The organism is Streptomyces sp. NPDC055025 (assembly GCF_053608565.1).
The window spans coordinates 1-43,850 of the sequence record NZ_JBSGVS010000002.1 but is presented as its reverse complement, the minus strand read 5'-3'; the positions used below and the strand labels follow the sequence as shown (position 1 = coordinate 43,850).

The 43,850-nt window shown below is 70.2% G+C and carries 36 protein-coding genes and 1 riboswitch; of the genes, 15 read left to right on the top strand and 21 right to left on the bottom strand.

Translation table 11 applies throughout. The features are described 5' to 3' along the window. Positions 1-7: 7 nt before the first annotated feature. From ACWGDX_RS01530 to ACWGDX_RS01500, 7 genes are all read right to left on the bottom strand, one after another. On the bottom strand, positions 8-1,657 hold the full coding sequence (locus tag ACWGDX_RS01530; RefSeq protein WP_453621096.1) for a 3' terminal RNA ribose 2'-O-methyltransferase Hen1: 1,650 nt from the start codon (positions 1,655-1,657) through the stop codon (positions 8-10). Between the two features lie 122 nt (positions 1,658-1,779). Next, positions 1,780-2,682 (bottom strand): homocysteine S-methyltransferase, encoded by a 903-nt coding sequence (gene mmuM / locus ACWGDX_RS01525; RefSeq protein WP_453621094.1) that lies wholly within the window; start codon positions 2,680-2,682, stop codon positions 1,780-1,782. Positions 2,683-2,809: 127 nt separating this feature from the next. Then, positions 2,810-3,733, bottom strand: coding sequence for an LLM class F420-dependent oxidoreductase (locus tag ACWGDX_RS01520; protein WP_453621092.1), 924 nt, complete (start codon positions 3,731-3,733; stop codon positions 2,810-2,812). 4 nt (positions 3,734-3,737) lie between these two features. Then, positions 3,738-4,214, bottom strand: coding sequence for a DUF6099 family protein (locus tag ACWGDX_RS01515; RefSeq protein WP_363082313.1), 477 nt, complete (start codon positions 4,212-4,214; stop codon positions 3,738-3,740). Between the two features lie 144 nt (positions 4,215-4,358). Beyond that, a complete protein-coding gene (locus tag ACWGDX_RS01510) occupies positions 4,359-4,709 on the bottom strand; it encodes a nucleotide pyrophosphohydrolase (protein ID WP_453621090.1) in 351 nt (116 codons plus the stop codon). A gap of 187 nt (positions 4,710-4,896) precedes the next feature. Then, positions 4,897-5,301 (bottom strand): cell division protein SepF, encoded by a 405-nt coding sequence (locus ACWGDX_RS01505; protein ID WP_363082315.1) that lies wholly within the window; start codon positions 5,299-5,301, stop codon positions 4,897-4,899. A gap of 162 nt (positions 5,302-5,463) precedes the next feature. Continuing rightward, a complete protein-coding gene (locus ACWGDX_RS01500) occupies positions 5,464-7,587 on the bottom strand; it encodes a glycogen debranching N-terminal domain-containing protein (RefSeq protein WP_453621088.1) in 2,124 nt (707 codons plus the stop codon). Positions 7,588-7,723: 136 nt separating this feature from the next. On the opposite strand from ACWGDX_RS01500, the gene ACWGDX_RS01495 reads away from it, so the two are divergent. The 6 genes from ACWGDX_RS01495 to ACWGDX_RS01470 all read left to right on the top strand — a co-directional run bounded on the left by ACWGDX_RS01495 (position 7,724) and on the right by ACWGDX_RS01470 (position 14,216). Beyond that, complete coding sequence (locus tag ACWGDX_RS01495; RefSeq protein ID WP_453621086.1) at positions 7,724-8,773, top strand: LacI family DNA-binding transcriptional regulator; 1,050 nt, start codon at positions 7,724-7,726, stop codon at positions 8,771-8,773. A 182-nt stretch (positions 8,774-8,955) separates the two neighbouring features. After that, the gene (locus ACWGDX_RS01490) at positions 8,956-10,200 is read left to right on the top strand and encodes a sugar ABC transporter substrate-binding protein (RefSeq protein WP_453621084.1); all 1,245 of its coding nucleotides are present in this window, start codon (positions 8,956-8,958) and stop codon (positions 10,198-10,200) included. Positions 10,201-10,376: 176 nt separating this feature from the next. After that, complete coding sequence (locus ACWGDX_RS01485; protein WP_383042126.1) at positions 10,377-11,363, top strand: carbohydrate ABC transporter permease; 987 nt, start codon at positions 10,377-10,379, stop codon at positions 11,361-11,363. Further along, positions 11,360-12,343 carry a carbohydrate ABC transporter permease gene (locus ACWGDX_RS01480; protein WP_453621082.1) on the top strand — a complete coding sequence of 328 codons (984 nt, stop codon included), beginning with the start codon at positions 11,360-11,362 and terminating at the stop codon, positions 12,341-12,343. Before ACWGDX_RS01485 ends, ACWGDX_RS01480 begins: the two co-directional genes overlap by 4 nt. 251 nt (positions 12,344-12,594) lie before the next feature. Beyond that, a complete protein-coding gene (locus tag ACWGDX_RS01475) occupies positions 12,595-13,290 on the top strand; it encodes a ferritin-like domain-containing protein (RefSeq protein ID WP_453621080.1) in 696 nt (231 codons plus the stop codon). Then, positions 13,287-14,216, top strand: a complete 930-nt coding sequence (locus tag ACWGDX_RS01470; protein WP_453621078.1) for a ferritin-like domain-containing protein — start codon at positions 13,287-13,289, stop codon at positions 14,214-14,216. Before ACWGDX_RS01475 ends, ACWGDX_RS01470 begins: the two co-directional genes overlap by 4 nt. Positions 14,217-14,315: 99 nt before the next feature. Here ACWGDX_RS01470 and ACWGDX_RS01465 read toward each other — a convergent pair whose 3' ends face one another. The 3 genes from ACWGDX_RS01465 to ACWGDX_RS01455 all read right to left on the bottom strand — a co-directional run bounded on the left by ACWGDX_RS01465 (position 14,316) and on the right by ACWGDX_RS01455 (position 16,736). Beyond that, complete coding sequence (locus ACWGDX_RS01465; protein WP_453621076.1) at positions 14,316-14,738, bottom strand: hypothetical protein; 423 nt, start codon at positions 14,736-14,738, stop codon at positions 14,316-14,318. Positions 14,739-14,863: 125 nt separating this feature from the next. Then, a complete protein-coding gene (locus ACWGDX_RS01460) occupies positions 14,864-15,577 on the bottom strand; it encodes an HAD family hydrolase (protein WP_453621074.1) in 714 nt (237 codons plus the stop codon). Positions 15,578-15,803: 226 nt separating this feature from the next. Continuing rightward, positions 15,804-16,736: a ScbA/BarX family gamma-butyrolactone biosynthesis protein gene (locus ACWGDX_RS01455; RefSeq protein WP_453621072.1), complete on the bottom strand. Its 933-nt coding sequence runs from the start codon at positions 16,734-16,736 to the stop codon at positions 15,804-15,806. 139 nt (positions 16,737-16,875) lie between these two features. Here ACWGDX_RS01455 and ACWGDX_RS01450 point away from each other — a divergent pair, with 139 nt between their 5' ends. Next, a complete protein-coding gene (locus tag ACWGDX_RS01450; RefSeq protein WP_453621421.1) occupies positions 16,876-17,529 on the top strand; it encodes a ScbR family autoregulator-binding transcription factor in 654 nt (217 codons plus the stop codon). Between the two features lie 223 nt (positions 17,530-17,752). Here ACWGDX_RS01450 and ACWGDX_RS01445 read toward each other — a convergent pair whose 3' ends face one another. After that, positions 17,753-18,697 (bottom strand): LysM peptidoglycan-binding domain-containing protein, encoded by a 945-nt coding sequence (locus ACWGDX_RS01445; RefSeq protein WP_453621070.1) that lies wholly within the window; start codon positions 18,695-18,697, stop codon positions 17,753-17,755. A gap of 4 nt (positions 18,698-18,701) precedes the next feature. After that, positions 18,702-18,856: riboswitch (cyclic di-AMP (ydaO/yuaA leader) on the bottom strand. Positions 18,857-19,411: 555 nt separating this feature from the next. Between ACWGDX_RS01445 and ACWGDX_RS01440 the strand changes: the two genes are divergently transcribed. After that, positions 19,412-19,840, top strand: a complete 429-nt coding sequence (locus ACWGDX_RS01440; RefSeq protein WP_453621068.1) for a hypothetical protein — start codon at positions 19,412-19,414, stop codon at positions 19,838-19,840. A 75-nt stretch (positions 19,841-19,915) separates the two neighbouring features. Here the strand turns inward: ACWGDX_RS01440 and ACWGDX_RS01435 are convergent, their stop codons facing one another. Further along, positions 19,916-21,013, bottom strand: a complete 1,098-nt coding sequence (locus tag ACWGDX_RS01435; RefSeq protein ID WP_453621066.1) for a substrate-binding domain-containing protein — start codon at positions 21,011-21,013, stop codon at positions 19,916-19,918. A 219-nt stretch (positions 21,014-21,232) separates the two neighbouring features. On the opposite strand from ACWGDX_RS01435, the gene ACWGDX_RS01430 reads away from it, so the two are divergent. The 3 genes from ACWGDX_RS01430 (at position 21,233) to ACWGDX_RS01420 (ending at position 27,955) form a co-directional block, all read left to right on the top strand. Continuing rightward, positions 21,233-22,642 (top strand): hypothetical protein, encoded by a 1,410-nt coding sequence (locus ACWGDX_RS01430; protein WP_453621064.1) that lies wholly within the window; start codon positions 21,233-21,235, stop codon positions 22,640-22,642. Between the two features lie 262 nt (positions 22,643-22,904). Continuing rightward, positions 22,905-26,027: an NACHT domain-containing protein gene (locus ACWGDX_RS01425; protein ID WP_453621062.1), complete on the top strand. Its 3,123-nt coding sequence runs from the start codon at positions 22,905-22,907 to the stop codon at positions 26,025-26,027. 323 nt (positions 26,028-26,350) lie between these two features. Next, positions 26,351-27,955 carry a hypothetical protein gene (locus ACWGDX_RS01420; RefSeq protein ID WP_453621060.1) on the top strand — a complete coding sequence of 535 codons (1,605 nt, stop codon included), beginning with the start codon at positions 26,351-26,353 and terminating at the stop codon, positions 27,953-27,955. Positions 27,956-28,123: 168 nt separating this feature from the next. Here ACWGDX_RS01420 and ACWGDX_RS01415 read toward each other — a convergent pair whose 3' ends face one another. Continuing rightward, positions 28,124-29,398: a cytochrome P450 gene (locus ACWGDX_RS01415; protein ID WP_453621058.1), complete on the bottom strand. Its 1,275-nt coding sequence runs from the start codon at positions 29,396-29,398 to the stop codon at positions 28,124-28,126. A gap of 294 nt (positions 29,399-29,692) precedes the next feature. On the opposite strand from ACWGDX_RS01415, the gene ACWGDX_RS01410 reads away from it, so the two are divergent. Together ACWGDX_RS01410 and ACWGDX_RS01405 are read left to right on the top strand one after the other, a co-directional pair. Continuing rightward, complete coding sequence (locus ACWGDX_RS01410; RefSeq protein WP_453621056.1) at positions 29,693-29,869, top strand: hypothetical protein; 177 nt, start codon at positions 29,693-29,695, stop codon at positions 29,867-29,869. A 254-nt stretch (positions 29,870-30,123) separates the two neighbouring features. Then, positions 30,124-31,593: a hypothetical protein gene (locus ACWGDX_RS01405; protein WP_453621054.1), complete on the top strand. Its 1,470-nt coding sequence runs from the start codon at positions 30,124-30,126 to the stop codon at positions 31,591-31,593. 1,156 nt (positions 31,594-32,749) lie between these two features. Here ACWGDX_RS01405 and ACWGDX_RS01400 read toward each other — a convergent pair. The 4 genes from ACWGDX_RS01400 to ACWGDX_RS01385 form a co-directional block, all read right to left on the bottom strand. Beyond that, positions 32,750-33,142 carry a type II toxin-antitoxin system death-on-curing family toxin gene (locus ACWGDX_RS01400; protein WP_453621052.1) on the bottom strand — a complete coding sequence of 131 codons (393 nt, stop codon included), beginning with the start codon at positions 33,140-33,142 and terminating at the stop codon, positions 32,750-32,752. Continuing rightward, entirely contained in the window at positions 33,139-33,333 is a 195-nt protein-coding gene (locus tag ACWGDX_RS01395; protein ID WP_031089472.1) for a ribbon-helix-helix protein, CopG family, read from the bottom strand. Before ACWGDX_RS01395 ends, ACWGDX_RS01400 begins: the two co-directional genes overlap by 4 nt. 168 nt (positions 33,334-33,501) lie before the next feature. After that, positions 33,502-34,830 (bottom strand): class I SAM-dependent RNA methyltransferase, encoded by a 1,329-nt coding sequence (locus ACWGDX_RS01390; protein WP_453621050.1) that lies wholly within the window; start codon positions 34,828-34,830, stop codon positions 33,502-33,504. A gap of 161 nt (positions 34,831-34,991) precedes the next feature. Next, the gene (locus tag ACWGDX_RS01385) at positions 34,992-37,190 is read right to left on the bottom strand and encodes an APC family permease (protein ID WP_453621048.1); all 2,199 of its coding nucleotides are present in this window, start codon (positions 37,188-37,190) and stop codon (positions 34,992-34,994) included. A gap of 228 nt (positions 37,191-37,418) precedes the next feature. Between ACWGDX_RS01385 and ACWGDX_RS01380 the strand changes: the two genes are divergently transcribed. Both ACWGDX_RS01380 and ACWGDX_RS01375 read left to right on the top strand, forming a co-directional pair. Next, the gene (locus tag ACWGDX_RS01380; protein WP_363081540.1) at positions 37,419-38,087 is read left to right on the top strand and encodes a potassium channel family protein; all 669 of its coding nucleotides are present in this window, start codon (positions 37,419-37,421) and stop codon (positions 38,085-38,087) included. Further along, positions 38,087-38,764 carry a potassium channel family protein gene (locus ACWGDX_RS01375; protein WP_453621045.1) on the top strand — a complete coding sequence of 226 codons (678 nt, stop codon included), beginning with the start codon at positions 38,087-38,089 and terminating at the stop codon, positions 38,762-38,764. Before ACWGDX_RS01380 ends, ACWGDX_RS01375 begins: the two co-directional genes overlap by 1 nt. Positions 38,765-39,016: 252 nt before the next feature. Here ACWGDX_RS01375 and ACWGDX_RS01370 read toward each other — a convergent pair whose 3' ends face one another. The 4 genes from ACWGDX_RS01370 to ACWGDX_RS01355 form a co-directional block, all read right to left on the bottom strand. Then, on the bottom strand, positions 39,017-39,844 hold the full coding sequence (locus ACWGDX_RS01370; RefSeq protein WP_453621043.1) for a DUF3159 domain-containing protein: 828 nt from the start codon (positions 39,842-39,844) through the stop codon (positions 39,017-39,019). Positions 39,845-39,847: 3 nt separating this feature from the next. Then, positions 39,848-40,234: an OB-fold nucleic acid binding domain-containing protein gene (locus ACWGDX_RS01365; protein ID WP_363081538.1), complete on the bottom strand. Its 387-nt coding sequence runs from the start codon at positions 40,232-40,234 to the stop codon at positions 39,848-39,850. A 142-nt stretch (positions 40,235-40,376) separates the two neighbouring features. Continuing rightward, the gene (locus ACWGDX_RS01360; RefSeq protein ID WP_363081536.1) at positions 40,377-41,066 is read right to left on the bottom strand and encodes a response regulator; all 690 of its coding nucleotides are present in this window, start codon (positions 41,064-41,066) and stop codon (positions 40,377-40,379) included. 26 nt (positions 41,067-41,092) lie between these two features. Continuing rightward, complete coding sequence (locus ACWGDX_RS01355) at positions 41,093-43,639, bottom strand: ATP-binding protein (protein ID WP_453621041.1); 2,547 nt, start codon at positions 43,637-43,639, stop codon at positions 41,093-41,095. Positions 43,640-43,850: the final 211 nt, after the last annotated feature.

The window sequence follows — 43,850 nt, the reverse complement described above, 5'->3', positions numbered from 1 at the left end:
CGGTCGCTCATGCGGTCTTCCCCTCCTGCTCGGCCGCCGCAGTGACGGCGGTCCCGGTCACGACGGTCCCGGTCGCGACGCTCTTGTCGTTCTGTGTGAAAACGGCCATCTGTGTGGGCGGTCCCACCTCGGGGTCATCAGGACCTATCGGGATATACGCGACGTCATAGCCATGGCGTCGGGCGACCTCTCCGGCCCAGTCGCGGAACTCCTCGCGGTTCCACTCGAAGCGGTGGTCGCCATGGCGCACGTGTCCGGCGGGCAAGGTCTCCCAGCGGACGTTGTACTCGACATTGGGCGTGGTCACGATGACGGTACGGGGCCGTGCCGCGCCGAACACCGCGTGCTCCAGGGCGGGCAAACGCGGCAGATCGAGATGCTCGACGACCTCGCTCAGCACAGCGGCGTCGTACCCCTTGAGCCGCTTGTCCGTATAGGTGAGGGCGCCCTGTATCAGCGTGACACGGGCGGCCTGGCGCTCGCTCATCCTGTCCAGCCCTATCCGGCGCCCGGCGATGGCCAAGGCGCGTACCGACACATCCACACCGACGATCCGGGTGAAGCGCACGTCCTTGAGCAGCGCCTGTACGAGCTGTCCCTGCCCGCAGCCCAGGTCGAGCACCGTGCCCGCGCCCGTGGCACGGAGGGCGGTCAGGATCACCTCGCGCCGCTGATCGGCGAGCGAGGGCTCCTTCGTGAAGCTCCTCACACGCCCGTCGTCAGCGCTGGCCGCGGTATCGGTGGCGTCCGCGGTGTCGGTGCCGTTTGCGGTGTCCGTGGTGTCAGTGGCGTCCGAGCGCGCTTCCCCGGTCTCCGCGCCGTCCAGGGCGGGGTCGGTGAGGATCTCCTCCACGGCGTTGTCGATCGCCTCGACGTCGATGTCGTCGGCCTCGGCGAGCCGGACCAGTTCGAGGCGCTCCATGGCCTGCCGGGTCAGACCCCAGCGGCGGGCCAGATAGCGGCTGGTGATCAGCTTCTGCTCGGGGTGCTCGGCCAGCCAGCCCTCGCCCGCGCGCAGCAGCTTGTCCACCTCGTCGGGCGCGACCCAGTAGTGCTTGGCGTCGTCCAGCACCGGCAGCAGGACATAGAGCTGGCGCAGCGCGTCGGCCAGCCGCAGCTCGCCGTCCAGGACGAGCTGGACATAGCGCGACTCGCCCCACTGGGGGAACCGCTCGTCCAGCGCCACCGGACGTGCCTCCACCGATGTCCAGCCGAGCGGCCCGAAGAGCTTGCCGACCAGCTCGGCGCCACCGCGCGCGGGCACGGCGGGGATCTCGATCCGCAGCGGCAGCGGCCGGGCGGCGCGCTCGGGCAGCGCGGCGCAGACCCCGCGCAGGGCGCTCTTGAAGACCGTGCTCAGCGCGACGGCGAGCAGCGAGGAGGCCGCGTAGGGACGGTCGTTGACATACTGCGCGAGCGCCGCGTCGGGCGCGCCGCCCCGGCCCTTCCCCCTGCTCCGCCGGACCAGCGCCACGGGATCGATCTCCAGCAGCAGCGCGGCCGTGCAGCGCTCGGTGGATGCCTCGGGGTAGAGCACATGGGCCGTGCCATGCGCTGTGGAGAACGTCTGCGCCCGGTCGGGGTGCTTGTGCAGCAGAAATCCGAGGTCGGTCGCGGGACGTTCCGGGGTGCCGGTCGTACTGATCGTCAGGAACACCCGATCGAGTATTGCCCGGGAGGACCACTACGACCAGGGGTTTTCGTCCTGCACGTCCTCCCGCCGTACTCCCATGTCCTCCCGCTGTGCTCCGGCACCCTCCCGCCGCGCCCCCGGTGTCCTCACCCGCCCAGCGCGGCGCCGAGCCGGGCGATGTCGGCCGGACCGACCCGGCAGCATCCGCCCACCAGCCGTGCCCCCGCCGACTGCCAGGCCCCCACCCGCGCCGGCTCGAAGGTGGCCTCGCCGCGCCAGGTCCGTTTCCCCGCGTCCCAGCCCTCGCCGCTGTTGGGATAGACGACGACCGGTTTGCCCGTCACCGAGGCGGCGGTCTCCACGGCGCGGTCGGCGTCCGCCGGCTCGCAGCAGTTGACACCCACCGCGATCACCTGACCGGCACCGGCCGCCAGGGCAAAGGCCTCGGCGAGCGGCTGTCCGGCCCAGGTGCGCTCCCCCGCGATGGAGTACGAGAGCCAGACCGGCACCCCGCAGCCGTCCACGGCCCGCAGCAGGGCCTCCGCCTCGTCGGTGTCCGGCACCGTCTCCAGCGCCAGCGCGTCGGGACCGGCCGCCACGAGGGTCTCGATCCTCGGCCGGTGGAAACGCTCCAGCTCCCGTACGGTCAGTCCGTACCGCCCTCGGTACTCACTGCCGTCCGCGAGCATCGCCCCGTACGGACCGACCGACGCGGCCACCCACACCTCGTGCTCCACGGTCTCGCCCGCGTGACGCGCCAGCTCCACACTTCTGGCCAGCAGACCGGCCGCCTCCCGCCTCCCCACACCCCGCCGCGCGAAGCCCTCGTAGGTGGCCTGGTAGCTGGAGGTGATCAGCACCCGCGCGCCCGCCCGCGCATACGCCGCGTGGGCCGCCCCGATCTGCTCGGGACCGTCGGCGAGGAGCCGCGCGGACCAGAGCTCGTCGGAGAGGTCGCAGCCCTGTGCCGCGAGCTGGTTGGAGAGACCGCCGTCAAGGACGACGGTCTCCCCGGCGAGGGCGGCGGCGAGTGTGCGGGCGGGTTTCATGACTGCTCTCCAGTGTCTCCGTGCTCACCGGCGCTCACCGGGTCCCCGCGCTCACCGCTGCTCACCGGGTCGGTCTCCGTGCCCACCGACCGGGCCCTGGGTCCTCGGTCCCGGCCATGCGCGGGACTCAGCCGAGCTGTGACTGGACCTGCGCGGAGATCAGCTCCAGATGGTCGAGATCGTCCAGGTCCAGGACCTGGAGATAGAACCGCGACGCGCCCACCGCCGCGTACCGCCCGATCTTGTCGACGACCTCGGCGGGCGAGCCCGCGAGCCCGTTCGCCCTGAGCTCGTCCGCCTCCCGGCCGATGGCCGCCGCGCGCCGGGCCACCTCCGCGTCGTCCTTGCCCACACAGACCACCAGCGCGTTCGAGTAGACGAGCTCGTCCGCCCGGCGGCCGGCCGCCGCCACGGCGTCCCGCACCCGGCCGAACTGCCGCTCGGTGTCCTCGATGGAGGCGAACGGCATATTGAACTCGTCCGCGTACCGGGCGGTCAGCCGGGGGGTGCGGGTGGCGCCGTGCCCGCCGATCAGGACCGGCACCTTGCCCTGCGCGGGCTTGGGCAGCGCGGGCGAGTCGGTGAGCTGGTAGTACGTGCCGTCATGGCTGAAGGTCTTGCCCTCCTCCGTCCCCCAGAGCCCGGTCACGATGGCGAGCTGCTCCTCCAGGCGGTCGAACTTCTCCTTCGGGAAGGGGATGCCGTACGCCGTGTGCTCCTCCTCGAACCAGCCGGCGCCCAGGCCCAGTTCGACCCGGCCGCCGGACATCTGGTCCACCTGCGCGACCTGGATGGCCAGCACGCCCGGCAGCCGGAAGGTGGCGGCCGTCATCAGCGTGCCGAGCCGGATCCGCTTGGTCTCCCTGGCCAGCCCGGCCAGGGTGATCCAGGCGTCCGTCGGCCCCGGGAGCCCGTCGCCCGACCCCATCCGCACATAGTGGTCGGACCGGAAGAAGGCGTCGAAGCCCAGGTCCTCGGTGGCCTTGGCCACGGTCAGCAGGGTCTCGTAGGTCGCCCCTTGCTGGGGCTCGGTGAAGATTCGAAGATCCATGCTTCTATCCTGCACCCTCGAACCGCCTGCCCCCTTCCCGCTCCCGTGCGCTCAGCCTGCGCAGCATTCCGCCCACCCGGTCGCTCGACTCGTCGGCGGCGTCGATCGCCTCGATGCACTGCCAGTAGAGCCCCTCCTCGTCCGTGGCACAGGCCACCGCGACCAGCGCGATGCCCACCTCACCCAGCAGCTCGCCCAGTCTCGTCAGCGCTCCCCCCGGGTCCCGCACCCCGGAGAGCTGCCCCGCCCGTATCCCGCCGGGGCAGAGCCCCGGCTGATCCGGCGGTCCGCAGCCGCGCCCGCCGGCCTCGCCCAGCTCCCGCGCCTCGGCCCTCAGCTCCTGCGGTCCGCTCAACGCCAACTGGTTGCCGATCGCCTGCGCGAGGGCCTGCGCCTGACAGGCCTCCGCGATCACATCCAGCGCCTCCGCGCTCCCCGCCAGGGCATGCCGGCTCACTCCGATGAGCCGTTCCGCATCCATGCACAGCCCCCGCTCATACGACAATCCTGCCCGTTCACTCCACTACCCAGAGTGAGGGAATGGCGACAGAAAGGCCAGAGCAATGCGGAAATCTCTGGACAGCAAGCTCAATGTGTATAACTCAGTCACTCCGCAGAGTGACGATCATGGTGAATCGGGCCCCGCTGAGGACCGCTTGGGCGGAAAGCGGACCTCATTCCGGTCGATCTTGGCCGCGAGCGCCGCGAGCGCGTCGATCCCCAGCACCTCGCAGAGCTGGAGCAGATAGGCGAGCACATCGGCGACTTCGTCGGTCACCCGGTGCGCCGACCCGGGGTCCTCCATCACCCGCGCCGACTGCTCCGGTGTCAGCCACTGGAAGATCTCCAGCAGCTCGGAAGCCTCGACGCTCAGCGCCGCCACCAGGTTCTTGGGGGTGTGGTACGGCTCCCAGTCCCGCGCCGCCGCGAACTCGGCCAGCCTGCGCTGCAGTCCCGCCACGTCATGTTCCGTCACGCGTCCAGGTCTACCACCGTCACTCCGGCGGCCCGCGCGCGAGCCCTCCCCGACGGCTCCGCGCCCGCGCCCACGACCGGACCCGCCATACCGACCGGACCCGCCGGATCCGCCGTACCAGCCGGACCGGCCGGACCCGCCGTACAGGACCCGCGACGCGGTGAACCGTTCCGCCTCGGGGGCCTCCCTACGACCGGGGGACGGCTTCCGCCGCGATCCCCTCGACCTCCGTGCCGATCGGCGCCAGCAGGAAGACGTTCTTGTCGACCCGGTGCATCCCGCTGCCGAGACCGAAGACGACCCCGCTGCTGAAGTCCAGGATGCGCTTGGCCACATCCGGCTCCGCGCCGGTCAGATCGAGCAGCACCGGGATCCGCGCGATGAGATGGTCCGCCACCTCCCGCGCGTCCCCGAACACCTGCACCCGCAGGACGATGAAGCGCCGGTTCTCCGCCGCGTAGTCACGCGGGACGGCCCGGTGGTCGACCCGGGACGGCCACTCGTCGCGGCCACGCAGCGGGACGACCTGTGCCAGGCCCTCCCACTGCTCGTCGGTGGCGTCGAACTCGCCGTATCTGCCGTACCTGCTCACCGGACCACCCCGCCCCTGCGCTGAGTCTGCATCCGGCCATACTCTCGTCCCTCACTCGTTCGGCCCAACAGCGACACGGCCCGGCCGGCAACGGAAACCGGCGGGACTCCGGCCGCCGCCGAAGTCCCGCCCGCGCGCGGGGCAGGCACCGGCAGGCACCCCTCAACGCGCCGCCGGGTGCTCCCTCTTCACCTCCAGACCGGCCGGCGCCTCGATGTGCGCCGTACCGTCGGCGTCGACCGAGATGTCCAGCCGTCCGCCCGCGACATCGAGTCCCGTCACCGTCAGCGGCCGGTAGGCCTCCGCGAACCCGGGCGCGACGGTGAGCGTGCCACCGGGGACATCGGCGCTGAGCCCCAGGACGGACTGGAGCACCAGCACCGACGAGGCCGCCGCCCAGGCCTGCGGACGGCAGGACGCCGGATACGGCGAGGGCCAGGCGTCGGTCGCCACGCCATGGCCGGCGAAGAGTTCGGGAAGGCGCGCGTCGAAGCCCGCGGACGCGGTCAGCAGACCCGCCGCGAGCGACGCCGCCTCGTCCGGGAATCCGGCCCTGACCAGCCCGTGCACGGCGATCGCGGTGTCGTGCGGCCAGATGGAACCGATGTGATAGCCGTACGGGTTGTAGCCCACCGAGTCACTGCTCAGTGTGCGCAGCCCATGCCCCGAGTCGAGATCGGGGGCGCTGAGCCGGGCGGCCAGCAGCGCGCTCTCCTCCTGGTTGAGCAGACCCGTGCCCAGCAGATGGCCGAAGCCCGAGGTGACCGAGTCCACCGGCTTCCTGTCACGGTCGAGGGCGACGGCCGGATAGGCGCCGCGCTCGTCCTCCACCCAGAAGTGGGCGCGGAACCGGTCGCCCAGCCGCTCGGCCCACTCCTCCCACTCGTCGGCGCCGGGACGGCCGAAGGCGCGCAGCAGCGCGGCGCCGCCGCGGGCCGCCTCGTAGGCGTACGCCTGGACCTCGCAGAGCGCGATCGGCGCGGCGGCCAGCCGCCCGTCGCGGTGCCGGATGGCGTCGCCCGAGTCCTTCCAGCCCTGGTTGGCGAGGCCCCGTCCGGTGAGGTCGATGTACTTCAGGAAGCCGTCGCCGTCCGCGTCGCCGTGGTCGCGCATCCAGGCGAGCGCGGACTCGGCGTTCGGCAGGAGCTGTTCGACCTGCTCGGGCGCGAGGCCCCAGCGCCAGGAGTCGTGCAGCAGGGTGACCCAGAGCGGGGTGGCGTCGACCGTGCCGTAGTAACTGGGCGGCAGGGCGAAGCCGTCGTGGAACTCCTGGGCGGCGCGGCGCACTTCGTGCAGGATCTTGCCGAGCTGCTCCTGGCTCTCCGGGTCGGACGCCGTGCCCTGGCGGCGGGCGAGGGTACGCAGCGTACCGGCGGCGAGTCCGGTGCCCAGCGGCAGCAGCATACGGGCCGCCCAGAGGGAGTCTCGGCCGAAGAGCGTGAGGAACCAGGGGGCTCCCGCGGCCAGGAACTGGTCCTCGGGCGCCTCGGAGTCGGTCAGCCGCAGCCGGTCGAGGTCGGCGGCCGACTGGTCGATCCAGTGGTCGAAGCGCCGGTCGGCGCTGCGCAGCACGGGGACGCGCCAGGGCGCGCTGTCCGCCGGGGGCGCCGGGAACTGGTCGCCGTCCTCGTGAGCGGCGTCACAGCGCAGCACGGCGGTCCAGGCCGCGCCGGGCGCCAGCTCGATCCCGTACTCCAGCCGTCCTGCCGCCGGATCGACGGCGGTGGGCTCCGGGGTGGAGACGAGCCGTACGGCGAAGGGCCCACGCGACCAGTCGAGTCCTCCCGCAGACGCGGTGGCGGTGACCGCGGGCTGGGTGTCCCCGGTCTTGACGCGCTCCATCAGCGCGAGATCGGTGGCGGCGGTCACGATCAGCCGGAAACGGACATTCTGCCCACCGGCGTTGATGACCTCCAGGGTCTCCTCCAGCCGCCCGGAGGTGATGGCCCGGCGCCGGTGCAGGGTGACGGCGGGGTCGGCGGTGTCCTCGCCGAGACCGCGCAGCACACCGCGGAAAGCGGCTCTGTCGGCACCGTCAAGGGCTCCGCGCACCGGTGCGATCGCGATGCCGTCGGCCGCCACGGTCAGCCGGGCCAGCGCCCTGCTGTCGCCGTGGTAGAAGCCGTCGGCGCCGCCGTCGATCTGACCGTCCGCGTGCGAGACCGCGAAGCTCGGCGCGTACAGCGTCACCACGGCGTCGTGCAGGAACGGCTGGAGCCCTTCGGCCGAGGGGGCGGCCCCCGCGACGGAGTTCGTTATGTCGTGGGTCTTGACAGTTGTATCCAACAGAGCAGAACCTCTCAGGCATTGGAGCGTTCCAAGAACCCTAACGACGACCTCAGGGCGTTGACAATGGCATTAGAACGCTCCAATAAACTCACACCGAACTCGCTCTGCACACGACCCGCCTCCGGAGACACCCATGCCCCGCTCCCCCGACACCCCCTCGGCCAAGGCCGGTCCAGTGACCCTGGCCATGGTCGCGCGACGGGCAGGGGTCTCTCCGCAAACGGTGTCAAATGCCCTCAACTCACCCGGACTGCTCCGCCCCGAGACCCTGGAACGCGTCCGGCGCACCATCGATGAGATGGGCTACCGGCCGCACCGGGCCGCGCAGGCGCTCCGTACCCGCTCCAGCAAGCTGATCGGTTACGGCATACGTCCCATGCCGCCCGGCACCACGGCGCCGGTCATGGACCGGTTCCTGCACGCGCTCTCCCAGACCGCGGACGAGGCCGGCTACCGGGTGCTGCTGTTCGCCTCGCCGCCGGGCGCGGGAGCGCTGGACGGCTACGAGGAGCTCCTCGATCTGCACCGTGTCGACGGCTTCGTGCTCAGCGGCACCGACCGCGGCGACCAGCGCCAGGCGTGGCTGGCCAAGCGCGGCGTGCCCTTCGTGGGCTTCGGCCGGATGTGGTCGGGCCGCCAGATAGGCGACTGGGCGGATGTCGACGGCGCGGCGGGCACGGACGCCGCCGTGGACCATCTCGTCGCTCTGGGCCACCGGAAGATCGCGTTCCTCGGCTGGCCGCGCGGCTCCGGCGTCGGCGACGACCGCGCCGAGGGCTGGCAGCGCGCCATGCGCCGGCACGGTCTTCCGATCCGCGGCAGACGCGCGCAGAGCGTCGACGACATCGACTCGGCACAGGCCGCCGCGGGACCGCTGCTGGACGCGGGCGCCACGGCCGTGATCGCCGCCAGTGACATGCTCGCGCTGGGCTGCTACCACGCCCTGCGCAAGCGCGAGGCCGTACCGGGCGAGGACGTCGCCGTGGTGGGCTTCGACGACTCCCCCACCGCCGCGCTCCTCTCCCCCGGTCTCTCCACCATCGCCCAGCCGCTGGAAGCCGTCGGCCGCGAATGCGTCCGGCTGCTGCTGGCCAGGATGGCGGACCCGGACGCGCCGCCGGAGCGCGTCCTGCTCGAACCCTCGCTCGTCGTACGGGACAGCACACCGGTATTAGCCGGCTGAGCCCCGCCCGGACCGGACCCCCGGCCCCCGGCCGGACCGAGCCCCCGCTACCCGCGCCTTTGCCGCGCCCACCCGCCCCCGCCGGAGCCGTCGTACGACGTGCCCCGGTGGCGGCCCATCGATTCACAGCACGCCCTTCCGGGCCGCTGAGCCGCACGTTTCATCCCTTTCAGGAGGAATTCATGGTCACCCGCACGGCCGTCGCCGCCTTCGCCGCGTGCGCGGCGCTGCTGACCGCCACCGGCTGTTCGTCCAGCTTCGACGACAGCAAGGAGCCGGCCCAGGACAAGGCCGCCAAGCAGAACCTGACGGTCCTCATCGCCACCTCGGGTGACGCCGAGACCCAGGCGGTCAAGACCGCCGCCGCCGCGTACGCGAAGAAGTCCGGCAACTCGGTCACCGTCGAGGTCGCCAAGGACATGAACCAGCAGCTCGCCCAGTCCTTCGCCGGGCACAAGCCGCCGGACGTCTTCTATGTGAACTCCGACCAGTTCGCCAACTACGCCAAGGGCGGCTCGCTCTACGCGTACGGCGACCAGATATCCGACGCCTCCGACTTCTCGGAGCAGCTCCGTACGTCGTTCACGTACGACGGCAAGCTGATGTGCCTGCCCAAGGACACCTCCACGCTCGGTCTCGCCATCAACACCGATCTGTGGCAGAAGGCCGGTCTGACGGAGAAGGACTACCCGAAGACCTGGGAGGAGCTGAAGACCGTCGCGGACAAGCTCACCACCGGTGGTGTCACCGGTCTGGTCACCAGCGACGAGTACCAGCGCCTCGGTGTCTTCATGAAGCAGGCGGGCGGCTGGGTCACCGACACGGACCAGAAGAAGATGACCGCCGACAGCCCCGAGAACGCCGAGGGGCTCGCGTTCGTCCAGTCCCTGCTCAAGTCGGGCTCGATGAAGTTCGCCAAGAACGTCGACACCGGCTGGGGCGGTGAGGCGCTCGGCAAGGGCAAGGCCGCGATGACCATCGAGGGCAACTGGCTCGACGGCGGTATGAAGCTCGACTACCCGGACGTCAAGTACGCCGTGGCACCGCTGCCCGCGGGCCCGGCCGGCCAGGGCACGCTCGCCTTCAGCACCTGCTGGGGCGTGGCCGCCGACAGCGCGCACCGCGAGGCGGGCGTCGACCTCGTGAAGTCGCTCACCACCGCGGACCAGCAGATCGCCTTCGCGGACGCGTTCGGTGTGATGCCGTCGCGGACCAGCGCGCTCACCACGTACGCCGAGCGGTTCCCCGCGGCCAAGGCCTGGGTCGACGGCAGCGCGTACGCGCAGGGTCCGGTGACGATCGCCGGCTTCGACAAGGTGCTGAGCCAGTTCAACACCGATCTCCAGTCGCTGCGCACCGCCGACCCGAAGAAGATCCTCGCCGACCTCCAGCGCAACGGCGAACAGGCCATCTCGAAGGGCAACTGAGCCCGATGTCCATCCGCACGATGCGCGCGCCCCGCGCGCGCCGTACCCCCCGCGCGACCGGCACGCCAGGCGCTCCTGACGGCGCATCCGGCGGAACCGGTACGACCGCGACGGCCCGCGCCCGGCGCGCGGGCCGTCGCGGGGAGGGCGCCTGGGGCTGGCTGTTCGTCAGCCCCATGGTGGTGATCCTCGGTCTGTTCCTGGTCCTGCCCATCCTGATGGCGCTGTGGGTGAGCCTGCTGCGCTGGGACGGGCAGTCCAATCCGTTCTCCGGGCAGGCCGACTTCGTGGGTCTGGACAACTACCGGACCCTGCTGACGCAGGACGGCCTCGACCGCACGCTCTTCGCGACCGCCCTGCGCAACAACGCCTATTACGTACTGCTGACCGTGCCGCTCCAGACCGTGCTGGCGCTGGGCCTGGCCCTGATCGTCAACCAGAAGATCCTGCGCGGGCGCGGCGCCCTGCGTACGACGTTCTTCTTTCCCTCGGTCACCAGCTCCATCGCCGTCTCCACGGTCTTCCTCTTCCTGTTCCAGGGCAGCGGGGCGGTCAACTCCCTGCTGTCGTGGATCGGGGTGAAGGGACCGAACTGGTTCGCGGATCCACGGGGAGTGCTCTCGCTGGTCCTTGGCGGTCTGGGAATCGTCGATCCCGAGCGACCGGCCGGGGTGCTGGCGGACCACTCGGTCATGGGGCTGTCCTGGTTCGAGTGGCTCTCGGGCCCCTCGGTCGCGATGTGCACGATCATCCTGCTGGCCGTCTGGACCACCTCGGGCACCTTCATGCTGATCTTCCTCGCGGCGCTCCAGGACATCCCGCGCGAGCTGGAGGAGGCGGCGGCGCTGGAAGGCGCCAACCGCCGCCAGCTCCTGCGGTATGTGACGCTGCCCGCGCTGCGTCCCGTGCTGTTCCTGGTCCTCACGCTGGGACTGATCTCCACCTGGCAGGTCTTCGACCAGGTGTATGTGATGGGCCAGGGCGCCCCGGGCAATACGACGCTCACCCCCGCCTTCCTGTCGTACTCCGCGGGCTTCGACAACGCGGACTTCGGCCAGGGCGCGGCGATCGCGTTCATCCTGCTCGCCCTGATCCTCTGTCTGACCGGGTTCCAGCGCTGGGTGCTGCGGGAGCGCGGAGCACGCACCGGGAGGAAACGATGACCGCCACCGGTACGCCCGTGAACGACCTCGACGGACAGACGGAAGGGAACGGCCGGGCGATACGGGAGGGCCGGGCGGAACGGGTCCGTCGCCGGCGGGCCTCGCGTGACCAGGGACGCCCTGTGCTGCCCCGGTTCCCCGTTCCGCTGCGGGTGCTCGGGTACGCCCTGGTCGTCGGCGTGGCCTTGCTCTATCTGCTGCCGTTCGCGCTTCAGCTGGTGACCGGTTTCAAGACCGATCCGGACGCCGCCTCGCATCCGCTCTCCCTGCTGCCCGCCACCCCGACGACCGCCGCCTACCAGCGGCTCTTCGGGCTGAGCGAGTCCGGGGACGGGGTGCCCTTCCTGCGCTGGCTGGGCAATTCGGCGCTGGTGGCGGTGCTCGTCACGGCGGGGCGGGTGCTGTTCGACTCGATGGCGGGGTACGCGCTGGCGCGGCTGCGCTTCCGGGGCCGTGGAGTGCTGTTCGCCTTCGTCCTCGCGGTGATGGCGGTGCCCGGGGTGGCGCTGCTGATCCCGAAGTTCCTGGTGCTCAACACCTTCGGGATCTTCGACACCTACACCGCCATGATCCTGCCGCTGCTGGTGGACGCGGCGGGCATCTTCATCATGAAGCAGTTCTTCGAGTCGGTGCCCCGCGAGGTCGAGGAAGCCGCGCGGGTGGATGGCGCGGGGGTGTTCCGTATCTTCTGGTCCGTCGTCCTGCCGATGGCCAGACCCGCGCTGATCACCCTGACGATCCTGTCCTTCCAGGGGTCGTGGAACGAGTTCACGCACTTCCTCGTCGCCACCCAGTCCGGCCAGTACGAGACGCTCACCACGGGCCTGGCCCGCTTTGTCTCGGGCGGTCTGGGCGGCGGTACGCAGTATCCGCTCAAGCTGGCCGCCGCGCTGCTCTCCACCCTGCCGGTCGCGGCGCTGTTCTTCTGCTTCCAGCGCTACTTCGTCAACGGCGCCAACTCGGGCGCGGTCAAGGAGTGAGGACGACACGGTGACAGGGAAGGGCCGGGGCCCGGCGGGGAACTCCCGCCGGGCCCCGGCCCGTACCACCCCGGCCCGTACCACCCCGGGGCGCGCCGCCCCCGCTCGCATCGTTTCCGCGCGTATCGCTCCGCCGATGAGGTGAAACACCCCCTCCCGTCGGTGCGGTCGGCGATCCACCGGCCCCCTCCTCGCGAATGTGTCGGTGAGAGTCCCGCGGTGGCGCGGGCGCCGAGCAGAAAGGGGGCGTGATGGGCGCGGAGCACATCGACACCCGATTGCTGGAGGAACTGACCGAGCGGTCGCAGGACTTGAACAGCGACGCCCGCAGAATCACCGGGAGCGCGCTGACCGACTTCGCCGCGGCGGAGTCCGCGTCGAGGAACGACATCACGGCGCTGGAGAGCGCCGCGTCGCTGGAGAACCTGCTGGTGAGCGTCTACCGGAGCGCCGTCGCGCTGCCGTTCGTCAAGAACGGGACCAAGACCGTCGCGGAGTTCTTCGACACCACCGCCCAGCAGCACCAGGCCCACGCCAAGGCGTTCAACGACGCCGCCGCCAAGGCGGGCGGCCGGCCCCAGAGCCAGCCCGACGAGACCTACGAGGCCGTCGTGACCCGGGCGCTGCCGGCCGTCAAGGCCCCGGCGGACGTGGTCAGGCTCGCCCTGTATCTGGAGGACGTGGCCGCGCGGACCCACACCAGGAATGTGACCAGGGTCGCCGACACCAAGCTGCGCCGGCTCTTCGGCTCCGTCGCACCGGTCGAGGCGCAGCACCGCGCCACCCTGCTGGCCGTGCAGTCCCTGCTCGCCTCGGGCCACGAGAGCCTGATCGAGATCCCGACGGACGCCCCCAGACTGCCCGCGGCCGTCGGCAGCGCGGCCATTCCCGAAGTCTTCCAGCCGATCGCCAACGCCCGGCCGATGCCCGAAGGAGCCCTGAAGTGAGACGCGCGCGAGGCGGTTGGGAGCTGCCCATCAGTGAGAGCCAACTCGGCCGTCTCACCAAGGAGATGACGGAGGCTCACCACGACACACTGCCCGCCCTGCGCGCGGACGCCGCGTCGCTCACGGAGCGGATCAGGGCGCTCGGCCCCGCGCGGCGCGGTGGTCTTCCGACGGGCGGGAACCGCGCCGGCCGTCTCCCGGCGGGCCTCGGGGCGGCGGACCGCGCCGCGCCGGCGAACGGTACGGGGAACACCGGCCCGGCCGACGCCGGACGCCGCCGCTTCCTGCTGGGCGCCGGAAGCCTCGGTGCCGCTCTTCTGCTGACCGGCTGCACCAGCGCCGGAACCGATGAGAAGGGCGCCTCCCCGCCGGGAGCGCCGGCGGACGTGCTTCCGCCCCGCGCCGCCGCGGACACGGTCATGTACACCGAGCACCTCAGATTCGTCGCGCTGTCGGCGGCCCTGGAGAACCAGGCCGTGGGCGCCTACGGATCGATCCTGGCGGCGGCCGGGGCGGAGAAGTTCGGCGCCGTACCGCCCGCCGTGTCGACCTTCGTCACCATGGCGATGGCCCACCACATCGACCACGCCAAGGCATGGAACACGGCCCTGACGGACGCGGACAAGCCGGCCGTCACCGATGTGCCGCTGTCGAACCAGCGGGCGATCACCACCGCGCTGGCCAGGATCACCAGCGTCGACGACGCCGCCAAGCTCGCCCTCCAGCTGGAGGACCAGGCCGCGCAGACCTATCTCTTCGCCAGCTACAACGGCAAGAGCGCCGCCGGGATCGAAACCGCGGCCACCATCGCGCCGGTCGAGGCGATGCATGTCTCCATCCTGCGCTTCATCCTCGGACAGGACCCGGTCCCGGAGGCGTTCCTGCCGGAGGACATGGCGGCGACGCCGAGTCTGCTGACGGTGTGAGGAACACCGGACGGTGCGCGGCATACGGGTGCGTGCCCGGCGGCGGGCACGCACCGGCCCCGGCGCGGGGGCCGGGGCGGGAGCGGGCACCCGGGCCGGTCATCCCGACCGTCGGATCCGCCAGGGAAGCCTGAGTCTGCGGCGGTAGCGGCGCGAGGGAGCCACGGGAGCGGTCCCGCGGTACGGCGGTTCCTCGTCCAGATCCAGATACGGTCCGGTGTCTCCGTCCGCCGCCGACCGCAGTCCCGGTTTGTCGTACCGGGTGGCGGCGATCACCTCGACGAGCTGCTCCTCGGTGAAGAGCTCGGAACCCCGCACATGCGGTACGAAGCCGACGAGTACGCCGTCCTCCACGACCTCGGCCCGAAGGCCCAGTACGTCGTCCATGTCCCAGATCGCCTCGCCCCCCTCGGCGAGCACGATCTGTACACCGCACTGATAGACACCCAGGTGGGCCATATGGGCCATGACGCCCCGGGCCCGCAGGGAGGACACGAGACGGCCGGCGCGTTCCTCGTCCATCCGATGCCCCATCTCCCTGTGCGGAGGCTTTTGAACGTATATGTCCCGTGGCCATCATGGTAAGCCGTTTCGCCGGGACGGCGAGTTCCGGGGGCAGCGCCCGATCCCGACCCCGGGGCCACGCGTCAGCGGGTGGCGGGCATCACGTCGAAGGAGACCTGGACCGGCACCCGGGCGCCGGTCCAGCCGCGTACCTCCGGCTCGTTCAGCGAGCGGACCCAGACGTCCACCAGCGCCACGACGTCCTCGCCGGGCCAGGGACCGACGCCCATGACCCGCATACCGGCCTCGGCGGCGGACCGGATCCCGCAGGTGGAGTCCTCGACCGCCAGGGTGTCGACGGGCTCGGCGCCGCACAGCCGTGCGGCGGTGAGATAGACGTCCGGGAGGGGCTTGGGTCTGATCTCACCCTCGGGCACCACGATGTGGTCGAAGTGGTCGAGCAGTCCCGCCGTGCCGAGGCAGGACTCGACGACCTCCCTCGGGCAGTTGCTGGCGACGGCGAGAGGGGCGAGGCCCGCCGATTCCTCGACGAGCCGGCGGGCGCCGGGCATGGTGCGGGGGTTGTCGGCGACGAGCGCGCGGAAGTGCCCGAGCAGCAGGACGGTCAGGTCCTCGACGAGTTCCGGGCGTCCCGCCTCCTCGGCCATGAGGCGGCCGCATTCGGTGTAGTGCAGTCCCTTGGCCCGCTCGGCGAAGCCGGGCATGGGGGCGAATCCATACTCGCGCAGCGCCAGAATTCGAGCGTCCTGCCAGTGGCATTCGGTGTCCATGAGGGTTCCGTCGCAGTCGAAGACGATGGCCGCGGGAGTCCAGGAAAGGATGCGGTGAGCTGTCATCCGATTGTTCCGTTCAGAAGAGCCCGATTAGCGGCAGCACTGGCCGCCGCGACAGTGCGAAACACCGCGGGCACGCTGGTCACCCGCTGTCGGGCGGGCGCGATCCGGGCAGTCGCGGCCTTATGGAGAAGGCCGGTTGAGGGCGACCACCCAAGAACATAACGATCGCTACGCTAGAGAGGAAAACTATTGGTAGTCAAGTGACTTCACAGAGTATTCCCAGGCTTTACCTGTAGCGGAGGACGCCAAAAGCCTTCTGTTCCCCGTCCTGGAGAAAACGGAACACACAGATGTCGTGGTGGGGCACACACATAATTCGAGCGGGCGGGCTGTATTCGATAAAGCGTGCTGCTTCGAGTCGTCCGCCGGTGGGACGCAGCAAAGCGCCCCGGCTTTCCACGGCCGCGGCCTGGCGCGCGGCTTCCAGCAGAATGATGCCGGGAACATGATCCGTGGCGTGGTCGAAGAAGAAGGGGTGCCGCGGGTCGGCCGGATCGACCAGGAGGGTGCCGCCGTCGAGTCCGAGGACGACATCGTGCGCGCCCGTCACCCCCAGCCCGCGGAAGTCGGGGCGGACCGGCCCGGTCGCGCTCCCCGGCGCGGTGAAGCGCCGACGGCCGGTCCGTACGGCGTCGTACCGTTCGCCGTCCATGACGCGCGCACCGCCCCCGGCCCGCGCGAACACCGTGCCCCGGGCGGAGAAGGAGACATCGAGCCGCAGTCCGGTGACCGCGCCGTCCTCGGCGGCGCGGCGCACCTCGCTCGCGCGTACGGCGCAGGTCACCCCGGTGGCACCGGAGACCGCCCGGGGTTCCGCCGACGGATCGATCCCGAAGAACAGATCGGTGATGAGCAGATGCGCGGTGGGCGCGACATCGAAATACCGGAGCGGGATATAGATCCCGAGCTGGCGCAGCGTCTCGACGATCATCAGCGGACTGTGCAGATCGGCGCCGTCGCGCGGAAAGGTCGGATGGGACCGGGACCAGGACGCCGCGGCTTCGAATCCGCCGTCCGGACTCCGCCGTACATCGGTGAGCAGCACCTCGGCCACGGAGTCGCGGTGCACCATCTCGCGTGCGACCGTACGCGACCAGGACAGCGGGCGGACGTCCTCCAGGGTGCCGACGATCGATGCCTCAGCAACCGTTGTATTCATGCGACAAGAACACCGCAATTTTCGTTGCTACGCACCCCAGCCCGGAGCCGCCAAGCCCGCCACGCCCGGTGGGAAAAGCCGCTACATTGCCTGCTGTCATTTAACGGAACGGCAATCCGGGGTACACGTGCGGGTTCGGGTGCAGCAGGTTCGGGCGAAAACGACGCGGAGGTTTCTCCTGGAAGCGGCGGCACAGTTGTTCGATGAGCGGGGTTACTCAGGCACCAGTATCAGCGATATCAGCGCACAGTCCGGCCGCACCAGCGGAGCCATCTACTTCCACTACGCCAGCAAGGAGAATCTCGCCCTCGCCATTGTCGAGGAGCATTTCGCGACCTGGCCCGATCTGATCGACCGTTACAGCGCGTCCGACCGTCCGGCGCTGGAACGGCTGGTCGCGCTGAGTTTCGAGGTGGCGAGGGCCTTCCGGGACGATGTCGTCATCCGCGCGGGCGCCCGGCTCTGGGCGGAGCGCACCGCTATCAATGCCACGCTGCCGAGACCTTTTGTGGGCTGGCTGGAAACCGTCACCAAACTTCTCGAAGAGGCCCGTCAGGAGGGGGAACTCACACATGGCGTCACCCCTCAGGTGGCCGCGCACGGACTCGTGTGCGCCTTCTTCGGACTGCACACCGTCTCCGACGCCCTGGAGGGGCGCCGTCAGATCGAGGAAGCGCTGCACGATCTGTGGCTGCTGCTCCTGAACGCCCTTCAGACGGACCCGGATCCGGCGGCCCTGCTCGCGCGGGTGCGTGAACACCCCCTCGCACCGGTGCCCGCCGGGGGGCGATGAACCGAGGGCGGCGGTGGACGGACAGACGGCCGGACCCGGCCGGGACGGAGGATGTCCCGGCCGGGTCCGGCCGTCTGTGCGGGTGCGCGGACGTGCGGGTGCGCGGATGCACGAGCGCGCGGGCCTGTACGGATGTGACGGTACGTCAGCGTCGAGCGCCGGCGGAGCCTGTCAGCGGGGTCTGTCCGCGGGGTCTGTCCGCGGGGTCTGTCCGCGGGGTCTGTCAGTACGGGCCGTTCACATTGTCGATCGAGCCGTACCGGTCGGCCGCGTAGTTGCAGGCGGCGGTGATGTTGGCGACCGGGTCGAAGCTGTCCATCGACGTACCGGGCACGTGGTAGGCCTGGAACGTGGGGTCGATGACCTGGAGCAGGCCCTTGGAGGGCGTACCGGCGGCGGCGTTGGAGTCCCAGTTGTTGATGGCCGACGGATTGCCGGAGGACTCACGCATGATGTTCCGGTAGATACCGTCGTAGCTGCCGGGGATGCCCTGGGCGGCCATGACGTCCAGCGACTCGTTGATCCAGCCGTCCAGATCGTCGGTGTATGTCTTCGGGGCCGCCTGGGTGACGGTGTCGCTCGTATCGGCCGTCGCGCTCTCGGCGGTGGCCCCGGCGTCCTCGGCGGTCGCCGTCGGATCCTCGGTAGCCGCCGTCGCGTCCTCCGTGGCCGCCGTCGCGTCGTCGGTGGCCGCCGTCGCGTCCTCCGTGGCCGCCGTCGCGTCGTCGGTGGCCGCCGTCGCGGTTTCCTGCTCGACCACGGCGGTGGCCGGTGCGGTGGCCGCTGGTGCGGTGGCCGCCGACGTGGCGGTGGCCGGTGTGGCGGTGGCGGGCGGGGCGGACGCGGTCCTCTCACCGAGGGTCAGTTCGACGCCGGGGTGGATCAGTGCCGGATTGCCGCCGATGACCTCACGGTTGTCCTCGTACAGCTTCTTCCAGCCGCCGCTGACGGAGTGCGCGGCCGCGATCCTGGAGAGCGAGTCCCCCGCGACGACGGAGTAGGTCTCCGGGTTGTCCTTCTGCGTCGCGGCGGCGGGCGACGACACCGCCTCGGCGGTGGTCGCGGCGATGAACGGGAGCGCGAGTACGGCACCACCCGTGCCCACGACGGCGAGACCTCGGGCGAACGGGCTGGTTCTGGGACGGCGGTGCTTGGCCTGTGCGGGCATGACGCATTCCTCTCCGTCGCCTGCGAGGTGAGCTGTCGGGTTCGGGCTGGAGCTGCCCGGCCGCGGTATGAGCGCGGCTTCACCCCAAGCCGGTCCGGATTCCGGAACGGCGCCTTACCTGGGTCCCCCGCTCCTGCCGTGCGTGAGTGGGTTCGGTTTCCGGGCGGCGGCAGGATTCGGCGGTCCGTCCGGATTGACGTGAACGTAGGCGGAACGTCCGGACAAAAACAAGACCTGAATTCACAGCGCGATCCCGGCGGACGAATCCAGAGCGGAATGATCCGGTTACGCAGAAGTCGTCCGGGGACTCAACTCTCGCTCCCCGGGAGCGAAATGGCCGAGGCGACGGGAGCCACGGAACACGGCCGATGTGACGCACATCATGACCCCTGACGGAATTTCTGACGTCACAACACCGTACAGAGAATGCCAAGGCGTGCCAATACCACCCAAATGCACCACGGGAAGAATGCGGGCAAACCGCCCATACAATTACTTTTCAAAACGGGTGCGATATACCATGCTGCTCCGACCAATTCGATGTGGGTGTCATTTATTCCGCGTCGGGGTGCGTGCCGAGTGCGTATCGCCACCATTCGGGGAGGGAAAGCGGTGGAACGGGGGGACAGCCTTTGGGAGTGCGCCGGCGCCGCGACGGCGTCGCCACATCGCGTACGTTCATGGCGTAACTCGTCTGTTCCACGAGGAGGTTCAGTGTCACAGGATCCGTGGTTTCTGAGGGATCTGGCGCCGGATGTCGTGCTCGCCGGTTCGGTGATGAACGGCAGTCTGCGGGGAGCCGAGGCGGTGCGGGCGCAGATTCGTGCCGTGCTCGGCCTCTACCGCGAGTTCACTCCCGTCTGGGAGGGCGAGTTCGGTGACCGTCGGGTGAACGAGTACACCGCCGTCGTCGACGGCAGGCCGGTGACGGGAGTCGGCGTGTTCCATATCAATGACCAGGGCCAGGTGGACGAGATCGTCGTCGATCACCGGCCGCTGTCCGCGGCCCTGACCGTCTCCAGGCTTCTGGGCGAAGCCCTGGCCGGCGGCCCCGGCCGTGACCGCGACGAGTTCTATCGCCCCGACGGACAGACCTACGAGGATCTGATCGGGTACGCCGAAACCCATGGCCGCGAACTCTGACGCGTACGCCCGCTCGCGACCGGTGAACCGCGAGTGCGAGCGCGAGGGAGCGTCGTGCTTCAGTGCCGCCGGGCCTCAGTTCCGCCGGGGCGCCGGGCCCGTGGAGTCGCGTATGACGAGGTGCGGCACAAACGCTTCCTGCCGTCGTGGGGCGTCCGGGTCGGCGATACGGGCTCTGAGGATGCCCGCGGCCCGTCGGCCGATATCCGTCTTCGCCGGGGAGACGGTGGTCAGAGGCACTTCGCACAGGTCGGCCACCTCGTTGTCGTAGCCGATCACGGAAAGGTCCTCCGGGACACCCAGTCCCCGCCGCCGGGCCGCGCCGACCAGCAAGGACGCCTCACGGTCCGCGAAGCAGAGCGCGGCCGTCGCCCCCCGCGCCATCAGACGGCCGAGGAAGCCGTCCGCGTCCTCGGCGGTCCAGCGCGGCAGTGACGCCGTGACCACGGGAGCCGGATCGAGCCCGGCGCGCTCCAGTCCGACGGCGAGGCCCGACCGGATCTGCGGGGCCGTGTGCGGACTGGTCCTCTCCAGATAGCCGACGCGGGTGTGCCCGAGCCCCAGCAGATGCTCGACAGCCGCACGCGCCCCGGCCGCGTGGTGGGAGCAGACGAACTCGTGCGAGGTCGCCGTCAGGTCCATCCCCCGCTCGACGAGCACCGCGGGCACGGCGAGTTCCCCCGCGATCCCGAGCCAGTGCTGTGGACCGTCCTCGCCGAGGGTGGGTACCAGTATCAGCCCGGCCGCTCCCGACCGGATCAGTTCGTCGACGGCCCCTTGCTCCATGCCGGGGTCCCATTCGGTGCAGCGCAGGAGCATCCGGCAGCCGTGGCGGGAGAGTTCACGTTCGATACCGGCGATGACGCGCGGGTAGTAGTAGGTCAACGAGGGCACTACGACGCCGACGGTGTACCCGGTGCCGGATGCCCGGGACTCCGAGACATACGTTCCGGATCCCTGCCGGCGGTAGACAAGGCCCTCCTGGACCAGCAGGTCGACGGCCCGCCGCACGGTATTGACGCTCACTTCCTGGTCGCGGGCCAACTGCTGCTCGGTGGGCAGTTTGCCGGCCGGCCAGCGCAGTTCGGCGATGGCCCGTCGCAGCTCGTCCGCGAGACGGCGTGTCTTGTGCCCCCGCGCGGCCGTACCGACAGGAGTACGTGGCGAACTCACCGCATCCCCCTCGATCCGCGCCCACACCGGCCCGACATGACGAGCTTACGACCCTACCCGTCGCGGAGCCGCCGCTGCCCGGAGAGCACCAGCCCGAATTCATTCCAATGAATCTGTTGACGCATGGCATGACTTGACCGAAACTCCTCACCAGACGCGGCGTCAGTCATCGCGGTCCCCCACCCACGATCCCCCCACACAAGAAGACGAGGTTCCCTCGTGGCCATCACCCTGTCCGTGCGCGGAACGAGCAGGCGCACCGCACTCTTCGCCTGCGTAGTACTGGTCATCGGGTTCCAGGCGGACGGGACCGCCTTCGGGACCGAGACCTCAGCCGCCGGGGCCGCCGCCACGGCCTACTACGTGGACCCCGCCGTGGGTTCGGCGGGCAATCCCGGCACCGCGGACAGGCCGTGGCGTACCTTGCAGGAAGTCTTCGCGTCCGGGCGGACCTTCGCCGACGGAGACGTCATCTACCTGCGCAGTGGCAACCACGGAAGTCCGGTCATCACCGGGGGCGTCTCCTCGGGCGTCCGGACCGTCAAGGCGGCGCCCGGCGCGGCGCCCCGTATGAAGACTCTGAGGTTCGCGTCCGGTGCCACCCGCTGGACGGTCGACGGGGTGCTCATCTCGCCCCAGGAGGCGGACGGTACGTACACCACCGGCAACCTGGTGCAGTTCGACGCGGGTGCCACCCACGACATTCTGCGGAACTCACAGGTCCGGGCCGCGAGCGACGCGTCGGCGGACACCTGGTACAACAACGACTGGGTCAGCCGGAGCGGCACGGGCGTCCTGGTCGTCGGCGCCGACAACCAGGTTCTCGACAACCAGATCCGCAACGTCCGCAACGGTGTGATGCTGGAGCGCACCTCCCAGGCCGGCGCCGGCGCGACCGGAGCGGTGGTCAGGGGAAACAGCGTCAACCACTTCTGGGAGGACGCCTTCCGGTGCAAGGTCAGCGGCTGCCTCTTCGAGTACAACTCGGCGGTGAACAGCTACGCGGTCGTACCGCCGGGCATGGAGAGCGACCCGCCGCACCGGGACATGTTCCAGAGCTACCGCGGCGACGGCAGTTTCACCCCGGTCACCGGCGTCGTGCTGCGCGGGAACGTCTTCACCAGCCGCACGGGCACGCGGTACACGAAGATCCCCTTCCAGTACAACGGCAAGTACACGATCCAGGGGATCGGCGCCTTCGACGGCCCGTACCGCAACTGGACCATCGAGAACAACGTGGTCCAGGTGGAGGTGGGTCTCGCCATGGGTCTCTACGGTATGAACGACAGCAAGATCGTCAACAACACCGTGGTCCCTCGGTATCCGGCCACCGACAGCGAGATCCGGCTCACCCATCAGAAGGACGGAACGCCGTCGAGCGGCGACATCATCCGCAACAACCTGGCACGCACCTTCAACACCGGCGCCGCGACGAATGTCCAGCACTCCAACAACATCACGGTGGGTACCGCCTTCTCGACCTACTTCGTCAACTATCGGGCCGGAGACCTCCATCTGAGGCAGGGAACCCCCGCGATCGGCGCCGCGACCACCAGGGACGCTCCCACGCTCGACGCCGACCGGAAGCAACGCTCCGCACCCTTCGACGTGGGCGCCTACGAATTCTGACCCCGACGGCACCGCTGCCCCGCCGAGGGGTGACCTCGCGGTGGATGGCCGCGAGGCCCGCTCCGGGACAGAGCTCATGGGCAGGGCCAGGGCCTGACCGCGGCCGGGGCCCGGTCCCGGGGCCCTCTCGTATGAACGAGCACGAACGAGCACGAACGAGCACGAACGATCACGTTCGAAAAGGGGAGGACGACTCACCAAGTAGGCGTATCCGGGCGGGAGTTCATGACGCGGGACAGGTACGTCGGGCACGCTGTCGCGGGTGATACGACTCCCAGGGCATCCGCGGCGCAGGTGGCTCCGCCTCGTACTGCTCGCCTCGTTGACGTACGCGTCGCTCCATCTGGGGTGGGTGCTGCTCGCTGCCGATCCCGACTCCGTGCAGGAACTGACCGCCATCACCAGCATGTTCACCGGACTGTGGGCGTTCGGGGCAACGGTCGCCTCGTTCCTTCCCGCGCACACCCCGCCCCAGGACCCGGCGGAAGCCGCCGACCAACTGGCGGCCACCGTGCGGGAACAGTGGTCGGAGGAGGTCGTGGCCCGTCAGTTACGGGACCCGCGCGTGATCCCGCTCTCCTGGGCCGCCACCGACCGGCCGGTGGCGGCGCCGGCCGAGACCGTCGTAGGGCCACAGGCGGGACGCGTCCTGCGGATGTCCCTCGACGGCCGTCTGGAGGGCGACTTCCACCGCGCCGCTTCCCAACTTGCCGCCGGCTACCGGCAGCTGCCCAGCGGGCGGCTGGTGGTGCTCGGGGAGCCGGGAGCCGGAAAAACCGTCCTGGCCCTCATGCTGACGCTCGGTCTGCTCGCCGACCGTGCTCCGCGGACGCCCGTCCCCGTACTGCTGTCCGTGTCGGCCTGGGACCCGGTCAGCGAATCCCTGGACGACTGGATCGTCGGCACCCTGGCCACCGCGTACTACGGCGAACGCCCGCAGGTTCCGCGTCAGCTGCTGGACCGGCGGATGCTGCTGCCCGTCCTCGACGGACTGGACGAGATACCCGAGGCGGCCCGCCGCAGCGCCGTACGCGCCCTCAACGAGGCCTGTGGTGACGGCCGCGGCGTCGTACTGACCTGCCGGTCGGCCGAGTACCAGGACGTGATCGAAGGCGGCTCGCCCCCGCTCCGCCGGGCGCCGGTGGTCGAGGTGGCCCCCGTGTCCGTGCCGGACACCGTCGCCTATCTGAGCGAAGTGAACTGGCCGGAGGGTGTCGACTGGGAACCGGTCCACGCCCATCTGCGGCAGCACCCCGACGGCCCGGCGGCCACCGCGCTCTCCACCCCGCTGGCGCTGTCCCTCGCGCGGGCGGTCTACCGGCACTGCGACCGGGACCCGCGTGAACTCCTCGGCTTCGACAGCCGGCACGCCGCGGAGGACCACCTCGTCGACCACATCATCCCCGCGGCCTACGCTCCACCGCCCGGCGGCGGCCTCCCCGGGCAGACGGCCGGTGCGTGGCAGCGGGAGGCCCGGCAGGCCGAGCGGTGGCTGACCTTCCTGGCCACCTACCTCCACCAGCACCGGGAACGGGACCTCGCGTGGTGGCTCATGAGCCGCCGCCTCCTGTCCCACTGGGCCGGGCTCCTGGTCGGTATCGGGGTCGGTGTGATCACCATGCTCGGCGTGGCGGCCGTACAAGAGGCCGTGCGGGACGAATGGGATGTGGAGATCCTCCCCGTGTTCGGAGCGGCGGCCACCGTGCTGGTGATGCTCACCTGGTACGCGGCACCGGACCGGCCGCCGGGCCGGGTGTCGTTCGCCCTGCGCGGATCGCTGCACCGGCTGCGCGGCGGATTCCGTACGGGCTTCGCCCTGACGTCCGTCCTGGCGGTGGTGCTGCTGGGCACCGCCGGCGTCATCAGCAGCGTCACCGAGGACTGGCTGCCCGCGGTACTGGCCGACTTCCTCGGGATCGCCGCGTACGCCCTGGGGGCCTCGATCGCCGTCGGTGTGGCGTTCGCCGTCCACGAGTGGCTCGGCACCCCGCCCGAACACTCCACCCACGCCACCCCGATGGTTCTGCTGCGTCAGGACCGCAGATCGTCCTTGGTGGGAGCGGGGCTGGCCGGAGCCCTGTTCGGGGTCACCGCGCTCCCGCTGCTCTTGACGGTCGTCTCGATCGCGTACCTGGTGTTCCTGGCGCTGACCGGCTGGTCCGACGAGCCCCGGTTGACCGATGTCCTGTCCCGGGTGGCCGACGACACGGGCGCCTACGGCACCCCCGAGCTCGTCGCCGCCACCACCGTGCTGCCCGGCGCGATCTTCGCGGTACTGATGTTCCTCCCCCGCGCCTGGCCGAGGTTCGTCCTGCTGCGTCTCTTCCTCGCGGCGAGGGGCCGGCTGCCCTGGCGCTTCGTACGGTTCCTGTCCGACGCGCGGGAGCGGCAGTTGCTGCGCCAGTCCGCCGGTACGTATCAGTTCCGCCATATCCGGCTTCAGGAACGTCTGGCCGGCCGGTCCCTGGCCCGGAACCGCGTGCCGGTCCCACGGGCCGGGACCGTCCGCCGGCGCCGTCTTCAACTCGCCGTCACCGGTGCCGCTCTGGTGTCGGCCGGCCTCCTCGTCCGCCTGGTCATGCCGGAGGACACCTCCCGTATGACCCTGCCCACCGGCGGGGTCGCGGCGATGGTCTTCGGCCCGGCGGGGAAGCACGCCCTCGTCACGATCACCGAGGACGGCACCGTGCGACGGTGGGACACCCGCACCGGCGAGGGCAGCGCGGCGGCGAGGATCAGCCCTGTCTATGAGGGCGGCACGGCGTTCCATCTGGCGGCGCGTGAGGACGGCGCGTTGATATACGCGCCCGAAGCCGAAGAGGACGGGCTCCCCTTCGCGACATGGCGGCTCCCCTGGGACGGGACCGCACGGCTGACCTCACCCGGTCTCCCCGACGCCCGGGTGAACATCGGCGACAGCGACGTGCATGCTCTGAGCACCGGTGGCCGCTATCTCCTCACCGGTGACAGGTCGGGTCTGGTGCTACGGGACGTACGGAGCGGAGAGGAGTCCCCGTTCCGCCTCGACGGGGATCAGTGGACCTGGCGGCCGGCCCTGAACGACCGCGGGACGCTGGTGGTCTCCGGGGGCGGGCGCGCCCAGGAAGCCGCCGTGTGGAACATGACCAGCGGCAAGCGCCTCTGTACGATCCCGGATCCCGCGACGCTCCTGGGGACCGACGCCTACAGCACCCGGTTCGTCACCGCACATTACGGCGCCCCCACCGCACACCTCTGGAACGCCAGGTGCCGGAAGGAGGAGGCCCTGACGATCACCGGCCACAGAGGGATCGAAGCCCTCGCCCTCAACGAGGACGGCACCGAATTGGCGATCTCCGCCGGCGGCGTGACTCGCCTGTACGACCTTCCACCGCCCGGGAAGTGACGGCAGGAGCCCCGTCCGCCGATGCGGCCCGGCGCGGCGGAACAGCTGACCGGTACCGGGGCGCGAGACGGGCCGGTGGAACCGGCTCCCCCGGCGGCTGGGCCCTCAACTGGGCCCCCGGGCCCTGCGTTTGGGCCCAGTCCCATCCTTAGGATGCTGTCGCTTGGGGGAACGGGCGGTGATGTCGGCGAGGAGAACAGATGGAGGGCTCGGGCAGGTTTCGAATATGGCATGAGCATGACCAGGAACGGAATGGTCGGCGGCCTGGTGGTATCGGGGACAGCGGGCAGAGCGGGGCCGAGTACGCGGCGATGGTCGGGGTCGTGTCGCTGGTCGTGGCCGCGATCGTCGGTGTGAGTGTGCCCGCCGACACGGCGACCGGGCTGAAGAGCGCGGTGTGCCGGATACTCCACCCGCTGAGCGGGTCCGATGCCTGCGCCTCCGGCGACTACGCGGACGGCGAGGGCGACGACGGAGGCGAGGGGGACGGCGGCGGAGGCGGCGGGGACGGGGACGGCGATCCCTTCGTGCCCGGCGACGACCCGTTCGAGCCCGCGAAGTGTCTGCTCTCCCAGGACCAGACCAAGGACACCGTCGTCATCCAAGTGGCCTTCATCAAGATCAGCAGCTCCGAGACGGTCAAGCTCCAGCAGTGGTCCGACGGGACCGTCACCCTGGAGCGGGTGCACGAAAACGGGGGCGGGGTCACGGCGAGCATCTCCGCGGGCATCCCCGGTCTGAAGGACTGGGGCGGCAGCGCCTCACTGAGCGGCAGCTATATGGCGGGCAGCGGCAACGGCGGACAGTGGCTCTTCAACGGGAACAAGAGCGACAACCCCCAGGCGGACCTGGAGGCCAACCTCGCGGACGCGCAGAAGTTCGCCGCGTACCTCAGGGCGAACGACGGCTGCCGCTACCAGAGCGGCTACAACCCCGGCGCGGCGATGGGAGCCTGCACCCAGGACGCGGCCTCCAAGAAACCCGACCTCGAACCGGAACTGGCACCCGACGTCGACATCACCAAGACCTCCACCGAGGTGGCGGGCGGAGTGAGCTTCGGCAAGACCTTCAAGGGCAACGGCAAGAGCGGCAAGGACACCAAGGGCGGTAAGGACGGCCAGGGCGCCGACGGCCCCAAGGACCTCGGCAGCATCTCCTTCGAGGGACTCTCGGGTTCGATGACCGAGGACGTGGTGGTCCTGCGCGCCAAGACCGGCCCGGACGCGGGCAAGGTCACGTTCGTCTACACCTTCTCCGTCAGCGGCACGGCCGGCGGGGTGGCACAGGCCAAGGGCAGCAGGATGCAGCAGGTCGCGGTCACCTACGACGCGGCGGCCTACGACCAGGAGGAGAAGGACGGCGCCGCGCACCACCCCCAGAAGCTGGTGATCACCACCAGCCAGGAAGCCGGAGACGGACCCGGCATCCAGACCGGCGCCGGCGCCAACGCCGGTCCCGTGACGATCGATGTCGGTGGCGGCGGCGGAACCATCGAGTCACAGATACACACCGAGTCGGCCGACATCACACTCGACAACGACGCGGACAGCACCGCCGTCGAGGACTGGCTGCGCGGACGGGGTGACGCCCCCGCGACCAACCCGCTGCCCTCCCCCTCGGACGCCGCCGAGGCGCCGGATGACGACGCCGGCCCGATCGAACGGCTGATGCACGACAAGGGCAAGCTCTCACGCCTGGACTACAAGGCCAACACCGACTGGTGGAACGCCTCGCTCGGTATCGGCTTCGGCATCTCCGCAGGCCAGGTCAGTCTCGGCTTCAAGCTGTTCGGCATCGACATCACCCACGAACACAAGGAACAGACCATCACCGGCGACCCCACCTACGCCACCGCACCCCAGAGCGGCGGCACACGCCCCTGGGTCGAATGGAAGAACTGCACCCAGACCACACCCATCACCACCTGACCGGCAGCGAGCCCGTCGGTGTGGCCGCCCGCCGAAGGTCCGGCTCACCGACGTCCCCGTCAGACTCCGCTCTTCTCGCGCTGGCCTCCACGCGGGGGTGATGTCGCCGGACCACCCCGTCGGCCCCGCCCCGCCGGCCCCGCCCCGGCGTACCTGTGACCGTTACCGCTACCCGATCGGCAGGAAGCGGGCCCTGAGGTGTGCGGGGGCCAGTCGGTCGACGAACTCCGGTGACACCGTCGCGGCGTTCGGTGACTCGATGGTGAAGCGGTGTGCCAGCCGGGAGGTGGTCAGCGTCAGCTGCCGCATGGTCAGCGCCGAGCCCAGGCACACCCGCGGTCCGGCACCGAACGGGAGGTAGGCCGGACCGGGGGCCGATCGTCCGTCCAGCCACCGGGCGGGGTCGAACTCGTCCGGTCGGGACCACCACCGGGGGTCCCGGTGGATCAGATAGGGATTGAGCAGTACGTCGTCACCGGGGCTGAGCGACCAGTCGCCCAGGGCCGTCGCCGTACGGGCGGTACGGGTCATCAGCCACGCGGGCGGATACAGCCGGAGCGTCTCCCGGACCACGGCCTCGGCCAGCGGGGTGCCGCCGTCCGCCGGACCGTTCGCCTCGTCGCGGAGGTCGTCCACGAGCCGGGGGCGGCGGGCGAGTTCCCACACGATGGAGGTGAGGGCGGCGGCGGGGACGCCGTGGCCGCCCATGAGGATGCTGTGCAGCGTCGACACCACGGAGTCGACGGGCGGGGCCGGTTCGGCGGCGAGGAGAAAGCCGAGCAGATCGTTCCGGGGTACGTCGGACTTCGACGCGCGCCGCTCCCGGACCAGGCCGGTCAGCGTTTCGGCCAGGCGCCGGTAGGTGTGGAAGAAGCGGCGGTGGCGGGGAAGCGGCAGCCACGCGGGGAACTCGTGGGACGACTCCGCGAAGGGCTGGGTGGCGCGAACGGTCTCGTGGAGCAGTTCGGTCACGTCGGCACAGTCCGCGCCGAAGCAGTACTCGGCGATCGTCCGGGCGGTGAGCGTCCGCATCGTGGTGAGCACGTCGACATCACGGCCGGCCCCGTCGGCGATGACCGCGTCGAGGATCGCGACGGTCAGGTCGTCGGTCATGGCCGCCGCCGTCCGGCTGAGCCCCGGCCACGCGGCCCGGCGTTCGGACATCCAGGAGGTGGCGTGTGCGGAGGCCTGGTCGAGATCCCGCCGCATGTCGAAAGGCGCCAGCTCGGTCACAAAGGCCTCACCGGTGCGGGCGAGCGCCTCGTGGGTGAGTTCCGGGTCGATCACGAACAGCGTGTGCTCGTCGTACGAGAAGACGTCACCGTACTCCCGGTGGCAGCGGCGCAGGAAGCCGATCCGGTCGGCCTCGTACTCGCGGGTGTTGCCCCTCAGCCAGTGCCCGCGCGGGCCCGGCGGCCATCTGAGCTTCTCGCGGTGCGCCATGCGCCCTCTCCCCGGTGAATCGCAGGACCCCTCGCGAGGGATCCTGCGATCGGCGTTCTCCGCTGAGCGGGTCGGGCTACCGAGCGTGGTAGGGCCAGTAGATGTAGCGTCCGCTGACCCGCTTCCGGCCCACCAGGTGAGCCACCAGGCGTCGTGTCCGTTTCATGAACACCTCACTGCCATCAGGGCGAATAGTTTTTCGATCGTGCCACGGTGTCTTGCCTCGGGCAATATCGCGTCCCCAGCTTCCGCCGGATGTTGTGACACCGGATGACGTTGAGTCAGATAAGGTGTGTGGCAGGGAGGTTCGTGGCGGATCTCGTCGCCGACGACGACGCGTGGGCCCCGCGTGCGGCCGCCGAGCGGCCCCCTTCATCCGTCCGTCCGGCCAACTCCCAGGCCGGCAAGACCTGGCACACGGCGCCCAGGGGCGGAGAGTTCCCTCTTCGACTGAACAGCCCCCACGCGTGAAGCTCACCGCCGGACGTGCGACCGCTGGACACCGACAGCGCGGACGTCCGGCTTCCCGCGCACTGAGCTCAGCCCGGATTTTTGGTCGGCGATCGCACGGTCACGGACCAGCGCGTACATCTATGTGATGTCAGGAGGAATCTCCGTCGAGACCCGCTCGCTGAAGCTCCCCAACCGTCTTTGCGCGGCGCAGAAGGACGACCGCGCATGAGAGACTCGGCGGTCGGTTCGCCGAGCCAGAAGGGTCGTTTGCCGTGTCGGACGTCACGCCGCCGCCGGTACACCTCGACAAGGTGGTGGAGGGACTCGCGGGAAACCCCGCGCTACCGACGGAACTCGTCCGCCGTCTCTTCGCCTACCGCGGGGGCCTCGGCAGCGTTGCCAAACGCCCTGACCTGACCGACGACATGATCGCCGAGATCATCGCCGTCGACGATCGCTGGCTCACGCACTCCCTCGCGCTCAACCACAGCCTTCCGCATGCCTTCCGGATGACGCTCACCGAGCACCCGGATCCGGCGATACGCGCGGCCGTAGCGGCGGTCGCGGACGACGCACCCCGCGAGCTGTTCGAGCGGCTGCTCGGCGACGCCGACCCGCAGGTGCGTGAGCACCTGGCGAAGAGCGATCATGTGCCGACGGATCTGCGCGAGCGGCTGGCGGCCGACTCGGAGCCGGAGGTCCGGGCGACGCTTGCCCAATGGTGGACGCGAGCCCCGGAAGCGGTGCGTCGGCTCCTGCTGACGGATCCTGAGGACGCGGTGCGCGCAGGCGCCTCCGCGACCTACTATCGACGGCTTCCCCACCCCGTCCCGCCTGCCGACCTGCTCCCGGCGCTGTTGGCCGACCCGGTCACCCGCGCCGGGGCGGTGCGCCACTGCGCGCTGGACGCCGGCACGGCCCAGCGGCTGGCCGACGATCCGGACGACGAGGTGCGCAAGGAACTCGCGGAACATCCCGACCTCCCGCCGCGGCTGCGCGACGTACTCGCTGAAGATCCCAGCCTGCGGGTCAGGCTCCGCGTCTTCGCGCGCCAAGACACCCCGGAGCCGAGCCGAGCCGCGATCCACGCACAGATCCTGTCCTACGCGCCTCTGCTGGACCGGCCCGCCGACGAGGTCCTGGACGACGACGCGCTTGAACGGGAGTTCATGAACGAGATAGCGCGTCTGGAGTGCCGGACACTGCGCCTGCCGTGGGTGACCGCCGACCCCTTGCCGTACGTGGACTCCCCCTACGCCTGCTTCCGGGTCTCGGCCGCGATGTCCGACAGCCTCCCCGCGCCGGTCGTGGCCCGGCTGCTCGACGACGAGGAGAGCGACGTCCGCACGGCGACGGCTCTGCACGCCCGTGACCGGGTCGACCCCGCCACCGCCGAACGAATCGACCGCAGCTACCGCCCGGGGAAGAAGACCCGGTGGCGTCCCGCCGATGACTTCCCCCTCCCAGCGGACGCCCTTCGGCGTCTGGCCACCGATCCCGACCCGAGAATGCGGCAGCTGGCCCCGCGCGACCCCGACCTGCCGGTGGAACTCATCCGTCACCTGGCCGCCGACCCCGATCAAAGGGTGCGCCACGCGATCGCGTCCCACCCCCAGCTTCCGCCCCACGAGCTGACCCAGCTTCTGGCCGATCCATCGGAATCGGTCGCGACCACCGCAGCCGCCAACCCCAACCTGCCCCCCGAACAGATGCACCGACTCCTCACCCTGGCACGCCTGTAAAACCAGCGTGCGCGCCGCGAGCTCGCGACCCCTGACCCCGCCCCGCCCTCCCAAGTCACCCGGCAGTTGTCCGCCGAGTGCCTGAAGCCGGCCACCACGCCGGCGTCCGACGACGTGTTCAACCGAAAGCGGACCGCCCTGAACCGCCTCCGGGAACCGTCCGGAGCCGCACCTGTCAGACAAGGACTCGTCGCAGAGGCCCACGGCTCCCGGTCGACGACAAGCGCGCAACGCGCACCCACAAACCCGTAGGTCAGGCGTCCTTCTTCGCCGGCTCCAGGATCGCCACGCACTCCACGTGGTGCGTCATCGGGAAGGCGCCCCCTAGGTTGAGGTCCTGAAAACATACAGGTCAGAGGCACTTTCCCCGAGCTGGATTGGGAGTGTCAGACGGTCGAGGCGTCAAACGAGCGTCACGGCCGACCAGCCCAGACTCCACGAGGCGGGCTACCGTTCGGCAGCGGAGGCGCGGGAGCGCACTCGTTCGCGGACGTGACACCAGACTGCCGGCCGACAGTGAACTCGACCATGCGACGCCACACCTGCGCAGACCCCGCCGGCCTTGCTTCGGAGACCAGGCCACTGCGTTGTGTGGAATAGCCGGTGGATTGCTGACCGCAGGCGTCGCCGTACTGTCGAGCACGGATGGCATGCCCCTGCTCGCGACGATCTTGCTAGTACTGATGTGCCTGCTGCTGATAGCCGCGCTGGGGGCCGCGCTGGGGGCCCTTCGACCCGCGGTCCCAAGGTCGGGATTAGGCGCCGAACTGATGAGCGATGCGGTCGTCCACCACTGGGGTGGCGTGAGTGCGGCCGCGCGTGGGGAGCTTGAACGGCATGTCGAGGCCAAACCGCGTGGGCGTCCCTTCTGCCTCGTTCAGTGGCTGATCAGGGAACGTCACCCCCTGTATGCCTATCTCGGCACCCAGCACACCGTGGCGGGCAGCACGGGCCGCCGACTCCTCACCGTCGGACCCGCTTCTGACGGGGTTGGGGCAGACGCAGCACATCGAGATTGCGCGACGTCCTGCCCCACGTCGCGGATGAGGACCCCGATCAATCGGCATCTGAGCCCCGGTCCCTGTCTGATCATGAGAAAGCCGCGTGATGCGTGAGAGCCGGGCACGCGCGGGTCCGGCTCTCACGTCGTCGTGTGTCAGGAAATGGGGAACCAGACCGACAGGCGCTTGGCAATGACCGGTACATCGATGTTGTCCTGCGCGACTTCCTCGACAAACGGGCCGGCAATGGAGACGGGCGGCGGGACGGTACCGGCGCTGACGCCGTTGAATCGCAGGAAGACACGCATGGCGAGCCAGGCGGTGCGTTTGTTGCCGTCGATCAGCGCGTGATTTCGGGCAACGGAGTGCAGCAGCGCTGCCGCCTTCTCGTGCAGCGTGGGATACAGCTCGGCTCCGAACACGTTGGTCCGCGGCCGTTCAATCGCCGACACCAGGAGTCCCATGTCACGCACGCTGTGCTCAGTACCGTTGACCTTGCGGGCAACGGCCAGGATCTCGTCGATCTGGATGTAGCGCACTTCGGTCACTTCAGGTAGTCCAGGATCTCCGCATCGCTGTCCATGAGCTCGGCCAAGACGTCATCGACCTTCAGCTCGGCCCGATCCTGGGCATCACGGATGGCCTCAATGGCAAGCTCTTGCTTACTGCGTCGCTCCCGACGAGCACGCTCGGTGAGCTTCGCGTCAAGGTCGTCAGGGAGTCGGAGTGTCATCGCCATACAGCGATGATACCGGCCTGGTATCTGGGTGGCCAGGTGATACCAGCCACGCGAGACCTCGGACCACGGCGCCGTCCTCCATAGCCCGACCGGCCCGCGCGCGAAGTCCTTGCCCCCGGTCCGCGTGACCCGGGCCGGAGAGACCTGTGCGACGGAGACTTCCGGTGTTCAGGCGTCCTTCTTCGCCGGCTCCAGGATCGCCACGCACTCCACGTGGTGCGTCATCGGGAAGAGGTCGAAGGCGCGCAGTGTGCGGGGGCGGTAGCCGCCTTCGTGGAAGTAGGCCAGGTCTCGGGCGAGGGCCGCCGGGTCGCAGGCCACGTAGGCGATACGGCGCGCGCCCAGGGTGGAGAGGTGTTTGACGGTCTGCTTGCCGGCGCCCGCGCGCGGGGGGTCCAGGACGATCAGGTCCGTCTCGGTGATCCGGGTACGTGGCAGGACCTGGTCGACCTTGCCCTGTTCGATACGGACGCGGGACAGGTCCTGGAGGTTGTGCCGGGCGTCCTCCACCGCGCGCTTGCCGGACTCGATGCCCAGCACCGCGCCCGTCTCCCCGACGCGCTCCGCGATCGCCCCGGCGAACAGGCCCACCCCGCAGTACAGATCGAGCGCGGTCTCGCCCTTCCTCGGCATCAGGCCCTGCATCACGGCCTCGACGAGCAGTTGGGGAGCGCTCGGGTGCACCTGCCAGAAGCCGCCCATGCCCACGCGGTACGTACGGCCGTCGGCGCGCTCGCGCACAAAGGCGCGGCCGTGCACCCGGTGCACTCCCCCGTCGTGCTCCTCCACGCGCAGTACGGACACGGGCCTGTCCAGTTCCACCAGCGGCAGCCGGCCGCCCTCGCGCGGGGTGAGGATCACCTGGCGGTCGCCGGAGCCCGATGCCGCGATCGCCTCGACCGTCGCGATCTGCGGCCACTCGCGCCGCTCGATGCCCAGTTCGCTGACGCCCTCCGTGGCGATCATGCAGTGCTCGACCGGCTCGACGTCGTGCGAGCGGTGCCGACGCAGCCCCGCGCGTCCGTTCTCGTCGATCGCGTACTGCACGCGTGAGCGCCACGCGGGGACCTCGCCCGTCGGCAGCTTGTCGCCCGGCGCGGGCATGACGGTCCCGTCCCAGCCCGCCTCCTCGGGAGTGAGGCCCGCGAGCCGGTGCAGCTGCTCGGCGATGACCTCGCCCTTGAAGCGCCGCTGCGCGCCGGGCTTGGCGTGCTGCCAGTCGCAGCCGCCGCAGCGGCCGGGACCTGCGTACGGACACGGCGCCTCGACCCGGTCCTTGGAAGCGTCGATGATCTCCACCGCGTCCGCGCGGAGGAAGCGGGAGTCCTCGTCGCCCTCCGTCACCCGGACACGGACCTTCTCGCCGGGCAGGGCGTGCCGTACGAAGAGCACCCGGCCCCCGTCGGTACGGGCCACGCAGTGGCCGCCGTGTGCGACGGGGCCCACCTCGACCTCGTACTCCTCCCCGATCAACGAAGCCTGCGGTTCTGTGTGCATGACGGGGTGGCTCCAAAGGATCAAGGGTGCGAGGGACATTCGGGGGACATTCGGGGACATCGAAAGGCGTCGAGGGCGGGGATACGACGCGTCGAGGGACACGGCGGGACACCAGCCCACCAGTCTACGTGTGTGTCGCCCGGCCGCCCGCCACGGACAGCTCAGTCCCTGTCCTTGCCCCCGCCACCACCGCCGGTCCCGCTGCCGCCACCAGTCCCGCCACCGCCACCAGCCCTGCCCCCGCCACGGCTGCCGCCACCGCCGGTCCTGCCCGCGTTGCCGGCGCCCCCGGAAGCGGTGCCCGCGGCACCCCCGCCACCCGTTCCCGATTCCCTCGGCCGCGCGTCCACAGGACCACGCCGTACCGACCCCGGCGCGTTGTACGCCCGCCGCTTCTTCGCCCGCTGCTTCGCCAGCTCCGACGATTCGAGCTGATACGGGACCGACGTCACCATGACCCCCGGTGTGAAGAGCAGCCGCCCCTTGAGCCGCAGCGCGCTCTGGTTGTGCAGCAGATGCTCGTACCACCGGCCGACCACGTACTCCGGGATGTACACGCTGATCGCGTCACGCGGATTCTCGGTCCGCAGGCCCCGTACGTACTCGATGACCGGCCGTGTGATCTCGCGGTACGGGGAGTCGAGGATCTTCAGCGGCACATTGATGCCACGCCGCTCCCACTCCTCCCTGAGCGCCTTGGTCTCGGCCGGGTCGACGCTGATGCTGAGCGCCTCCAGGGTGTCCGAGCGCATCAGCTTGGCGTACGCGAGCGCCCGCAGCGTGGGCTTGTGGACCTTGGACACCAGCACGATGGAGTGCACCCGGGAGGGCTTGACGCTGTCGTCCGACGGGCCCTCCTCGGCGGCGATCTCGTCGGAGACCCGGTCGTAGTGCTTGCGGATCGCGGTCATCGTTCCGTAGAAGATCACCATGCCGAGCAGCGCGACCCAGGCGCCATGGGTGAACTTGGTGGCGAGGACCACGATCAGCACCAGCCCCGTGAAGAAGGCACCGAAGGTGTTGATCGCGCGCGAGCGGATCATATGGCGGCGCTTGGCCACGTTCCGCTCGGTCTTGAGATGGCGGTTCCAGTGCCGGACCATACCGGTCTGGCTGAGCGTGAAGGAGACGAAGACGCCGACGATGTAGAGCTGGATCAGCCGGGTCGAGTCCGCGCCGTAGAGACCCACCAGCAGGGCCGCGGCGCCCGCCAGCAGCACGATGCCGTTGGAGAACGCGAGCCGGTCGCCGCGGGTATGGAGCTGCCGGGGCAGATAGCGGTCCTGCGCGAGGATCGAGCCGAGGAGCGGGAAGCCGTTGTACGCGGTGTTGGCCGCCAGGAAGAGGACGAGCGCGGTGGCCGCGGCGAGGAGGACGAAGAAGAACGTACCGTCGCCGAAGACGGCGGCGGCGACCTGGGAGATCACCGGGTTCTGCACATAGCCCGGCCCGACGGGGACACCGTCCCTGAGCAGATCCGTCCCGGGGCTCTCGGCCATCTTCACATCGGTGGCCATGGCCAGGCCGATGATGCCGCAGAACATGGTGACGGCGAGACCGCCCATCAGGGCGAGCGTCGTCGCGGCGTTCCTGCTCTTCGGCTTGCGGAAGGCCGGCACACCGTTGCTGATCGCCTCCACGCCGGTCAGCGCGGCACAGCCGGAGGAGAAGGCCCGCAGCAGCAGGAAGACGAGCGCGAAGCCGGCCAGTCCCTGCTCCTCGGGCTTGATCTGGAAGCCGGCCGTGGGCGCCTTCATGGTGTCGCCGAGCGCCAGTCCGCGCACCGCGCCCCAGACGATCATGACGAACACCGCGCCGACGAAGACATACGTCGGAATCGCGAAGAGCTTTCCGGACTCGCGGACGCCGCGCAGATTCATCAGCGTCAGCAGCACGATTATCGCGATCGCGCAGAGGACCTTGTTCTCCACGACGAAGGGAATGGCGGAGCCGAGGTTCTCCACCCCGGAGGAGATCGACACGGCCACGGTCAGCACGTAGTCGACGAGCAGCGCGCTGGCGACGGTGAGACCGGCCTTGGGGCCGAGGTTGGTGGTGGCCACCTCGTAGTCGCCGCCACCGCTCGGGTAGGCGTGCACGTTCTGGCGGTAGGAGGCGACCACGGTGAACATGAGCACCACGACGGCCACCGCGATCCACGGGCTGAAGTGGTAGGCCGACACACCCGCGATCGACAGGACCAGGAGGACTTCTCCCGGCGCGTACGCCACCGAGGACAGCGGGTCGGAGGCGAAGACGGGCAGCGCGATGCGCTTGGGGAGGAGCGTTTCCCCCAGTCTGTCGCTTCGCAGCGCCCGCCCGATGAGAATCCGTTTGGGCACGTCGGTCAGTTTGGACACGGACAGGATGCTATGCGTTCGAACAGCCGCCCGTGCGGGCAGCACCCCTCTCTCTTGTCAGGTCGAGCCCTCACATGGATGACTGGATTGTCACCCCTGCCGCATAAGCTCGACCCGGGGAATCGTCGTATACGGTCTCCCGCTTGGTGCCCGGCAGGTCGAGAAGGAAGAGTGAACAGGGTGTTTTCGCAGGTCAGCAAGGCGACCAGGAGTGCGGGGTAAGTCCACGTGCACATCGTCATCATGGGCTGCGGCCGGGTGGGAGCCGCACTCGCGCAGACCCTGGAGCAACAGGGGCACACAGTCGCCGTCATCGACCAGGACCCCACCGCGTTCCGTCGGCTCGGCGCGGGTTTCGGCGGCCGTCGCGTCAGCGGGGTCGGGTTCGACCAGGACACCCTGCGCGAGGCGGGGATCGAGGAAGCCGGCGCCTTCGCGGCGGTGAGCAGCGGAGACAACTCCAACATCATCGCCGCGCGGGTGGCCCGCGAGATGTTCGGCATAGAGAACGTCGCCGCCCGTATCTACGACCCGCGGCGGGCCGAGGTCTATCAGCGCCTGGGCATCCCGACGGTGGCCACGGTCCGCTGGACCGCCGACCAGTTGCTGCGCCGGCTGCTGCCGTCGGGCGCCGAGCCGCTGTGGCGCGACCCCAGCGGCGGGGTGCAACTGGCCGAGGTGCATACGGCATCGAGTTGGATCGGGCACAAGATCAGCACGCTCCAGGAGGAGACCGGCGTACGCGTCGCGTTTCTCACCCGGCTCGGCGAGGCGATGCTGCCGACATCCCAGACGGTGCTCCAGGAGGGCGATCTCGTCCACGTGATGATGCGTACGGACGACATCGAGAAGGTCGAGGCGGCATTCGCCGAAGGACCGGAAGGAGGCGGGATCTGATGCGTGTCGCGATTGCCGGAGCAGGCGCGGTGGGCCGTTCCATCGCGGGCGAGCTGCTGGAGAACGGACACGAGGTCCTGCTGATCGACAAGGCGCCGACCGCCATCTCGGTGGAGCGGGTGCCGCTGGCCGAGTGGCTGCTCGCGGACGCCTGTGAGATCACCTCGCTGGACGAGGCGGCGCTCCAGCGCTGCAATGTCGTGATCGCCGCGACCGGGGACGACAAGGTCAATCTGGTCGTCTCGCTGCTCGCCAAGACGGAGTACGGCGTGCCGCGGGTGGTGGCCCGGGTCAACAACCCCAAGAACGAATGGCTGTTCAACGAGGCCTGGGGCGTCGATGTCGCGGTCTCCACCCCTCGGCTCATGTCGGCGCTGGTGGAGGAGGCGGTGAGCGTCGGTGATCTGGTGAGGCTGCTGCGCTTCAGCCATGGCGACGCGAATCTGGTCGAGCTGACGCTGCCGCCGGAGTCGGCCGTGACCGGCACGCTGGTGGGCGATGTGAGCTGGCCCGAGGACACCTCGCTGGTGACGATCATCCGGGGTACGCGCGTGCTGACGCCGAATCCGGAGGAGACGCTGGAAGCGGGTGACGAGCTGCTCTTCGTCGCGGCCCAGGCCCGTGAGGAGCAGTTGGAGGACCTTCTGTCGGTCCGCCGCGAGGACGCGACGGGCTGACCACGCCCCCGCGCACGCGGCCCGCGCGAAAGGGCCCGGCACCTCGGGTGCCGGGCCCTTTCCGTTTCCGTATGTCCGCCACGCGGTGGCCACCCACCGGTCACGACCGCCCGCCGCCGGCACCGCGCCAGGACCGTACGCGCGACACCCGGCACCTGCCCGGCCGCGACTCGGCCTCGACTCGGCCGCGGCTCGGCCGCGGCTCTTACGGGCGACGCCCGTGGCTCAGCGTCCGAGGCCTCGGCCCCGGGGTCAGCGGTCGCGGCGGTGGCTGGTCGGGCCGTCCGGGGTGGTCGCGGCGGCGGCCTTGCGGGCCTTCTCCGCTTCCTCCTCCGCCTCCATCTCGGCGAAGACGTCGATCGGCGCCGGCGCCTTCGCCAGGAAGACCCAGGTCAGATACACGGCCAGCAGGAACGGCGGGATCTTCAGCGTGATGAGCACCCAGCCGAGCTGGGTCGTGTCGGCCCACCAGTAGAGCGGGAAGAGGATCGCGCACTTGGCGAGCAGGATCAGCCCCCACGCCCAACTCGCCTTCGCGTACGCCTTCTTGCGGCCCGGGTTCCGCGTCCGCCAGGAGAGGTTCTCCTTGAAGACCGGACCCAGGATCAGTCCGATCAGCGGTACGCCCGCCAGCGTGGTGACGATGTACGCGAGCGCCAGCCCCAGCGTGTAGAGCATGCCCGGCAGATAGAAGTCCTTGGCGTTGCCGGTCATCATCGCGAAGACGACACCGAAGGCCACCCCGAAGACGCCGCTGAACGCGTGCTTGACGGTGTCCCGGCGCACCAGCCGGACCACGACCAGCAGCAGCGAGACCGCCACGGCCGCGATCGCCGAGGTGTGCAGATCCTGGTTGATCGTGAAGATCGTGACGAAGAGCAGGCCGGGGACAACTGTCTCCACCATGCCCCGCAGGCCGCCGAAGGCCTCGAAGAGAGCCGCCTCGGTGACGGCTTTCGCGTCGGCCGCACCATCCGGCCCCGCCGCACCGGACGGGCCTGCCGCACCGTCCGGTCCGGCAGGCCCGTCCGGTGAAGCGCTGGAAACGTTCGAGGCGGCGGGCTTGTCGAGTGACGTCACCGGCTACTCCTGTCCGAGCGGTCGGAGTTCGTATTTGGGATTGAACAGCACCCGCCGGCCGTGGCTCAGGGAGATCCGGCCGGAGGCGATCATTCTGCGGCCCGGCTCTATGCCCACGATGGAGCGCCGGCCCAGCCACACCACGTCCAGCGGGGCGGTGCCGTCGAACAGCTCCGCCTCCAGCGCGGGCACTCCCGCCCGCGGACGCAACGTGACCGTCCGCAACGTACCAGTCACCCGGACGATCTGGCGGTCGTTGCAGTCGGAGATCCGCGTGCACCCCGACGCCTGCGCGTCCTCCCGCAGCTCCTCGGACTCCAGATCCCCCTGGGAGCTGGAGAGCCGGTCGAGCATCCGGCGGAAGCGGCCGGTCGGCTTCTCAGCACTCATAGCTAGAGCGTACCGGGGCGAGGGGGCGCCGGATCCAGGGGCGCGGGCGCCGGATCGACACATGATCGACGCCCGTCGGGACCACCCGTCCGGGACCGGCCGTCCGGGACCGGCCGTCGGATCACCGGACCCGGCGGCGGGATCAACGCTCGAAGCGGTACCCCATGCCCGGCTCGGTGACGAAGTGCCTGGGGTGCGAGGGGTCCGCCTCCAGCTTCCGCCGGAGCTGGGCCATATAGACCCGCAGATAGTTGGTCTCGGTGCCGTACGAGGGCCCCCAGACCTCCTGGAGGAGCTGTTTCTGGCTGACCAGCCGGCCGGTGTTGCGTACGAGCACCTCCAGCAGATGCCACTCGGTCGGGGTGAGCCGTACGTCCCGGCCCTCGCGATGCACCTTCTTCGCGGCCAGATCGACGGTGAACCCCTCGGTCTCGACGACCGCGAGGGAGTCGTCGCCGTCCCCGCCCACCGGCTCGGCGCGTCTGACCGCGGCACGCAGCCGGGCCAGCAGCTCGTCCATGCCGAACGGCTTGGTGACATAGTCGTCCGCGCCCGCGTCCAGTGCCTCGACCTTCTCGTCGGAGGTGTGGCGGGCGGAGAGCACCAGGATCGGGACTCGGGTCCAGCCGCGCAGGCCCTTGATGACCTCGACACCGTCCATGTCCGGCAGCCCGAGGTCGAGGACGACGACATCGGGGTGGCGCGCGGCGGCGAGTTCGAGCGCGCTCGTGCCGTCGGAGGCCGCGTCCACCTCGTATTTACGTGCCCTGAGATTGATCACCAATGCGCGTACGATCTGCGGCTCGTCATCGACCACGAGCACCCGCGTCATAGGGTTCTGCCTTTCTGCTGTCCCGGTCATGAGCCGATCCGGGCCGGTGGTCCGGAGCGCACCGGCGTGAGTCCGCCGGACGCCGCCGTGAGGGTGAGAACCATGGTCAGGCCGCCACCGGGGGTGTCCTCGGCCGTGAGAGTGCCGCCCATCGCGTCGACGAAGCCGCGCGCCACCGCGAGCCCGAGACCGACCCCGGCCCCGCGCGGCGCGTCGCCGTGGCGCTGGAAGGGTTCGAAGATGCGTTCCTTGGCGTCCTCGGGAACGCCGGGGCCGCGGTCCACGACCCGTACCTCCACCCGCTCCCCCAGCGCGCTGGCGGCGACGGTGACGCGCCGGCCGTCGGGGCTGTACTTGACGGCGTTCTCGACGATATTGGCCACCGAGCGCTCCAGCAGGCCCGGGTCGACGGCCACCATGGGCAGCGACTCGGGGATGTCCAGTTCCACGCTGTCCTCCGGTACGCCGCCGAGCGCCATCGGAACCACCTCATCGAGGTCGATCTCACGGATCAGCGGGGTGACGGTGCCGGTCTGGAGCCGGGACATGTCGAGGAGGTTGCCCACGAGATGGTCGAGGCGGTCGGCGCCGTGCTCGATGCCTTCGAGCAGTTCCGCCTGGTCCTCCTCGGACCATTCGACGTCGTCGGAACGGAGTGAGGAGACCGCCGCCTTGATACCGGCCAGCGGGGTCCGCAGATCGTGGCTGACGGCCGCGAGCAGGGCCGTCCGGATCCGGTTGCCCTCGGCCAGTTCACGGGCCTGGGCGGCCTCGCCCACCAGGCGCTGCCGGTCCAGTACGACGGCGGCCTGCGCGGCGAAGGCGGCGAGCACCCGGCGGTCCTCGGCGGGCAGGACCCGCCCGGAGAGCGCCAGCGCCATATGGTCGCCGACCGGCATGTCGACATCGGCGGACTCGGGACGGTCGACGGGCTGAGGTCCGACGCTGCCCGCGCAGGTCCAGGGGTCGACATCGCTCACGCGTTCGAGCAGCGCCACGGACTCCATGGCGAAGGTCTCCCTGACCCGCTCCAGCAGCGCGGCCAGCGTGGTCTCGCCCCGCAGCACGCTGCCCGCGAGGAAGGAGAGGATCTCGGACTCGGCTCTGAGCCGGGCCGCCTGATGGGTACGGCGTGCCGCCAGGTCGACCACCGAGGCCACCGACACGGCGACGGCGAAGAAGATCACGATGGCGACCAGGTTCTTGGGGTCCGAGATGGTCAGGGTGTGGGTGGGCGGGGTGAAGTAGAAGTTGAGCAGCAGCGATCCGACGGCGGCGGAGGCGAGCGCCGGCCGCAGCCCGCCGAGCAGCGCGGACATCACGGTCAGGAAGAGGAAGAGCAGGACGTCGTTGGCGAGTCCCGGGGAGTTGCCGACCCTGGCCAGCAGCAGCGAGAGCAGGACGGGCGCGACGACTCCGGCCAGCCAGCCCCAGATGATCCGGGAGCGGCCGAGTCTGGCCCCGCGCGCCACCGGCAGTCCGCGGCCCTTGGCGGCCTCCTCGTGCGTGACGATGTGGACGTCCAGGTCGGGGCCGGACTCCCGGGCGACGGTGGCGCCGACGCCGGGTCCGAAGATGTACTGCCAGGTCTTGCGGCGGCTGGAGCCCAGCACGATCTGGGTCGCGTTGACCCCGCGGGCGAATTCCAGCAGCGCGGAGGGGATGTCGTCGCCGATGACATGGTGGAAGGTGCCGCCGAGATCCTCGACCAGGGTGCGCTGGACGGTCAGCTCCTTGGGCGAGGCGGCGGTGAGACCGTCACTGCGGGCTATGTAGACGGCGAGGATCTCGCTGCCCGAGCCCTTGGCGGCCATCCGGGCCGCGCGGCGGATCAGCGTACGTCCCTCGGGGCCGCCGGTGAGGCCGACGACGATCCGTTCCCGGGCCGACCAGGTGGTGCGGATGTTGTGCTCACCGCGGTACTGCTGAAGGTATTCGTCGACCCGGTCGGCGACCCACAGCAGGGCCAGCTCGCGCAGGGCGGTGAGGTTGCCGGGGCGGAAGTAGTGCGAGAGGGCGGCGTCGACCTTGTCGGGCTTGTAGACATTGCCGTGCGCCATCCGACGGCGCAGGGCCTGGGGCGACATGTCGACCAGCTCGATCTGGTCGGCCCGCCGGACGATCTCGTCGGGGACGGTCTCCTGCTGCCGCACACCGGTTATGGACTCGACCACGTCTCCGAGTGATTCGAGATGCTGGATATTGACGCTGGACACCACCTCGATGCCCGCCTTGAGGAGTTCCTCGACGTCCTGCCACCGCTTGACGTTGCGCGAGCCCGGCACATTGGTGTGCGCCAGCTCGTCGACGAGGGCGACGGCCGGACGGCGCTCCAGCACCGCGTCGACGTCCATCTCGGTGAAGACGGTCCCCCGGTACTCCAGCTCACGGCGCGGCACCTCTTCGAGGCCGTGCAGCATGACCTCCGTACGCGGCCGGTCGTGGTGCTCCACGAAGGCCACCACACAGTCGGTACCCCGCTCCACCCGGCGGTGTGCCTCGGAGAGCATCGCGTACGTCTTGCCGACGCCCGGTGCCGCCCCGAGGTAGATACGAAGCTTGCCGCGTCCCATGGCCCCATTGTCTTCCTGGAAGAGCCACCGCGTGCGACGCGTCGGCTGAGTCGAAACTACCCTCCGCGATCGCGGCGGACAGGGCGGCCGGTGGGCACGATCGTGGTCTTGACACGATTCTGATGCCGGTACGGACATGTCCGGCGCCGGTACGGAGTGCTCCGGCCACCGGTACGGAGAGGTCCGGGCCCGCCCGGCAGAGGCGGGCGGG

What these genes read in the sequence shown, in the direction of transcription:
- mmuM (WP_453621094.1), bottom strand. Translation starts at nt 2,682, where the DNA reads ATGAAACCCGCCCGCACACTCGCCGCCGCCCTCGCCGGGGAGACCGTC.
- ACWGDX_RS01520 (WP_453621092.1), bottom strand. Translation starts at nt 3,733, where the DNA reads ATGGATCTTCGAATCTTCACCGAGCCCCAGCAAGGGGCGACCTACGAG.
- ACWGDX_RS01515 (WP_363082313.1), bottom strand. Translation starts at nt 4,214, where the DNA reads ATGGATGCGGAACGGCTCATCGGAGTGAGCCGGCATGCCCTGGCGGGG.
- ACWGDX_RS01495 (WP_453621086.1), top strand. Translation starts at nt 7,724, where the DNA reads ATGCCCCGCTCCCCCGACACCCCCTCGGCCAAGGCCGGTCCAGTGACC.
- ACWGDX_RS01490 (WP_453621084.1), top strand. Translation starts at nt 8,956, where the DNA reads ATGGTCACCCGCACGGCCGTCGCCGCCTTCGCCGCGTGCGCGGCGCTG.
- ACWGDX_RS01485 (WP_383042126.1), top strand. Translation starts at nt 10,377, where the DNA reads ATGGTGGTGATCCTCGGTCTGTTCCTGGTCCTGCCCATCCTGATGGCG.
- ACWGDX_RS01480 (WP_453621082.1), top strand. Translation starts at nt 11,360, where the DNA reads ATGACCGCCACCGGTACGCCCGTGAACGACCTCGACGGACAGACGGAA.
- ACWGDX_RS01475 (WP_453621080.1), top strand. Translation starts at nt 12,595, where the DNA reads ATGGGCGCGGAGCACATCGACACCCGATTGCTGGAGGAACTGACCGAG.
- ACWGDX_RS01465 (WP_453621076.1), bottom strand. Translation starts at nt 14,738, where the DNA reads ATGGACGAGGAACGCGCCGGCCGTCTCGTGTCCTCCCTGCGGGCCCGG.
- ACWGDX_RS01460 (WP_453621074.1), bottom strand. Translation starts at nt 15,577, where the DNA reads ATGACAGCTCACCGCATCCTTTCCTGGACTCCCGCGGCCATCGTCTTC.
- ACWGDX_RS01455 (WP_453621072.1), bottom strand. Translation starts at nt 16,736, where the DNA reads ATGAATACAACGGTTGCTGAGGCATCGATCGTCGGCACCCTGGAGGAC.
- ACWGDX_RS01445 (WP_453621070.1), bottom strand. Translation starts at nt 18,697, where the DNA reads ATGCCCGCACAGGCCAAGCACCGCCGTCCCAGAACCAGCCCGTTCGCC.
- ACWGDX_RS01415 (WP_453621058.1), bottom strand. Translation starts at nt 29,398, where the DNA reads ATGGCGCACCGCGAGAAGCTCAGATGGCCGCCGGGCCCGCGCGGGCAC.
- ACWGDX_RS01395 (WP_031089472.1), bottom strand. Translation starts at nt 33,333, where the DNA reads ATGGCGATGACACTCCGACTCCCTGACGACCTTGACGCGAAGCTCACC.
- ACWGDX_RS01390 (WP_453621050.1), bottom strand. Translation starts at nt 34,830, where the DNA reads ATGCACACAGAACCGCAGGCTTCGTTGATCGGGGAGGAGTACGAGGTC.
- ACWGDX_RS01375 (WP_453621045.1), top strand. Translation starts at nt 38,087, where the DNA reads ATGCGTGTCGCGATTGCCGGAGCAGGCGCGGTGGGCCGTTCCATCGCG.
- ACWGDX_RS01365 (WP_363081538.1), bottom strand. Translation starts at nt 40,234, where the DNA reads ATGAGTGCTGAGAAGCCGACCGGCCGCTTCCGCCGGATGCTCGACCGG.
- ACWGDX_RS01360 (WP_363081536.1), bottom strand. Translation starts at nt 41,066, where the DNA reads ATGACGCGGGTGCTCGTGGTCGATGACGAGCCGCAGATCGTACGCGCA.
- ACWGDX_RS01355 (WP_453621041.1), bottom strand. Translation starts at nt 43,639, where the DNA reads ATGGGACGCGGCAAGCTTCGTATCTACCTCGGGGCGGCACCGGGCGTC.